Annotated in this window: 50 protein-coding genes and 5 tRNA genes (1 of these 55 running past the window's edge); 8 read left to right on the forward strand and 47 right to left on the reverse strand. The window is 53.4% G+C overall.

The features are described 5' to 3' along the window. From rplF to HUU59_03465, 38 genes are all read right to left on the reverse strand, one after another. On the reverse strand, positions 1-409 hold the 5' portion of the coding sequence (gene rplF / locus HUU59_03280) for a 50S ribosomal protein L6 (protein NUO18452.1). Its footprint begins 128 nt before the window's first position; 409 of the gene's 537 nt are visible here — the first part of the coding sequence; it begins with the start codon at positions 407-409; the stop codon falls past the left edge of the window. A gap of 23 nt (positions 410-432) precedes the next feature. After that, complete coding sequence (gene rpsH, locus HUU59_03285) at positions 433-828, reverse strand: 30S ribosomal protein S8 (GenBank protein ID NUO18453.1); 396 nt, start codon at positions 826-828, stop codon at positions 433-435. A gap of 15 nt (positions 829-843) precedes the next feature. After that, positions 844-1,029 carry a type Z 30S ribosomal protein S14 gene (locus tag HUU59_03290; protein ID NUO18454.1) on the reverse strand — a complete coding sequence of 62 codons (186 nt, stop codon included), beginning with the start codon at positions 1,027-1,029 and terminating at the stop codon, positions 844-846. 18 nt (positions 1,030-1,047) lie between these two features. Continuing rightward, positions 1,048-1,740 carry a 50S ribosomal protein L5 gene (rplE, locus tag HUU59_03295; GenBank protein ID NUO18455.1) on the reverse strand — a complete coding sequence of 231 codons (693 nt, stop codon included), beginning with the start codon at positions 1,738-1,740 and terminating at the stop codon, positions 1,048-1,050. Further along, positions 1,740-2,063 carry a 50S ribosomal protein L24 gene (rplX, locus tag HUU59_03300; protein ID NUO18456.1) on the reverse strand — a complete coding sequence of 108 codons (324 nt, stop codon included), beginning with the start codon at positions 2,061-2,063 and terminating at the stop codon, positions 1,740-1,742. The genes rplE and rplX overlap by 1 nt, the downstream gene beginning before the upstream one ends. Before the next feature lie 9 nt (positions 2,064-2,072). Next, positions 2,073-2,441 (reverse strand): 50S ribosomal protein L14, encoded by a 369-nt coding sequence (rplN, locus tag HUU59_03305; GenBank protein ID NUO18457.1) that lies wholly within the window; start codon positions 2,439-2,441, stop codon positions 2,073-2,075. Positions 2,442-2,444: 3 nt separating this feature from the next. Beyond that, entirely contained in the window at positions 2,445-2,717 is a 273-nt protein-coding gene (gene rpsQ, locus HUU59_03310) for a 30S ribosomal protein S17 (GenBank protein ID NUO18458.1), read from the reverse strand. An 11-nt stretch (positions 2,718-2,728) separates the two neighbouring features. Further along, positions 2,729-2,971 carry a 50S ribosomal protein L29 gene (gene rpmC / locus HUU59_03315; protein NUO18459.1) on the reverse strand — a complete coding sequence of 81 codons (243 nt, stop codon included), beginning with the start codon at positions 2,969-2,971 and terminating at the stop codon, positions 2,729-2,731. Between the two features lie 6 nt (positions 2,972-2,977). Beyond that, positions 2,978-3,397: a 50S ribosomal protein L16 gene (gene rplP, locus HUU59_03320; GenBank protein ID NUO18460.1), complete on the reverse strand. Its 420-nt coding sequence runs from the start codon at positions 3,395-3,397 to the stop codon at positions 2,978-2,980. An 11-nt stretch (positions 3,398-3,408) separates the two neighbouring features. Next, positions 3,409-4,173, reverse strand: a complete 765-nt coding sequence (rpsC, locus tag HUU59_03325) for a 30S ribosomal protein S3 (protein NUO18461.1) — start codon at positions 4,171-4,173, stop codon at positions 3,409-3,411. 2 nt (positions 4,174-4,175) lie between these two features. Then, positions 4,176-4,664, reverse strand: a complete 489-nt coding sequence (gene rplV / locus HUU59_03330; GenBank protein ID NUO18462.1) for a 50S ribosomal protein L22 — start codon at positions 4,662-4,664, stop codon at positions 4,176-4,178. 10 nt (positions 4,665-4,674) lie between these two features. After that, on the reverse strand, positions 4,675-4,962 hold the full coding sequence (gene rpsS, locus HUU59_03335; protein NUO18463.1) for a 30S ribosomal protein S19: 288 nt from the start codon (positions 4,960-4,962) through the stop codon (positions 4,675-4,677). 6 nt (positions 4,963-4,968) lie between these two features. After that, on the reverse strand, positions 4,969-5,814 hold the full coding sequence (rplB, locus tag HUU59_03340) for a 50S ribosomal protein L2 (protein NUO18464.1): 846 nt from the start codon (positions 5,812-5,814) through the stop codon (positions 4,969-4,971). A gap of 18 nt (positions 5,815-5,832) precedes the next feature. Beyond that, positions 5,833-6,120, reverse strand: coding sequence for a 50S ribosomal protein L23 (locus HUU59_03345; protein ID NUO18465.1), 288 nt, complete (start codon positions 6,118-6,120; stop codon positions 5,833-5,835). Further along, entirely contained in the window at positions 6,113-6,748 is a 636-nt protein-coding gene (gene rplD, locus HUU59_03350; protein NUO18466.1) for a 50S ribosomal protein L4, read from the reverse strand. Before rplD ends, HUU59_03345 begins: the two co-directional genes overlap by 8 nt. Beyond that, positions 6,748-7,371 carry a 50S ribosomal protein L3 gene (gene rplC / locus HUU59_03355; protein NUO18467.1) on the reverse strand — a complete coding sequence of 208 codons (624 nt, stop codon included), beginning with the start codon at positions 7,369-7,371 and terminating at the stop codon, positions 6,748-6,750. The genes rplD and rplC overlap by 1 nt, the downstream gene beginning before the upstream one ends. Continuing rightward, positions 7,368-7,679 carry a 30S ribosomal protein S10 gene (rpsJ, locus tag HUU59_03360; GenBank protein NUO18468.1) on the reverse strand — a complete coding sequence of 104 codons (312 nt, stop codon included), beginning with the start codon at positions 7,677-7,679 and terminating at the stop codon, positions 7,368-7,370. Before rpsJ ends, rplC begins: the two co-directional genes overlap by 4 nt. Positions 7,680-7,715: 36 nt before the next feature. Then, positions 7,716-9,827, reverse strand: coding sequence for an elongation factor G (gene fusA, locus HUU59_03365; protein NUO18469.1), 2,112 nt, complete (start codon positions 9,825-9,827; stop codon positions 7,716-7,718). A 42-nt stretch (positions 9,828-9,869) separates the two neighbouring features. Further along, positions 9,870-10,340, reverse strand: coding sequence for a 30S ribosomal protein S7 (gene rpsG / locus HUU59_03370; GenBank protein NUO18470.1), 471 nt, complete (start codon positions 10,338-10,340; stop codon positions 9,870-9,872). 13 nt (positions 10,341-10,353) lie between these two features. Further along, positions 10,354-10,755 (reverse strand): 30S ribosomal protein S12, encoded by a 402-nt coding sequence (locus HUU59_03375; GenBank protein ID NUO18471.1) that lies wholly within the window; start codon positions 10,753-10,755, stop codon positions 10,354-10,356. Between the two features lie 147 nt (positions 10,756-10,902). After that, positions 10,903-15,234 (reverse strand): DNA-directed RNA polymerase subunit beta', encoded by a 4,332-nt coding sequence (rpoC, locus tag HUU59_03380; GenBank protein NUO18472.1) that lies wholly within the window; start codon positions 15,232-15,234, stop codon positions 10,903-10,905. A gap of 89 nt (positions 15,235-15,323) precedes the next feature. Beyond that, entirely contained in the window at positions 15,324-19,040 is a 3,717-nt protein-coding gene (gene rpoB, locus HUU59_03385) for a DNA-directed RNA polymerase subunit beta (GenBank protein NUO18473.1), read from the reverse strand. A 279-nt stretch (positions 19,041-19,319) separates the two neighbouring features. After that, positions 19,320-19,664, reverse strand: a complete 345-nt coding sequence (gene rplL, locus HUU59_03390) for a 50S ribosomal protein L7/L12 (GenBank protein ID NUO18474.1) — start codon at positions 19,662-19,664, stop codon at positions 19,320-19,322. Between the two features lie 82 nt (positions 19,665-19,746). Then, positions 19,747-20,292 (reverse strand): 50S ribosomal protein L10, encoded by a 546-nt coding sequence (locus HUU59_03395; GenBank protein ID NUO18475.1) that lies wholly within the window; start codon positions 20,290-20,292, stop codon positions 19,747-19,749. Between the two features lie 18 nt (positions 20,293-20,310). Continuing rightward, entirely contained in the window at positions 20,311-21,012 is a 702-nt protein-coding gene (locus tag HUU59_03400; GenBank protein NUO18476.1) for a 50S ribosomal protein L1, read from the reverse strand. Positions 21,013-21,074: 62 nt separating this feature from the next. Further along, positions 21,075-21,500, reverse strand: coding sequence for a 50S ribosomal protein L11 (rplK, locus tag HUU59_03405; protein ID NUO18477.1), 426 nt, complete (start codon positions 21,498-21,500; stop codon positions 21,075-21,077). Positions 21,501-21,556: 56 nt separating this feature from the next. Further along, complete coding sequence (gene nusG, locus HUU59_03410) at positions 21,557-22,132, reverse strand: transcription termination/antitermination factor NusG (GenBank protein NUO18478.1); 576 nt, start codon at positions 22,130-22,132, stop codon at positions 21,557-21,559. 13 nt (positions 22,133-22,145) lie between these two features. Beyond that, entirely contained in the window at positions 22,146-23,051 is a 906-nt protein-coding gene (locus HUU59_03415; protein NUO18479.1) for a class I SAM-dependent methyltransferase, read from the reverse strand. Between the two features lie 12 nt (positions 23,052-23,063). Next, a complete protein-coding gene (gene secE, locus HUU59_03420; protein ID NUO18480.1) occupies positions 23,064-23,246 on the reverse strand; it encodes a preprotein translocase subunit SecE in 183 nt (60 codons plus the stop codon). 33 nt (positions 23,247-23,279) lie between these two features. Continuing rightward, positions 23,280-23,351: transfer RNA gene (locus HUU59_03425), tRNA-Trp, on the reverse strand. Between the two features lie 89 nt (positions 23,352-23,440). Continuing rightward, entirely contained in the window at positions 23,441-24,631 is a 1,191-nt protein-coding gene (tuf, locus tag HUU59_03430; protein NUO18481.1) for an elongation factor Tu, read from the reverse strand. Positions 24,632-24,725: 94 nt separating this feature from the next. Beyond that, positions 24,726-24,801: transfer RNA gene (locus HUU59_03435), tRNA-Thr, on the reverse strand. A 90-nt stretch (positions 24,802-24,891) separates the two neighbouring features. After that, a tRNA-Gly gene (locus HUU59_03440) sits at positions 24,892-24,964 on the reverse strand. 111 nt (positions 24,965-25,075) lie between these two features. Next, positions 25,076-25,158 (reverse strand) — tRNA-Tyr (locus HUU59_03445). Positions 25,159-25,197: 39 nt separating this feature from the next. Further along, positions 25,198-25,270: transfer RNA gene (locus tag HUU59_03450), tRNA-Thr, on the reverse strand. 139 nt (positions 25,271-25,409) lie between these two features. Continuing rightward, positions 25,410-26,813 (reverse strand): cysteine--tRNA ligase, encoded by a 1,404-nt coding sequence (locus HUU59_03455; GenBank protein ID NUO18482.1) that lies wholly within the window; start codon positions 26,811-26,813, stop codon positions 25,410-25,412. Between the two features lie 70 nt (positions 26,814-26,883). Beyond that, positions 26,884-27,549: a CDP-alcohol phosphatidyltransferase family protein gene (locus HUU59_03460; protein NUO18483.1), complete on the reverse strand. Its 666-nt coding sequence runs from the start codon at positions 27,547-27,549 to the stop codon at positions 26,884-26,886. A gap of 2 nt (positions 27,550-27,551) precedes the next feature. After that, complete coding sequence (locus HUU59_03465; GenBank protein ID NUO18484.1) at positions 27,552-29,018, reverse strand: amidophosphoribosyltransferase; 1,467 nt, start codon at positions 29,016-29,018, stop codon at positions 27,552-27,554. Between the two features lie 176 nt (positions 29,019-29,194). Here HUU59_03465 and HUU59_03470 point away from each other — a divergent pair, with 176 nt between their 5' ends. Genes HUU59_03470 through HUU59_03485 form a run of 4 tightly spaced genes read left to right on the forward strand, consistent with a single transcriptional unit; the run spans position 29,195 to position 34,959 of the window. After that, the gene (locus HUU59_03470; protein ID NUO18485.1) at positions 29,195-30,238 is read left to right on the forward strand and encodes an NAD(P)-dependent oxidoreductase; all 1,044 of its coding nucleotides are present in this window, start codon (positions 29,195-29,197) and stop codon (positions 30,236-30,238) included. A gap of 55 nt (positions 30,239-30,293) precedes the next feature. After that, on the forward strand, positions 30,294-32,960 hold the full coding sequence (locus HUU59_03475) for a T9SS type A sorting domain-containing protein (GenBank protein ID NUO18486.1): 2,667 nt from the start codon (positions 30,294-30,296) through the stop codon (positions 32,958-32,960). 5 nt (positions 32,961-32,965) lie between these two features. After that, positions 32,966-34,306, forward strand: coding sequence for an MFS transporter (locus tag HUU59_03480; protein NUO18487.1), 1,341 nt, complete (start codon positions 32,966-32,968; stop codon positions 34,304-34,306). 26 nt (positions 34,307-34,332) lie between these two features. Next, positions 34,333-34,959, forward strand: coding sequence for a hypothetical protein (locus HUU59_03485; protein ID NUO18488.1), 627 nt, complete (start codon positions 34,333-34,335; stop codon positions 34,957-34,959). A gap of 60 nt (positions 34,960-35,019) precedes the next feature. Here HUU59_03485 and HUU59_03490 read toward each other — a convergent pair whose 3' ends face one another. Beyond that, positions 35,020-35,871 (reverse strand): inositol monophosphatase, encoded by an 852-nt coding sequence (locus tag HUU59_03490; GenBank protein NUO18489.1) that lies wholly within the window; start codon positions 35,869-35,871, stop codon positions 35,020-35,022. Between the two features lie 53 nt (positions 35,872-35,924). Next, the gene (locus tag HUU59_03495; GenBank protein NUO18490.1) at positions 35,925-36,716 is read right to left on the reverse strand and encodes a hypothetical protein; all 792 of its coding nucleotides are present in this window, start codon (positions 36,714-36,716) and stop codon (positions 35,925-35,927) included. 93 nt (positions 36,717-36,809) lie between these two features. Here HUU59_03495 and HUU59_03500 point away from each other — a divergent pair, with 93 nt between their 5' ends. Further along, on the forward strand, positions 36,810-37,004 hold the full coding sequence (locus HUU59_03500; GenBank protein ID NUO18491.1) for a hypothetical protein: 195 nt from the start codon (positions 36,810-36,812) through the stop codon (positions 37,002-37,004). Positions 37,005-37,133: 129 nt separating this feature from the next. Here HUU59_03500 and HUU59_03505 read toward each other — a convergent pair whose 3' ends face one another. Continuing rightward, positions 37,134-40,199 carry a hypothetical protein gene (locus tag HUU59_03505; protein ID NUO18492.1) on the reverse strand — a complete coding sequence of 1,022 codons (3,066 nt, stop codon included), beginning with the start codon at positions 40,197-40,199 and terminating at the stop codon, positions 37,134-37,136. A 341-nt stretch (positions 40,200-40,540) separates the two neighbouring features. On the opposite strand from HUU59_03505, the gene HUU59_03510 reads away from it, so the two are divergent. Next, the gene (locus HUU59_03510; protein ID NUO18493.1) at positions 40,541-41,314 is read left to right on the forward strand and encodes a hypothetical protein; all 774 of its coding nucleotides are present in this window, start codon (positions 40,541-40,543) and stop codon (positions 41,312-41,314) included. 14 nt (positions 41,315-41,328) lie between these two features. Then, entirely contained in the window at positions 41,329-44,139 is a 2,811-nt protein-coding gene (locus HUU59_03515) for a T9SS type A sorting domain-containing protein (protein ID NUO18494.1), read from the forward strand. Positions 44,140-44,203: 64 nt separating this feature from the next. Here HUU59_03515 and mutM read toward each other — a convergent pair whose 3' ends face one another. The 3 genes from mutM to HUU59_03530 form a co-directional block, all read right to left on the reverse strand. Next, the gene (gene mutM, locus HUU59_03520) at positions 44,204-45,028 is read right to left on the reverse strand and encodes a bifunctional DNA-formamidopyrimidine glycosylase/DNA-(apurinic or apyrimidinic site) lyase (protein NUO18495.1); all 825 of its coding nucleotides are present in this window, start codon (positions 45,026-45,028) and stop codon (positions 44,204-44,206) included. Further along, positions 45,021-46,268, reverse strand: coding sequence for a hypothetical protein (locus HUU59_03525; GenBank protein NUO18496.1), 1,248 nt, complete (start codon positions 46,266-46,268; stop codon positions 45,021-45,023). The genes mutM and HUU59_03525 overlap by 8 nt, the downstream gene beginning before the upstream one ends. A gap of 69 nt (positions 46,269-46,337) precedes the next feature. Next, entirely contained in the window at positions 46,338-46,547 is a 210-nt protein-coding gene (locus HUU59_03530) for a hypothetical protein (GenBank protein ID NUO18497.1), read from the reverse strand. A 288-nt stretch (positions 46,548-46,835) separates the two neighbouring features. On the opposite strand from HUU59_03530, the gene HUU59_03535 reads away from it, so the two are divergent. Continuing rightward, a complete protein-coding gene (locus tag HUU59_03535) occupies positions 46,836-47,114 on the forward strand; it encodes a hypothetical protein (GenBank protein NUO18498.1) in 279 nt (92 codons plus the stop codon). 56 nt (positions 47,115-47,170) lie between these two features. Here HUU59_03535 and HUU59_03540 read toward each other — a convergent pair whose 3' ends face one another. The 3 genes from HUU59_03540 to HUU59_03550 all read right to left on the reverse strand — a co-directional run bounded on the left by HUU59_03540 (position 47,171) and on the right by HUU59_03550 (position 49,220). Next, on the reverse strand, positions 47,171-47,395 hold the full coding sequence (locus HUU59_03540) for a helix-turn-helix transcriptional regulator (protein ID NUO18499.1): 225 nt from the start codon (positions 47,393-47,395) through the stop codon (positions 47,171-47,173). A gap of 273 nt (positions 47,396-47,668) precedes the next feature. After that, the gene (locus tag HUU59_03545; protein NUO18500.1) at positions 47,669-48,367 is read right to left on the reverse strand and encodes a hypothetical protein; all 699 of its coding nucleotides are present in this window, start codon (positions 48,365-48,367) and stop codon (positions 47,669-47,671) included. A gap of 157 nt (positions 48,368-48,524) precedes the next feature. Then, on the reverse strand, positions 48,525-49,220 hold the full coding sequence (locus HUU59_03550; protein NUO18501.1) for a hypothetical protein: 696 nt from the start codon (positions 49,218-49,220) through the stop codon (positions 48,525-48,527). Between the last annotated feature and the right edge of the window lie 247 nt (positions 49,221-49,467).

Consider the following 49,467-nt stretch of genomic DNA (forward strand, 5'->3'; position numbering starts at 1 on the left):
CGTTTCCGGTGATAACGATCGTTGTCGGGCTGGTCACTTCGGCCTTGACTTCGGCCGGCATAGTGACAAAAACAGGATGGCTGTATCCGACGTTCAGGAGGATACCGCGCTTCTTGGGTTCGACTTTGAAACCGACACCGACAATCTGCAGCTCTTTTTTGAAGCCTTCAGTCACGCCCGTTACCATATTGTTCAAGAGTGCGCGGGTGAGGCCGTGGAGCTGGCGGTGAGCTTTCATATCGGACGGACGATGACAGGTCAACGTTCCGTCCTCGAACTTGATTTCTATGTCCTGATGGAACGTGCGCGAAAGCTGGCCCTTCGGTCCTTTTACGGACACATCAGAACCGTTCACTTTCACTTCAACGCCCTTAGGCAATTTAATGGGGGCACGACCGACGCGTGACACTTCTCTTCTCCGTAAGCTTTAGATTACCAGATTTCGGCGAGAATTTCGCCGCCGACACCTGCGCGGCGGGCTTGATTGCCCGTCAGCAGACCTCTTGGGGTGGTGAGAATCGCGGTTCCCAATCCGTTTAAGACACGCGGAATTTCGTGCTGGTTTACATATCGCCTGAGGCCGGGCGTTGAAACACGGCGCAGGCCTTGAATAGCGGGCTTACCATTCGTGTATTTGAGGTAAACACGAATGAATCCTTGCGGACCTTCGTCAACATGCACAAAGTCGCGGATGTAATAGGCCTCGAGCAGGACACGCGCCAGATCATGCTTGATCTTGGAGAACGGGATGTCCACATGCGTTTTGCGTGCGTTAATCGCATTGCGAACGCGGGTCAGAAAATCGGCAATCGGATCGGTTGTCGGCATGGTTTTATTACGTGCTTACCAACTTGACTTAACAACACCCGGAATATCACCGGCGTGAGCGAGATCACGGAAGCAGAGGCGGCAGAGGCCGAACTTCCGATAAACGGCGCGCGGACGACCGCACTTTCGGCAGCGGGTGTAGGCGCGCACCTTGAACTTCGGTGTTTTCTTCGCTTTCGCGATCATGCAGGCTTTAGCCATAGTATCGTCTGTGTAAGGTTATGCCGCGGCGGCGACTTTCTTATCTTCTCGTTTGCGGAAAGGCAAGCCAAGCTGTTTCAGGAGTTCGTAGGCCTCCTTATCGGACTTGGCGCTCGTTACAAACGTGATGTCCATGCCGCGAATCTTTTCGACCTTGTCGAGGTCAATTTCAGGAAACAGAATTTGTTCCTTCAGTCCGAGCGAGAAGTTGCCGCGTCCGTCGAAACCGCGATCGGGCAAGCCGCGAAAGTCGCGAATACGGGGAGTGGCAAGCGAGATGAACCGATCGAGAAACTCCCACATGACGGTGCGGCGAAGGGTGACAAAGACACCGACGGGCATGCCTTCCCGAAGCTTGAAATTTGAGACGGACTTGCGCGCCTTGGCTACTGCCGGCTTTTGTCCGGTTATCATAGCCAGCTCTTTGACTATCGTCTCGACAACTCTTGGATTCTGGGTCGCATCACCGCAACCGATATTGATCGTGATTTTCTGCAATCTGGGAAGTTCCATCGGATTGGTATATCCGAAGGTCTTCGTCAAACCGGGAACGACATTGTCGCTATAATGCTTTACCAGGCGGGGTACGTAACCTTTCGGCAGCGCAGGACGTTCACCTGCGACGTTCATGCCGCCGCCTTTTCCACTTTTGGCGGGCTGCTGCTTGCCCTGCGGCGCTCCGCCGCCTTTTGGTTTAGCCTTCTCAGCCATTATTCAGGAATCATTTCGTTAGAGACTCGCGCGACGCGCACACGCTTGGTGCCTTCGGCAGTGTTGAGAACACTATGCCCCACTCGAGTCGGTTTACCACTCTTGGGATCAATCAGCATAACATTGGATACATGAATCGGGCCTTCGCGCTTGACGATACCGCCCTGCTGATTCTGCTGATTAGGTTTCGTATGGCGCAGAATAAAGTTCACGCCTTCAACAACGACCCGCTGCTTTTCGGGAAAAACCTTCAGGACTTTTCCGCGTTTACCACGGTCGTTTCCGGCGGTGACTTGCACCATGTCATTCTTACGGATTTTCATAGCAATTCCTTAGATCACCTCGGGTGCGAGGGACACAATCTTCATAAACTGCTTGTCGCGCAATTCGCGCGCGACAGGTCCAAAGATACGGGTGCCGATCGGCTCGTTGTCCTTATTAATCAGCACAGCCGCATTTTCATCGAAGCGGATGTACGAACCGTCCGGGCGGCGGACTTCTTTGGATGTGCGCACGATAACAGCACGAGCTTTTGCCCCTTTTTTCATATTGGAATTGGGGATGGCAGTTCGCACGGAGACCATGATAATATCGCCGACGGATGCTGAACGGCGTCCGGTACCGCCGTAGATGCGGAAGCAACGGACTTTCTTTGCGCCGGTGTTATCGGCGACATTGAGAATTGTATATTCCTGAATCATGGCTTACTTCTTTTTCTCAATGATTTCGACCAAGCGCCAGCGTTTGAGCTTCGACAGCGGGCGGGTTTCCATAATCCTCACCTTATCGCCGATGTTGCACTCATTCTGGCTGTCTTCGGCCATGAATTTTTTTGAGAGCTTGATATACTTGCCGAACAGGGGATGCTTAACGCGTCGTTCAACTTTCACGACGATCGTCTTTTGCATTTTGTTGGAGACCACGACGCCAACGCGGGTCTTGCGCAAGCCGCGATCTTCGGCGGCAATTGAAGTCATTGCAGTCTCACTCATTTCGCTTTACCTTTTGCAGAACGCAGACCGAGTTCCAGTTCACGGAGAACGGTCCTCATGCGGGCAATGTCGCGGCGAACGGCACGAACGCGCGCGGTGTTGGGAAGTTGACCGGCATCAAGCTGGAAGCGCAGAGCTTCGAGATTGTCTTCGGCTTCTCTAAGACGATTGTTGAGCTCGAGCGTCGTCAGCTCTTTGAGCTCGAACATTTTCGTAGGTTTTGCTGATCCGATAGCCATGGTTACTTATGAGTGAACGACTTCCCGTTCAACAAACTTGGTTTTAATAGGTAGTTTCTGCGCGGCGAGCCGGAGAGCTTCGCGCGCGAGATCGCGGCTGACGCCCTCGATTTCGAACAGCACGCGACCGGGACGAATCACAGCGGCATAGAACTCGGTGGCACCTTTGCCTTTACCTTGACGGACTTCGAGGGGCTTCTTCGAGACCGGCTTATCCGGAAAAATCCGGATCCAGACTTTGCCGCCGCGCTTGATATGGCGCGTCATCGCAATACGAGCGGCCTCGATTTGCCGGGACGTCATCCAACAGTCGTCCATGGCTTTCAGGCCATATTCGCCGAAGGAGACGTCGCAACCGCAATAATCGTAACCTTTACGGCGACGGCGCTGTTGTTTGCGGAATTTTAGTCGCTTTGGAGTCAGCATTTCAAATTAACCTATTTGGATTGGCGGCGGTCACCGCGTCCGCGGTCGCGTCCGTGGTCACGATCACGTCCATGCTCACGATCACCGCGTCCGAAATTCTCAGCACTTGCTTCATGACGTTCTTCAGCGCCGGGGCCATTCACCTTGCCCTTGCCGATGACTTCGCCGCGGCAGATCCACACTTTGACGCCGATGGTACCGTAAGTTGTGCGGGCGACAGACAGTGCGTAGTCAATGTCCGCGCGCAGCGTGTGTAAAGGAGTGCGGCCTTCCTTGTAACCTTCGGTACGCGACATTTCCGCGCCGCCGAGACGTCCCGACACAAGCACCTTGATGCCTTCGGCACCCATACGCATTGTGGTCTGAATCGCCTTCTTCATAGCACGGCGGAATGAGACGCGCCCTTCGAGCTGCTGTGCGATCATGTCAGCCACAAGCTTGGCTTCCAGCTCAGGCCGCTTGATTTCATAGATATTCACCTGAACGTCACGCTTGGTAAGCTTTTTGAGCTCAGCCTTGAGCTTGTCCACTTCGGCACCTTTTCGTCCGATGACAATTCCGGGACGCGCAGTGCGAATGGTGAGCGTAAGCATTTTCGGCGTGCGTTCGAAAGTGACACCGGAAACAGAAGCACCCTTGAGGCGCTGCATCAGATACTTACGGAGATAGAGGTCTTCTTCAAGCTTGTCGGCGAAATTGCGCTCATCGAACCAATGACTGTTCCATGTGCGGATGATACCGACGCGAAGGCCGAGCGGATGAACTTTCTGACCCACGGTTATTCCGACTTACTTTTGCGAGGCGTGGACTTTTTAGCCGCGGACTTGGCCGCAGTCTTTTTAACAGCTACTTTTTTTGCCGCTTTTTTCTTGGCGGGCTTCTCTTCAGCGGCCGGGGCGGTTTCAACGACAGGCTCTTCCGCCGGTTTCGGCGAAGCCACGATGACGGTCAAATGCGACATACGCTTTTTAATCGGCGTCGCACGACCTTGCGCCCGAGGCATAAAGCGGTGCATAGTGGGGCCTTCATCGGCGAAAATTGAGCGCACGAACAATGCATCAATTTCGGCGGAGGACGCATCATGGAGCTGGGCATAGTTTGCCACAGCGGACTGAATTGCCTTCAGAGTCGGTTCGGAAGCCGAACGCGGCGTGAATTTCAGAATATTGATTGCTTCGTTGACGTTTTTTCCGCGAACAAGGTCAGCGACCAGGCGCATCTTGCGGGGAGTAACGCGAACAAAGCGTGCGACACAACGTGCTTCCATCACTTATGCCCTATTTCTTCTTGGCGGTGGTTTCCGCCTTCTTTTCCGTGTGCCCCTTAAACGTGCGAGTCAGTGCAAACTCGCCGAGCTTATGTCCCACCATATTTTCGGTGATATACACGGGCAGGAACTTGCGCCCGTTGTGCACGGCGAGCGTGTGCCCCACGAAATCGGGGGAAATAACACTGCGGCGTGACCAGGTCTTGAGAACCTTCTTCTCGTTGCGATCGTTCATCTGCTGAATGCGCATTTCCAGACGCGCATCGATGTACGGACCTTTTTTAAGCGAACGGGCCATAGGGGATTAAGCGAGTTGCGTCTTATCGCGACGGCGACGGACGATTAGACTATTTGACTTTTTGCGCGGGTTGCGCGTCTTCAAACCTTTGGTAATTTTGCCCCACGGGGTACAAGGATGGCGACCGCCGGAGCTGCGACCTTCACCACCACCCATCGGATGGTCCACGGGGTTCTTCACAACGCCGCGAACATGTCCGCGACGACCGAGCCAACGAGTGCGGCCGGCCTTTCCATAGACAACACTTTCATGGTCGAGATTTCCGACCTGTCCGATAGTGGCCATACACTGTGCGGGAACGCGCCGGACTTCACCCGAGGGCAATTTCAGCAGCGCATACTTATCGTCAACCGCCATCAGCTGGCAGGCCGAACCGGCACTGCGGGAAATCTGCCCACCCTTGCCGACTCTCATTTCGACATTGTGAACGAAAGTCGCCAACGGAATTTTGTTCAGCGGAAGCGCATTGCCGACACGAATGTCAGCTTCCTTCCTGGAAGACAAAATCTTGTCACCGACCTTCAGGCCATCCGGAGCAAGGATGTATCGCTTTTCGCCGTCCGCGTAGAACAGCAGCGCGATGTTGGCGGAGCGGTTTGGATCGTACTCCAAGCGCTCGACCTTGGCCGGAACATCGAACTTGTTACGGCGAAAATCCACAAGTCGGTACCGGCGCTTATGGCCGCCGCCTGTGTTGATATTGGTAGCCCGGCCGAGATTATTACGGCCACCCGTCTTATTCAGAGAGGTGAGCAAGCTCTTCTCGGGTTCACCCTGCCACAAGCCTTCGCGAACGAGAACCGTGCGATAGCGCTGTGACGGTGTTAGGGGGCGAAACTTCTTTAACGGCATGATTGGTAGATCGGACTGTTAGACGTTTTGCGCCAGTTCGATGGACTCACCTTTTTTCAAGGTGACGATCGCTTTTTTCCAATTCGGACGACGACCTTCAAAGCGGCCGAGCCGCTTGGTCTTGCCCATAACGTTCATCGTCTGCACACCGACGACATGAACAGTGTATTTTTTCTCAACCGCGCGCTTGATTTCGATCTTATTCGCTTTGGGGTCAACCTCAAACGCATACTGGTTGTGTGCGTCTTGAGCGGCGGCGACCTTTTCGGTCAGGAGCGGTTTACGGAGCACGCTTCTCTTATGCAGCATTGGTCAATCCTTTCAGCAATGCCGGCACGGCGCTCTTCTGAATCAGAATCGTCGAGCAGTTGTGCAGATCACGAGTAGAAGCCGCGGCGGCGCGGGTAGCGCCGGCGCCAGGCAGGTTGCGAACACTTCGCGTGATATTTTCGTTGAAGTCCGGTGTCAAGAACAGAATCTTTTGATCGGACAACGACAACTTGGAGATTAGGTTCACCATGTCGCGGGTCTTCGGAGAATCCATATTGAAATCCTCGACGACACGCACGCGATCTTCGCGGGCTTTCAATACAAACGCACTTCGGCGAGCAAGCATCTTCACCTTTTGCGGAACGCCGACAGAATACTTGTGCGGCATCGGACCGAAGATTGTACCGCCGCCCGGATGCAGCGGGGAACGGCTGGTACCCTGACGAGCGACACCGCGTCCTTTTTGCTTGAAAGGCTTGCGGCCACCGCCTCGGACAAACTTGCGATTCTTTGTCTTATGGGTGCCTTGTCGACCAGCAGCCTCTTCAGCGCGAACTGCAAGCCAAATGGCATGTTCGTTCGGTTCGAGAGCCAGCAGGCTATCGGGCAACTCTACGGTGTCGTTTCCGACTGAGCCGTCCTTTTTGTAAACTTTCAGATTCATCAGGACTGTTTCCCAACGATAACAATTCCGTGATTCGGACCGGGGACGGCACCGCCAATCATAATCAGATTGGCTTCAGCATCCACACGGACTACTTTCAGATTCTTAACAGTAACTCTGTCGGCACCCATTCGCCCGGGCATGCGCAATCCTGGCAGCGTCCTACCCGGGAACGTGTTAGAGCCAATCGAACCGCCGTGACGGAAGAACTCGTGCGTACCGTGAGTCATCGTTTGGCGGTTGAACTTGTGTCGTTTAATAACACCGGCAAATCCGCGTCCCTTGGACGTCCCGACCACCTGAACCTTTTCACCAGCGGTGAAAAGATCGCAACTTATCGAGTCGCCAACGTTTTTGCCGTCAACGGACATATCGCGAAACTCGCGCTCAATTCGCGGCGCGGTGATCCCGAGACTCTTGTAGTGTCCCTTTTGCGGGGACTTCACAAGTTTGTCGCGCTTCTGCCCGAAGCCAAGACACAGCGCATTATAGCCGTGCTTTTCGACGGTGCGCACATTGGTAATCTGGTTGGGGCCGAGTTCGATAACGGTCACCGGTATAACAGTGCCTTTTTCATCGAAAACCCGGGTCATGCCCACTTTTTTGCCAATCAGGCCTGTCATGTCTTAATCTCGATGTCAACGCCGGCGGGGAGCTCGATACGAATCAGCGCATCAATGGTCCGCGGCGAGGAGTTATGGATGTCGATGAGCCGCTTATGAACGCGCGTCTCAAACTGTTCACGTGATTTTTTGTCAGAATGCGGCGAGCGGTTTACGGTGTAAACGCTGCGTCGCGTTGGCAGGGGAATCGGACCGGAGATTACCGCGCCCGTTTGCTTTGCCGTCTGAATGATTTTTTCGGTTGATTTGTCGATCAGATTGTGATCGTAACTTTTCAGCCGAATCCGGATTGAGGATTGTTGTGCCATACCTGAGGTGGGTTTTTATGCGGATCGGCGGTAAGGTCAGCGCTTCTCGAGGATCTTTTCAGATATTGACTTGGGCACTTCCATGAAGTGATCAAACAACATGGAGAAGATTGCCCGTCCCTGAGTCAATGAGCGCAGGCTGGTCGCATAACCGAACATTTCCGAAAGAGGAACCATCGCATTGACGACTTGACCATCGGCGCGGGGATGCATATCCTGTATCCGGCCGCGACGGGAGTTGATGTCGCCAACAACATTACCTAAGTAGGAATCGGGCGTAACGACTTCAACCTTCATAATCGGCTCCATCAGCGCGGGATCGCCTTTGCTGACCGCTTCCTTGAGCGCCATGCCGCCACAAATTTTGAATGCCATTTCGTTCGAGTCAACTTCGTGATATGAACCGTCAACCAGTTCAACCTTGACGTCCATGATAGGGAACCCGGCAAGCGGTCCGTTGCTCATAGCGTCTTCCATACCCTTATGCAACGCGGGGATGTACTCCTTGGGAATAGCACCGCCGACGATTTTGTTCTCGAATGTCAAACCGCTTCCCGGAGGGCCCGGTTCGACATTGATAACGCAATGTGCAAACTGACCGCGTCCGCCTGACTGCTTGGCAAACTTATGATTCACAGTACAAGACTTGCGGATACACTCCTTATAGGAAACTTGAGGCGCACCAACCACAGCCTCAACCTTGAATTCGCGCATCAGGCGGTCAACGAGAATTTCCAGATGCAATTCGCCCATACCGGCGATAACGGTTTGGCCGGTTTCATCGTTGAACTTCACATGGAACGTCGGATCTTCTTCGGCAAGTCTGGCGAGGGATTCGGAAATCTTATCCTGATCCGCACGAGTCTTGGGTTCTATTGCGATCTCGATCACCGGTGTCGGGAACTCCATCTTCTCGAGCAGAATGGGCGACTTGGGATCACAGAGGGTATCACCCGTTCGCACGTCCTTAAGGCCCACGACCGCACAAATGTCGCCTGCTTCGACAAACTGCATTTCCTCGCGCTTGTCGGCGAACATGCGCACGATACGCGAAATGCGTTCGCGCTTGTCGCGGGTAGAGTTATAGATCGCAGAACCGGCATCCAGTCGTCCCGCATAGACCCGAACAAACGTCAACCGACCGACGTACGGGTCGGTCATGATTTTGAAGGCCAAAGCGGAGAAGGGTTCCGTCGGATTGGGATCGCGAGTAATCTCTTCTTCGGTATTGGGATTCGTACCCGCCACACAGCCTTTGTCCAGCGGTGACGGAAGCAAATCGACAATAGCATCAAGCAGGCGCTGGACGCCCTTGTTCTTGAAAGATGCTCCGCACAAAACCGGGAAGCACTTCAGGGCAATCGTGGCCTTGCGCAATGCCGCCATGATCTCTTCAGCCAGAAGGGGCTCGCCGGCAAGGAACTTCTCGAGCAGGTGATCATCGAACTCTGCAACGGATTCGAGCAGTTTTTCGCGCCAGTGATTTGCCACATCGAACATATCCTTGGGGACATCGTATTCCTCAAAGTGCATTCCGTGTGAGTCTTCCACCCACACAATTGCCTTGAAGGAAATCAGGTCAATGATGCCTTGAAACATGTCCGCAGAGCCCATGGGGATCGTAATCGGCACGGGGTTGGCGTGAAGCTGCGTCTTGATCATATCCACAGCGCGGAAGAAGTCGGCGCCCGAACGATCCATCTTGTTGACGAAGCAAATGCGGGGAACCTTGTAACGGTTCGCCTGACGCCACACGGTTTCGGACTGCGGCTCGACGCCACCAACGGCACAGAACAGTGCAACCGCTCCGTCGAGGACGCGCAGCGAGCGCTCAACTTCGACGGTGAAGTCAACGTGTCCCGGGGTATCAATGATGTTAATACGGTGACTGCGCCATTCGCAGGTCGTCGCGGCGGACGTAATTGTGATTCCGCGTTCCTTTTCCTGCTCCATCCAGTCCATGGTCGCGCCGCCTTCATGGACTTCGCCCATGCGGTGCAAGCGGCCAGTATAGAAGAGAATACGTTCTGTCGTAGTCGTCTTGCCGGCGTCAATATGGGCCATGATGCCGATATTGCGCGTACGGGCAAGCAGATCCGCGGCAGGATTAGTTTTGGTATTCGGAGCGGTAGCGGTAGCGTTCGACACTTTTTATTTCACCGTTAACAGGACTTGTTCACAAATTGCAGTTTACCAGCGGAAATGAGCGAAAGCCTTATTAGCCTCCGCCATTTTATGCGTATCATCTCTTTTTTTCACGGAATTGCCTTCACCCTTGGCGGCGGCAATCATTTCTCCGGCAAGCTTTTCGGCCATCGTCTTTTCACCGCGAGCCTTGGAATAATTGATAATCCAGCGAACGGCAAGAGCCTGACGTCGCGACGGATTGACCTCGACGGGAACTTGATAGGTGGCACCACCAACGCGGCGGCTTTTTACTTCAACAACCGGAGCGACGTTCTTCATCGCCTTGGTGAAGATTTCCATCGGGTCAGACTTGGCCTTGGTCTGAATGATATCAAAAGCGCCGTAGAACATGCGTTCGGCAACGGAACGCTTGCCGCGGCGCAACAGGCCGTTAATAAAGGAAGCGACTTGGACTGACCCAAACTTGGGATCGGCCGGAACTTCGCGTTTGACAATTCGTTTACGACGAGGCATGTGAAATTACGTTTTACTTCTTCTTTGCGCCCTTGGTCTGGACGGCAGCTTTCTTCTTCGTGCCATACTTTGAACGTCCCTGCTTTCTTCCGTCCACACCGGCAGTATCCAGAATGCCTCGAATGATGTGATAGCGGACACCCGGCAGGTCCTTGACACGACCGCCGCGAATCATCACGAGGGAGTGTTCCTGCAGGTTATGGCCTTCGCCGGGGATATAAGCCGTTACCACAACACCGTTGGTCAACTTCACACGTGCCACCTTTCGAAGCGCGGAATTAGGCTTCTTGGGGGTGGTCGTATAGACACGAGTGCAGACGCCTCGGCGCTGCGGGCAGTTCATCAGAGCCGGTGCTGACGACTTAAATTGGACAGCTTCCCGACCGGAACGGATGAGTTGTTGAATTGTGGGCACGTTTAGAGGAAAATTTGATGCGTAGATTGGCTAATGTAATGAACCACCTCTGGATTGTCAAGTGTCGGGAAAACAGACCCCGGACGGTTTGGAGGCCGTCCGGAGTCTACATTCAAACAGAGGTGTAAAGAAAACAGATATTTAGAGTTATTCCTGTGGAATAACTGGATTCTGGCCTTCAGAAGCAGGTTCGCTCATGTCCTCCTCTAAGCCTCCGGCTCTGCGTTCAAGGCTTTGCATAAGTTCGGACATTTCAATCCGGAAATCCCGTGCCAGCTCTTCCTCCTCGTCCTGCGGACGCACAACGACCAATTTGCTGTAACGATTTAGTCCCGTACCGGCAGGGATCAAGTGACCCAGAATGACATTCTCCTTCAGTCCGGAGAGAGAATCGACCTTGTTGGAAATTGCCGCATCAGTCAGCACGCTGGTGGTCTGCTGGAAGCTGGCTGCGGAAATGAAGCTGTCCGTTGAAAGACTCGCTTGAGTGATTCCCAGCAAGACAGGCGAATACGTTGCAGGACGGGCGGGTCGGGATTTCGCGGGATTTCCGCTTTCGAGTTTTATCTGCCGATTAATACGGTTAAACTCGCTCTTCTCGAGAATCTGTCCGATGCGCAAAGACGAGTCGCCGCTCTCTTCAACCACGACTTTTGTGACAAGCTGCTCGTTTTCTCGGGTGAACTTGATACGATCGACATGATCACCTTCAAGATAGCGAGTATCACCCGGATCATCGATGCGCACCTTTTGAAGCATCTGTCTCACGATGACTTCGATATGCTTGTCGTTAATCGACACACCCTGTGAGCGATAGACTTCCTGAATCTCCTTGGCGAGATACTCCTGCACCCGGTTCGGTCCCTGAATAGCAAGAATGTCTTGCGGAGCCACGGAACCCTCAGTGATCTTTTCACCTGCCGAAACGCGGTCGTGGTCGTGAACGAGAATATGCTTTCCATATGGAATCGCATAGTTTTTCACCATTGAACCGTCTTCCGACGTAACCGTGACGATACGCACACCGCGCTTCAAGCCGCCGAAGCGAACCACGCCGTCGATTTCGGTGACGATGGCCGGATCCTTTGGCTTGCGTGCTTCAAACAACTCTGTCACACGGGGCAGACCGCCGGTGATGTCACGAATTGCCTGCGACTTGCGGGGCATCTTTGCGAGCGGATCACCAATCTTCACGGCAGTTCCATCCTCAACAAGCAAGTGAGCGCCTATGGGCAGCACGTGATTTGCCAGGCGATTACCCTCCTCATCAATGATGAGAATATGAGGATTCATCTTGCGATCGCGCGACTCGATAATCACTTTGTGCTTCATACCGGTCGCTTCGTCCACGTCTTCGTGGAAAGTCAGGTCCTGCTTGATATCAATGAAATGCAGCTTGCCGGACTTCGAAGCGAGAATTGAATCAGCATAAGGATCCCACTCAAAGAGCAAGTGTCCGGCCTTCACAACTTCGCCTTCCTCCACGTAAACATACGCGCCGTAAGGCAGTTTGTAGCGAGCAACTTGCCGATTATTTTCATCGAGCAGCTTAATGGTCGCACTGCGGCGAATCGAGATCCGAGTACCGTCTTCCCTCTGAATGAAGTCCACGTTTTCGAAGACCACGCGACCCGGCTTCTTGGCAATACGCTGCGATTCGGACACATCACGCGAGGCGGCACCACCGATGTGGAACGTTCGAAGTGTAAGCTGCGTGCCGGGCTCGCCGACTGATTGAGCAGCCATGACGCCGACAGCCTCGCCCATATCCGCCATACGGCCAGTCGCGAGATTAACGCCATAACAGCGCGCACAGATTCCGCGCGGACTTTCACAGGTCAGGACGGAACGAATCCGGAGGCGCGTGATACCGGCTTTAGCCAGTATGTTCGCTTCGGCTTCCCGGACAAGTGAATTGGCGGGAAGAATCATCTCGTTAGTGACCGGATCAAATACATCGTCGGCGAGTACACGTCCCATCACTCGTTCATGAAGCTGCTCTGTGACTTCTTCTCCTTCTTGAACTTCTTCAAGCAGGATGCCGCGCAAAGTTCCACAGTCGAACTCGCGCACGATGACATCTTGTGCCACGTCCACCAGCCTGCGGGTCAGGTATCCGGCGTCGGCAGTTTTAAGCGCCGTGTCGGCCAGACCCTTTCGGGCACCGTGAGTCGAAATGAAGTACTCAAGTACGGTCAAACCTTCCTTGAAGTTTGCCGTAATCGGGCTCTCGATAATTTCTCCCTTCTGGCCGGTCAGCGACTTCTGGGGTTTTGCCATCAATCCGCGCATACCGGCAAGCTGACGTATCTGCTCTTTAGAACCACGAGCACCGGAATCCGCCATCATGAACACGGAATTGAATCCGTCTTTCGAGTCACGCAGTTTCGCGAACATTACTTCAGCGATATCCGTTGACGTATGTGTCCAGATATCTATGATCTTGTTGTAGCGTTCGCCGTCGGTTATAATACCGTCTTCATACTGCGACTGCACCTCGTCCACTTTCTTGTACGCCGCCTGAATCAGCCGGTCTTTTTCCGGTGGGATCTCGATATCTTCCAGTCCGATGGAAATACCCGAGCCTGTCGCGCTTGAAAAGCCGAGCTTCTTCAGGTTGTCAAGGAAGATCGAGGTATCGGCAATACCAACAGTCTGAACACAGTAGTGGATAATCTCTTCAATGCGCTTTTTAGCAAGCATTTCATTGAAGTAGCGCTTGGCCTTAACGCCCGAGGGAAGGATCTGATTGAAGATGACCCGACCGACAGTTGTTTCGATCAATCGCTCACCGACGCGCAGAAGAATCAGAGTATGCAGCCCGATGCGGCCGTCGTTGTGCGCGACAATGACTTCGCCCGCATCACTGAAAATCTTGCCCTGGAACGGCTCTCCAAGCTTTCTCTTCGTCAAATAGTACAGTCCCAGGACCATGTCCTGATGCGGTACGGTAATCGGACGGCCGTTCGCCGGGTGGAGAATGTTGTTGCTCGCAAGCATTAACAAACGAGCTTCAACTTGGGCCTCAAACGACAGCGGAACGTGCACGGCCATTTGGTCGCCGTCGAAGTCGGCGTTGAATGCCTGACAGACGAGCGGGTGCAGGCGGATTGCCTTGCCTTCAATCAGCAGCGGCTGAAACGCCTGGATTCCCAACCTGTGCAGCGTCGGTGCACGATTCAGGAGAACCGGGTGATCTTGAATGATCTCTTCGAGAATTGCCCACACCTCGTCAGTCTTGCGTTCAACGAGTCGCTTGGCCGACTTGACCGTCTTGGCAAATTCATACTCAATCAGCTTGCGAATGATGAACGGCTTGAAGAGCTCGACGGCCATTTCCTTTGGCAAACCGCATTCATGCAAACGCAATTCCGGTCCGACGACAATGACCGAACGACCGGAATAGTCCACACGCTTTCCAAGCAAATTCTGGCGGAAACGGCCTTGCTTGCCCTTCAAGTTATCGGACAAACTCTTGAGAGGACGGTTTCCGTCCGAGCGTACGGCGACGGACTTGCGTCCATTATCAAAGAGCGAGTCAACTGCTTCCTGCAACATTCGCTTTTCATTGCGCAGAATGACCTCAGGTGCGCGAATCTCGATCAGCCGTTTGAGGCGATTGTTGCGAATGATAACACGCCGGTACAGGTCGTTCAAATCCGATGTTGCAAAACGCCCGCCTTCGAGAGGAACCAGTGGCCGCAAGTCCGGTGGAACGACCGGAACGACGGACATGACCATCCAATCCGGCTGGTTAAGTTTGCCATTTTCCGCCTGCTTGAAGGACTCAATGACACGAAGCTTTTTGATGGCGTCCGCTTTTCTCTGAGCGCTGGTTTCAACCTTGATTTGGGCTCGCAAATCGTTCGAGAGCGAGTCAATTTCTTCGGTTGAAAGCAGATCACGGATAGCGTCACCGCCCATCTTGGCAACGAAACGTTCTTCGGGCGGAAGAGCGTCCTGCGGACCGAGCGCCTGAAGTGTCTCCAGATACTCGTTTTCAGACAGCAGGTCTTTGCGGCGAAGGTCCGCTCTGCCGGGCTGAATGACGCAGTATGATTCATAATAAATCACCTGCTCGAGTTCGCGCGTGCTCATGTTCAGCACGTAGGAGATCTTCGACGGCAAACTGCGGAAGTACCAGATATGCACGACCGGTACCGCAAGGGCAATATGTCCCATGCGCTTGCGGCGGACATCCTTTTTGGTAACCTCAACGCCGCAGCGATCGCAAACGATTCCCTTGTAGCGAATACCGCGATACTTGCCGCAATGACATTCCCAGTCCTTGACGGGACCAAAGATTTTTTCACAGAACAAACCGTCTTTTTCGGGTTTGTAGCTGCGATAGTTGATGGTTTCAGGCTTGGTCACCTCACCGTGTGACCATGACAGAATCATGTCAGGTGAGGCGAGGCTGACAGAAATTTCGGAGTACCTGCGGGGTTCGTGCTCTGTTGCAGCAGCGAAATGCAGCATGTGGGGCTCCTTATTCATATGACCGCAAATCCGCGGTCGAGATTAACAACACTTTATAGACGTAAGACAAGACCAGCGAGCAGGCGAACTTACTCGCGCAGGTCCACGTCAATGCCCAGTCCGCGGAGTTCGTTCACGAGCACGTGGAACGACTCCGGAATTCCTGGCGCAGGAAGATTATCACCCTTGACAATCGCCTCGTACGTTCTTGCACGTCCGTTGACATCGTCAGACTTAATGGTCAGAATTTCCTGCAGGATATGCGACGCGCCGTATGCTTCAAGCGCCCACACTTCCATTTCGCCGAATCTTTGACCGCCGAACTGAGCTTTGCCGCCGAGCGGCTGCTGCGTAATCAAGCTGTACGGTCCAATCGAACGCGCATGAATCTTGTCATCCACCAAGTGCGACAACTTCAACACGTACATGAAACCGACCGCCGTTTCTTCCTTGAATCTGTCTCCGGTGCGGCCGTCGAACAGGAAGGTCTTGCCCGTTCTTGGCAAACCTGCCCTGTCAAGCCACTCTTCGACGTCCGCAGTCTTCGCGCCGTCAAACACGGGAGTCGCGAAATGGACACCAAGTCTATGCGCAGCCCAGCCAAGGGTCGTTTCAAAGAGCTGTCCGATGTTCATTCGGGACGGCACTGAAAGCGGGTTGAGAATGATATCAATCGGCGTGCCGTCCGACAGGAACGGCATGTCTTCGACCGGAACAACCTTGCCGACTACGCCCTTGTTGCCGTGGCGTCCCGCCATCTTGTCACCGACGGAAAGCTTACGCTTTTGTGCGACATAAACTCGAACCAGCTGCACGATTCCAGGCGGTAGCTCATCGCCGACTTCAATACGATACTTCTCGTTCTTCAGTTCGGTTTCATGCTCGAAGAGCCGCTCGCGGAATTTGTCGAAGGCCTGTGAAATCATCTCGTTGATGCCTTCGTTATTCGTCCACTCAAACCCGGCTTCGATCTTATCAACGTCAAGATTTTGCAGCAACGATTCGCTGAAGTTCGCACCTTCCGCGACCATCACTTCTGTTTGATCCTTGTCGCGGATTTCACGGGCTTTGTGGCCGCGCAGCATGGAATAAAGCTCTTCGGCAAGCTGTTTGCGCAGCCGCTGACGCTCGCGTTCATAGCGTGCCTCAAGCTCTTCGACCAGCTTTTTATCTTCCTTTCGGGTTTTGGCGTCCTTCTTCTTGCGGCTGAAAAGCTTCGTATTAATAACGATGCCATACATACCGGTGTGCGCCTTCAGACTTGCGTCCTTCACGTCACCTGCCTTGTCACCGAAGATTGCTTTCAAGAGCTTGTCTTCCGGTGTCAAGTCGGTTTCACCCTTGGGAGTGACCTTGCCGACCAGAATGTCGCCGGGCCGCACAATTGCACCGATTCGAATAATTCCCATCTCGTCAAGGTTCTTGACAGCATCCTCGGAGACGTTGGGAATTTCGCGGGTCAGCTCTTCCTCGCCGCGCTTCGTCTCGCGGACTTGAAGTTCCAGCTCTTCGATGTTGATCGACGTATAAACATCGTCATACACGATTCGCTCAGACACGATGATTGAGTCTTCAAAGTTATAACCGTGCCAGGGCATGAAGGCAACGAGAGTGTTACGTCCCAGAGCCAATTCGCCGCGGTCGGTTCCACAGCCATCCGCGAGCGTCGTACCCGCCTTGACTTCCTCGCCTTCGTATACCGAAGGTTTCTGGTTGATGCAGGTGTCCTGATTCGTACGAACGAACTTCTTGAGTTTGAAGGTCATCGCATCGGCCTGTTGAACAACATTGCCCTCTTCGTCCAGCACTGGATTGGGACGGAAGATGATCTTGTTGCTGTCCACATATTCAACGATGCCGTCACTTGGAGCCACAATCATCGTTCGCGAATCAATAGCCGCCTTTCTTTCCATTCCGGTCCCCACGTATGGAGCGTCGGGACGAAGCAGCGGGACAGCCTGGCGCTGCATGTTAGAACCCATGAGTGCGCGGTTAGCATCGTCGTGCTCCAGAAACGGGATCAGTGCGGCAGCAACAGACACGATTTGCGAGGGAGCCACGTCCATGAACTCAATGTTATCGGGATGGGCCACCGGAAAATCGGCACGGTTACGGCACTTCACGCGGTCTGTTAAGAACTCTCCCTTCTGATTGATCGGAGTGTTCGCCTGCGCAATCGTCACGCGATCCTCTTCATCAGCGGACAGAAACCTGATCGACTTCGAGACTTTGCCGTTTTTCACGGAACGATAGGGTGTTTCCACAAACCCCATTTCGTTTATACGTGCATACGTGCAAAGCGATGAAATGAGTCCGATGTTCGGACCTTCGGGGGTTTCAATCGGGCACAGACGGCCGTAATGCGTATAATGAACGTCTCGAACTTCAAATCCTGCGCGTTCACGAGTCAAACCGCCGGGACCGAGGGCCGAAAGTCGGCGCTTGTGCGTCAACTCAGTCAGCGGATTAACCATATCGAGGAACTGCGACAGCTGATTCGTTCCAAAGAAGCTGTTAATGACCGACGAAATCGTGCGGACATTGATCAGGTCCTGAGGTGTCATCGCGTTTGAGTCACGCAGATTCATGCGCTCCTTAATGGTCCGCGCCATACGCGAAAGTGCCACACTGAACTGATTGGCGAGCTGTTCACCGACGGTTCGCACGCGGCGGTTGCCGAGGTGATCGATGTCGTCGGGTGCGGCACGCCCCACGCGCAGTTTCAGCACATGCTTCATAATCGCGACGATGTCTTCGGGGGTGAGCACGGCGACATCCGGTGCAACATTCAACTCAAGCTTGTTGTTCAGGCGATACCGTCCGACCGCGCCAAGGTCGTAACGTTTCTCGTCGAACAACAGCCGTTCGAGAAACTTGCGCGCGGTGTCAATGTCAGGTGCATCGCCCGATCGAAGCTCGCGGTAGATGACTTCAAGCGCGTGATCCGTGGAACTTGACTTATCCTTGTTAAGCGTATTAATCAGGATGTCATAAGACGTATCCTTTTTCTTAGGCTTGGACAAGTCAATTGTCTGGACGCCTGCCTCGAGCAGCTTCGCGATCAGTTCGTCCGTCAATTCGGCACCGGCAGTTGCAGCCACTTCACCCGTGGACGAGTTAACTGCATCGGAAACCAAACGGCGGCCTGCCTCCTTATTCAAGTCCTTTCGGTTCGTCGGAACAGTTTCCACGAATCCGAACAGGTCAAGAATGTCGCGATTGGTCTGGCTCCCCATTGCGCGCAATAGCGTCGTCGCGGGAAACTTCTTACGGCGATCAACATAAACATTCAACACGTCGTTGATATCTGTAGAAATTTCAATCCACGAACCGCGGAAGGGAATGATACGGGCAGAATAGATCTTCTTTCCGTTGGGATGAGTATCCTCACCGAAGAAGACACCGGGACTGCGGTGGAGCTGGGACACAATGACCCGCTCGGCACCGTTAATGATAAATGTTCCGGAGGTTGTCATCAGCGGCAAATTGCCGAGGTAGACATCACTTTCGATTGTTTGGTCGAAAGATCCGACTTCACTGGTCTCGTCGCGCGAAGAAAGACGAAGTTTCGCCTTCAGCGCGGCTTGAAAAGTGACACCGCGTTCGCGGCATTCGTCTTCGTCGTATTTCGGCTTCTCAACCTGATATTCGACGTATTCGAGAATGTGCGTTTCGCGATTGTCGATTATCGGAAAGATATTGCGGAACACCGCCTCAAGCCCGAAGGCCCGGCGGCGATTGGCAGGCACATCCGCTTGCAGGAAGTCGCGGAAGCTCTTGAGCTGGACTTCGAGCAAGTCCGGCATCTCGTGAACTTCGGGGATTTTCGAGAAGTTGATGCGTTGAATGGTTCTCTGCGGATCGCGCACAAAAGGCTCCCTTAGAATAACCGCAAGTTTAACTCACAAAGGCCCGGTGACAGCAAAATCGGCGCAATCACGGGGAATTTTGAACGGAAGAGATGGTCGCTTAATAAACGCAAATTGCCAAGTCTGACTTCAACGCTTCTAACAGCGCTGAAGGGACTCGGCAACCCGAGACTTGATTCCCGGGATAGCGCGGCGAAGATGCAGGCAGCGATAGCCTTACTTGACTTCGACTTTGGCTCCCTGCTCTTCGAGCTTGGCCTTGATTTTCTGTGCTTCGTCCTTTGGTGCGCCTTCCTTCACGGTCTTGGGCGCTCCGTCCACGAGGTCCTTCGCTTCTTTAAGACCGAGACCTGTGAGTTCGCGCACGACTTTGATCACTTGAATCTTGTTGGCACCGGCGTCCTGCAGGACGACATCAAACTCGGTCTTTTCCTCAGCGGCCGCAGCGGCCGGGGCGGCACCACCCATCATCGGCATGCCCATCATCATCGGGGCTGCGGCGGTAACACCAAACTTTTCTTCCAATGCCTTCTTAAGCTCGACAAGCTCAAGGACTGACATTTTTTCGATGGCTTCGATAATCTGCTGCACGGTTGTTCTCCGTTATGGTTTGTTACTTATTCTTGGAAAGATATGGAATTCGTCATCCCTGTTTCTTGGTCGCGATCTGATCCACGACGGACACAAAGTCGCGCAAGACGGCGTTGATGACGTTGTAGAAGCCCTGAACTGGGCCAAAAATCGCACCGACTACTCCGGACAGCGCTTGTTCACGAGTCGGCAAGTCCTTTATTGCGGTAAGTTCAGACGCGGGTAGTACTTTGCCGTCAAAGATAACACCCTTAACTTTCAGCTTATCCGTTGTACTGATAAACTTGTCAAGAATACGAGCGGGCGTCGCGCCATCGTCATATCCAATGGCAATGGCGGTCGGACCATCCAAGTGCTTCAGAATATCTTCATAGCCCTTCTCCTTCAAGACCATCCGGGAGAAAGTATTCTTGATGACCATGAAGTCAACCTGGTTCTTGAAACACTCGCGACGCAATTCCGTCATCTGCTCAACGGTCAAGCCGAGATTATCCGTAAGATACAATCCTTGCGCCCGGCTGACCTTCTCGCGAAAGTCCTCCACGATAGCGGTTTTTTCGGGACGGATTGTGCGGTTCTGCAATTCTGCTAATGACATATTATCGTTCCTTCGGGCTTAGTGGAGTCTGGCATTTTCCACTTCAGCGCGCTGGACACGGATTCCCGGACCCATTGTGGAAGTGAGGAACACAGACTTGACATATTGCCCTTTGGCCGTAGCGGGCTTGTTGCGCATGATATTCTTGAAGAACTCTTCAATGTTCTCAAAGAGCTGCTGCGCGCTGAAATTGATGCGGCCTACACCGAGATGCAAAATGCCGTACTTGTCCACCCGGAACTCGACTTTGCCTCCCTTGACATCGCGCACGGCGTTGCCAATGTTCGGTGTGACTGTTCCGGCTTTGGGGTTCGGCATTAATCCGCGCGGACCCAAAATCTTACCCAGCTTGCCAAGGTCGGCCATGACCTCGGGTGTCGCTACAAGAACATCAAAATCCGTCCATCCGCCCTTGATACGTTCGAGAATGTCCTCGAATCCGGCATGGTCGGCTCCAGCGTCCTGCGCTTCGCTGATTTTGGTTTTGGTCACTGCGACAACACGCACCGTCTTGCCGGTGCCGTGCGGCAGCACGACCGTTCCGCGTACAATCTGGTCGGCCTTCTTGGGATCAACTCCCAGTCGCACCGCCACTTCAACAGTCTCGTTGAATTTCGCAGGTGCGGATTTCTTGAGCGTGTTAATCGCGTCCGAAAGAGGCAATTCGGTGTTGCGATTAACTTGCTCACGATTGCGCTTAACGCGCTTGGAATAGGGCAAGTTTGCTCCTCGGTGGTCCAACGTGCGGAGAACCGCACTCCCACCCGTTTATGAATGAAGAATTAGTTCGTTACTGTCACGCCCATCGAACGGCAGGTGCCTTCGACCATTCGCATGGCCATTTCCACCGTATTGGCGTTCAAATCTTTCATCTTAATTTCGGCAATTTCCCGAATCGCGGCCTTGGTGATTGTTCCCACCTTGTTGCGATTGGGTTCACCGGATCCTTTATCCAGCTTGGCAGCCTTCTTGACAAGAATCGCGGCCGGCGGAGTCTTGGTGATAAAGCTGAAGCTCTTGTCCTTGTACACCGTAATGACAACCGGTATGATCATACCTTTGTCTTTTTCGGTACGCGCGTTGAACTGCTTGCAGAACTCCATAATGTTAACCTGCTTCTGACCGAGCGCAGGTCCAATCGGCGGGGCAGGTGTTGCCGCTCCGGCGGGAATTTGCAAGCGAATGAATCCGGTAATCTGCTTTGCCATAGTGTATCTCTATTCATGTTCCCCCGATAATTTCGGGGAAATGAGGTGAAAATTTCTTAGCTTGTTCCTAACTCGGTGGAAATTTGCAGGAAGTCCAGCTCAATTGGCGTGGACCTTCCGAAAATCGAGACCATGACCTTCGCCTTACGCTTCGGCATGTTGATTTCGCGCACAATTCCTGTGAAATCTTTGAACGGTCCGTCAATCACCTTGATGGTGTCATTCACATTGAACGGCAGCTCAATCAATTCCATGTCCGCGGCTTTGTCCTGCTGGCCAAGAATGCGGTCAACTTCGTGACGCCGCAGCGGAACTGGCCGGTTCTTCGGCCCGACAAAGTTGATAACTTGCGGAGTATTGAGAATCAAGTGTTCCGTGGTCTTGTTGAGAACCATCTCCACAAGCATATAGCCCGGAAAAAACGTGCGCGTTTTCGCTTTCTTTTTCCCGTCGCGCATTTCGATCACGTCTTCCTTGGGAATCAGAACTTGCGTGATCTGATCGGCAACACCCAGCCGTTTGGATTCCTCCTCGAGAAATCCTTTTATTTTCTCTTCCTGTCCGGTGAACACATGGAGGACATACCAGCCCAGCTCACCTTCGCGGATTGGTGCGTCGGTAGGATGATGCATTTTTATTACAGGCTCACAATGAACGTTTATATCCGATATACAACTCAGACGAACCCGGCCCACCTAACAGACCGCTGGCATAGCTGAGTGATCCCCGATATGCTCCGCGCATAATTCCTAAAGGCGAGCGCGGTTCCGACAGAATACAATGGTAGAAGGCATCGAAGGCCACAGCGCCAAGGCTCCGGGGATCGAAACCCGCTCGAATCAACAGGTCGAGCATTACTGGCGGTTCAAAATGGTACAAATGCCTTGGAGTGTCCCATGCAACCCAGGTATCGCCATAGGCTTTGGCATCAAAAGAGACTGGGTTTGGAACGGCAACTGCGATTCGACCGCGAGGCGAAAGCATCTGTTTCGCCGTCTCAAGTGTTTCCCGCAGTCGATGCACATGTTCGAGAACATGCCACAGCGTGATCAACTTGAAAGGTCCGGCATGGGCAGGAACGGCTTCAATCCCTCCTGTCCAAACTCGCAATCCGTATTTGTCCCGGGCGAACTGTGCCGCTTTTTCACTTGGCTCACAGCCCTCCGCCTCGAAACCTCTCCGTTTCAGTTCAACCAGAAACTCGCCAGTCGCACAACCGACATCCAGACATTTGTCGGCAGGCTTAAGACCATCGACAACCCTTGCTGCCTTGCGCCGAATGGACAGTGGCCTGAACTTCTGGTAAAGTTTGGCGGACATGGTCTGTGGCTCACTTCCCGCCGATCCGAACGGATCATAGCCCTGCGTATCATAGAAGGCAGTGATGGACGATTCGTCCGGTCGAGGGTTGAGATAGATCAATCTGCAGGTTTGACACCGTACCAGCGCGTACGTACGGTCTTGAAGCACACGAAACCGATCGCCGACAATTCGTTCCGGTTTGTAGTCAGGACTGGAACAAACCGGACAAACAATGGTCTCGAAGTTCACGCGCTCCGCGGTTTACAGCAGCTGCTGCAAACCTAAACTAAGGATACGGTCAACCACAAAAACGGAGATGCCGAAAACCACTGTCAGACCGAGCACAATCCATGTGCTTTCGATTACTTCGGGTTGTGTAGGCCACGAGACTTTTGACATCTCGTTCTTCACATCGGCAAGATATTCGGCAATTTTCTTGAACATGGTCGTGTATAGTGAGGGATTCCTCAGTCTTTGCACGGCAGGAGGGATTCGAACCCCCAACAACCGGTTTTGGAGACCGGGACTCTACCGTTGAGCTACTGCCGTGTACCGCGGCCGCGGCGATGCCTCGACACGGCGGCAAAAGGAACAGGTGGCCGGGGCTCATGGCCCCAGCCACCAAACAACGTACTAGATTACTCGATAATCTTGGTGACGCGACCTGCGCCGACGGTCTTGCCGCCTTCACGGATAGCGAAACGCAGACCTTCGTCCATCGCGATATCGGTAATCAACTCAACCGTGATGGTCGTATTGTCACCGGGCATAATCATTTCCGCGCCGCCCTGAAGGTGAATAGCACCGGTCACGTCGGTTGTGCGGAAGAAGAACTGCGGGCGGTAATTGTTGAAGAACGGAGTATGACGGCCGCCCTCTTCCTTGGACAGCACGTACACCTGAGCTTCAAACTTCTTGTGCGGTTTGATCGAGCCGATCTTGCAGAGCACCATACCGCGCTCGAGCTCGTCTTTTTCCACACCGCGGAGCAGCAGACCTGCGTTGTCACCGGCGAAGCCTTCGTCCAACAGCTTGCGGAACATTTCCACACCTGTTACAACGGTCTTCTTATGCTGTCCCATGCCGACGATTTCGACTTCTTCGCCGACCTTGATCTTGCCACGCTCGATACGGCCCGTACCCACGGTACCGCGACCCGTAATCGAGAACACGTCTTCAATCGGCATCAGGAACGGCTTATCCAGCGCGCGCTCGGGTTCCGGAATGAAGTTGTCAACGGCGTCCATAAGTTCGGTGATGCACTTCGTCTTCGCGGGATCGTTCAGGTTGGACAGAGCATCCAGCGCTGAACCGCGAATCACCGGGCAAGTATCTCCGGGGAATTCGTACGAGGAAAGCAGTTCGCGCACTTCAAGTTCCACGAGGTCCAGCAATTCGGGATCGTCCACCTGATCGCACTTGTTCAGGAAGACCACAAGCGCCGGGACGTTCACCTGACGGGCAAGCAGGACGTGTTCACGCGTCTGGGGCATCGGACCGTCTGCGGCCGAAACCACCAGAATGGCTCCGTCCATCTGCGCCGCGCCGGTGACCATGTTCTTGATATAGTCGGCGTGGCCCGGGCAGTCAACGTGCGCATAGTGACGCTTTTCAGTTTCGTACTCAGCGTGGTGGACGTTAATCGTCACGCCGCGCTCTTTTTCTTCCGGCGCGTTGTCGATTTCGTCGTAGTTACGGGCTTGGGCGAGACCTTTGGCCGCAAGCACTTGGGTGATGGCAGCGGTGAGCGTGGTCTTTCCATGGTCAACGTGACCGATGGTGCCGATATTCACGTGCGGTTTCGTGCGTTCAAATTTGGCTTTTGCCATTGCCGGACAACCTCCTTAGGGGTACAGCAGTATGATGATATTTTTGGATTCTGAAAACAATTCTGGACAGCCCTAAGAGGCAGTAGGGTGTCAATGGAGCTCGTGAGCGGGATTGAACCGCTGACCTCGTCCTTACCAAGGACGCGCTCTACCGTCTGAGCTACACGAGCAGAGCGAAATAGAAAACAGAAAAATTCGAGATCGCATTATCCAACGGAAAATCTGCTTTCGATTTTCAAGTTTTCTATTTCGATTCGCGGAGCGGGCGACGAGACTCGAACCCGCGACCCTCAGCTTGGAAGGCTGATGCTCTACCAACTGAGCTACGCCCGCATACGAAACAAATGAAGAAACAGCCATAAAAGGGTGCACGCCTCTCGGGCGACCACTTCTAAGGCCACTAAGAACAATAACTAACGCGGTATTTTTCGGGAGGATACCCGGTGGTGGCAGATGGATTCGAACCACCGTAGGCGTCTGCCAGCAGATTTACAGTCTGCCCCCTTTAGCCACTCGGGCATGCCACCGGGGATTGTCTGGGAATTAACTGCAACTCGTTGGAGTAGAGCTGGCGACAGGACTTGAACCCGCAACCGGTTGATTACAAATCAACTGCTCTACCAGTTGAGCTACGCCAGCAGTTGTGGTACCGCCGAAAACCGCAGACCCAAAGTTACGGACTTGTAAATTGGCTGTCAAGCGGGAGTTACGCAAATTTGAGCAAAAATTGCGTGTTTTTCAGGCTTTTGAACCTCCAATTATTTGTCAAATGCCTCTCTTATTTCCGCCTCCAGACCGTTTTTCCGGCCCGGTCCTCTATGATAATCCCTCGCTCGTTGAGGGCATCCCGGGCCCGGTCGGCTTCAGCCCAGTTCTTGGCTTTGCGGGCATCATTTCTTGCGGCTATCAAGGCCTCAATTTCAGCGGCTTCTGGGTCCATAACTTCAGACCGCAAATTGAGATAGCCCAGAACAGTGTCGAATCGCTTCATCGCTTCCAAAGCTATGTCCTGCTCGGCTCTTCCTATCTTCTGGTCCTGGCACAGCGTGTTGGCGTCACGGACAAAGTTGAAAACGGCGGCCAACGCTTCCGGGTAATTCAAATCATCATCGAGTGCGTCTCTGAACTCTTGCTCACGCTTTGAAATCGTGTCCTTCAGTTCAGACATCCCACCCCGCCCTGACGCATGCTCAAGATTCACCGTGCATGCCTCAAACCGCGCCAATGACTGCTTAATGCTCTCAAGCCCCGACGCCTGAAAATTTGTGCGCTGTCTGTAATGACCGGCCAGTAGCCCGAAGCGAATTTCGCGCGGCTTCCATCCTCTTTCGATAAGATCCGAAACCGTATAGAAATTCCCGAGTGATTTCGACATTTTCTGCCCGTCAACAAGCAGATGCTCCGAATGCACCCAGTAGCGTGCAAGCGGTTCGTGTGTCACTCCTTCGGTCTGCGCAATTTCGTTCTGGTGATGAGGAAAAATCAAGTCCACACCACCTAGATGAATATCAAAGTTCCGTCCGAGATATTTCAGAGACATGGCCGAGCATTCGAGATGCCAGCCCGGACGCCCTTTGCCAAGACTTGTCTCCCATCCGACTTGCCCGTCAACAGCATCCCAGGCCTTCCACAATGCAAAGTCACGCACGTCCTCTTTTTCGTATTCGTCTGAAGCGACTCGTTCACCGACCCGCAGCTCCTCCATGTTCAGCCGCGCCAGCTGTCCATACGTCGGGAAGGAGTCAATCTTGAAATAGGCGGAACCGTCCGTCATGTAAGCATGCCTGGCCGCAATCAGATCTTCGACCATCTTCACCATTTCAGGAATATGCTCGGTTGCCCTGGGATACAGTGTCGCGTCCGTTATACCGATTGTCTTTCTGTCCTCATGAAACGAAGCAATGTATTTGTCCGTGAATTCTCGCAGCGAAACTCCCTCTTCATTTGCGCCGCGGATGGTCTTGTCGTCAATATCGGTGAGGTTCATCACCCATGTGACATTGTATCCCGAATACTCAAGATACCGGCGCAGAAGATCGGAGACCAGAAAAGTCCTGAAATTCCCGATATGCGCCCGCGCATAAACGGTCGGACCGCAAGTGTACATCGTTACCCTGCCCGGTTCGCGAGGAACGAAGGGTTCAACTTTTCGAGTGAGTGTGTTGTAAAGTTTCAGTGCCATAAGTCGTAGGTTCAAAAAACGAGCGGGGCGCCTCCGCCCCGCCGGATCGGAACAAAAAATCGGAATCTGTTTAAGAATCGGAGCGAACCCGCTCCGTGGCGGATTGCGCGGAACTATAATGCAGGAATCGCAATCCGTATTGCGCACCGGAAATCGCGATAAAGAGACAAGAAACCCAGACCATACTGATCGGGCTAAGACCGCTGAACAGCGGCGGTACCCAATTCACCGTATAGCTGATCAGGGTGACTGCGATAACAAACATCGTCGCTTTGCCGATGTAGTTGGACGTCACAACCAGACCGCGCTTCTTGTACACGTAGTAGGATCCGGAGACGATCAACACATCGCGAATCAGTATGACCACCAGGAACCAGAGCGGCAATGGGTTCTCCCGCGTCGGCAGCGCGAGGAAGATTGCAAGTGCACCAAGCCAAATTTTATCAGCGAGCGGGTCCAAAACTCTACCCCAGTCGGTCTCGACGTGAAACCACCTCGCGATAAGTCCGTCAATCATGTCGCTGACAAGCGCGATCGCCATTACAACAATTGCCCAGAAATTGCCGTTCTCCTTCGGCCCCAGCTTCAGAAAATGAAAAAGCGGGATGAGCAGGAATATTCTGGCGATACTCAGTATATTCGGAACGGTAAGGAACTTTCGCGGCCGCGGCTTTGGTTCAAATGCGAAGCGCGACGGTTTGGGAAGCAGCCTGTCTGGACGACTGATTTCGGCCACTGTCACTCCATTGAACGCAGAACTCTTTCAAGCTCTGCGCGTGCCCATTCTTTGTCCGGCTCTGTAAGTTCGGCCAACTGTGCCGGGTCTTTCAACGGTACCGGGTAACGCCCTGAGAAGCATGCCGTGCAATAGTTTGTCGGAGTGTCGCGCGTCGCGGAAAGCATACCTTCGTGCGACAGATAGCGAAGGGAATTCACTCCGAGGTAACTTTCAATTTCAGCCGGTGAAGCGAAAGCCGCAATCAACTCCCGGCGAGTCGGATAATCCATGCCGTAGAAGCAGGGCCAGCGTACCGGAGGGGAAGCGATGCGCACGTGCACTTCAAGCGCGCCGGCGGCCTTAATTGCGCCGACTAGCTTTTTCAACGTCGTTCCTCGAACAATGGAGTCATCGACGAGAATCACGCGCCTGCCTTCAAGAACCCCCCGGACCGGATTATACTTTATGCGCGAATTATAAGAGCGCATGAACTGCGACGGATTGATGAAGGTTCGTCCGATGTAATGGTTTCGAATCAGCCCGATTTCAAATTTAATTCCGCTCTGCCGCGCATAGCCAATCGCAGATGTATTTGATGAGTCCGGGACGGAAATGACCACATCGCCATCTGCCGGTGCCTCTTCGGCCAGCACCTTCCCCAGCTTCCGGCGCACCTTGTCCACGGAAGTGCCGTAAATGTGACTGTCCGGACGGGCGAAGTATATGAGCTCGAACACGCACATGTTCAAATTCGGCTGTGCATACTGAATGGACTCAAAGCCACGCGTTGAAATCGTCACAATCTCTCCAGCCTGCACATCGCGCTCATAAACGGCACCAATAATATCGAAAGCGCAAGTTTCAGAAGCAAAGACAAACCCCTCGCCAATTCTTCCCATGGCCAACGGCCTGAAGCCGTGCGGGTCCCGCGCCGCAATGATTTCGTCTTTGGTAATCAGCACAACGGAAAAGGCGCCTTCAAGTTCCTTGACCGCTTCGGCCAGTCGTTCCGAAATAGTCGGAGCCTTTGAGCGGGCGATAAGATGGACGAACAGCTCCGAATCGGAGGTCGTTTGGAAGATTGCGCCATCGCCCTCCAGCTTGCGACGGAGGGCACGTTCGTTGGTCAGGTTGCCGTTGTGGGCAACAGCTAACGGCCCATCCTTGGTTATCACCATGAGTGGCTGAACGTTTGTCAAAGACGAAGACCCGGTCGTCGAATAGCGGACGTGGCCGATAGCCCAATTCCCTTCAAGCTCCTTGAACTTGCTTTGGTCACGAAAGACATCCGCCAGCAGACCCATGCCTCTGTGCGAATACAGTTTTTGACCGTCCGAACTCACAATACCGGCAGACTCCTGTCCTCGGTGCTGGAGTGCATAAAGCCCCAAATAGGTCAGTTCGGCCGCGCGCGGATGGCCAAATAGTGCCATGACCCCGCACTTGTCTCGGGGCTTGTCATCTAGTAGGTCGAGGATATGTGACATAAGACCCGTAATATAACCTGCTTAGACTGCCTTGTCAACTTCTGACCCATCTTTTCTCGCTTCACCGGGTGCCTTGAAAGTCCGGTCTGGGTTTTATATCTTAGAAATCTTGAATTAAGCATTATCCGCCGGGAGGCACCGGCGGGCCACCTCGGTCCAATTTGGAGCTGAATTTCGTGAAAGTACTAATAACTGGCGGCGCCGGATTTCTCGGTTTGCACACGGCGCTTTGCTTTGCTGAACATGGTTGGGACCTCATACTCACTGACATAGCCCCGTTTGAAACGTCGGAATACCCGGCAGGTTCCGTGTTTATCCAGCACGATGTCCGGGATAAGGCGGGAATGGATAAAATCCTGGCTGAACATAAGGTTGATGTTATCGTCCATGGAGCGGCCGCGCTTCCTCTGTGGAAACCCAAAGATATCTTTGAGATTAATGTTGAAGGCACTCGGCGCGTCTTGGAGTCTGCCAAACAGGCAGGTGTGGACAGAATCGTCTTTGTCTCCTCAACAGCCGTCTACGGCATTCCCGATCATCACCCTCTTTTTGAAACCGACAAAGTGCACGGCGTCGGACCCTACGGCGAGAGCAAGATACTTGCTGAGAAAGTTTGTGAAGAGTTTCGTTCCGCGGACTTCTGCGTACCCGTAATCCGACCCAAGACCTTCATTGGAACCCATCGTCTGGGTGTATTTCAAATTCTCTATGACTGGGTGGAAAGCGGTAAGCGGATTCCCATGATCGGAAACGGCAGTAATCGCTATCAGCTACTGGAAGTGGATGACCTCGCCGAGGCAATTTATCTGGCGGCAACCGTGGAAGCCACTCGAGCGAATTCGACGTTCAACGTCGGCGCGGAGGAATTCAAAACGGTGCGGGAAGATATGGGAGCGATGTGCCAGTATGCAGGTAACGGCGCCCGTCCGTGGGGAACTCCGGCAGGTCCGGTCAAGCTCGCATTGATGACTTTTGAAGCGATGGGGCTTTCACCTCTATACAAGTGGGTTTACGGCACTGCCGATCAGGACAGCTTTGTGTCCATCGACAAGGCCAAACGTGAACTCGGCTGGAAGCCCAGGTATTCCAATGCTCAGGCCTTGATTCGCAGCTACCAGTGGTATCTTGACAACAAACACACGATTCCTCAGGGGTCAGGTATAACACATCGAATCGCCTGGAATCAGGGAATCCTGAAGTTCTTCAAGCGATTCATGTAACCGCCGGAATCGCTCTCAGCTTATCGCAATACGTCTCATTTCATTAGGGGTGCTTATGCGACCGTCACTTACCTTCCTTGCCACCTTCATCGTACTTGCCGTCTGCCAGACGCTGGCGACGGCCACACCTTATTGGACGGAGGAAGAACTGGAGGCGGAACGGCAGCAAGCCCGACAAGAGCAGAGTCCACGTAACATAGAAACAGGTACTCGATTACCCCGAACACCACTTGACGAGATTGCCTATTTTGTCAAATACCGGCAACTCTGTGATTTTCTGGCCGGACTTCAGGTGACGATTCAAGGTCAGAACTTCGGCGGCATGCGTGAAGGTGAGGTTGGCGGCGACTTCAGCATCATCCAAACCGACAACACACAGGAGGCCATTCGAATCTGGTCTCAATATGCGATTTGGACAGGTGACACGGCACGTTACGGCCAGAATATACGCAACGCATGGACATATAATATCAATTGGCCGGCATGGCGTGAAGAAGGCGGAGGCTACTACGCCATGCACAATTGCGGCTGGGGATTCGAAGCCGCGTTCAAATTCCGTGAAGCGTACAGCGATACCAGCATGAATTGGTACGCCGACAGCTGCGCTTGGTGGGTCATGAATAACCCGCTGAGTCTGAACTCCACGGTTAACGTCGCTGCACAGGGGCTGGGTATCGGCGGAATGTACGCTCACGCGGTCTACCGGAATCGCAATGATTGGCGCGATCATACTTTTGCCCGCGCCCGCCTGATCCGCAACTGGTTTGAAGCAAATCCCTCCCGGTTGAACAACGCCACCGAGTGGGCGTTGTGCGGCGGAACCGCGCTATGGGGCGTATGCAACTCCTTATGGGTTGCCTATCCGGATAGTGGCGAGCTGTGGATTGACCAGTATGGCACTCAGCTCGAAACATGGGAGGCTCCATCAAGCTGGTACCATGCATATAACACATGGTATTCCAACGCGACCTTTCGGTGTTGGGAGATTACCGGGGATTCGCTCTATTGGAATCGTGGAGTGTTTTACGCCGACTCGCTGCTCGCATTTGATGTGGACGATGATGGAGGTATTCCTCCCGGCACGTGTTGCATCAGCAATGGAAATGACCACTCTTGGGTAAGCGCGTACATGGGTTGGATGGGACTGGAGCGGATTATCTCCGCAGGGCCTATAGTTCTTGCGGAAGTCCAGGCGCAGGCCACTCCCGACCCCGGTTTGCCTTTGCTTGAGGGCGACAACACGACACTTCATGCACATATAGCCAATCTGGGCACCGACTCGATTGAGTGTTATGTGACCGCTGACGATAACGGAAACTACAGCTCCGTTTCGCAAGGCTTCATTTTGCCGCCCGGCGAAGAAGTGACAGTCTCTTTTCCGAATACATGGCAGCTCCCCTTGGTCGAAGATATTGCCCTTCCCTTGCGCGTACAATTCAGCCTTCGTTATTGGGCTATGACTGCTAATCCGGACACGTTCGAGCACGGGCGTGAAATCTCTTTTGACCTCCGCCGCCGGACAAATGTATTCGGAACGATTACCGGTCCGCTCGACCAATCAACGGTTCCTGTGCACATTGACTTCTATGCCGCAGAGTATCCGGATTCAATCTGGACATCAGTGGATATTGCCGCCGGTGAGCAATATTCGAACGGCAACCGACCCTTGCTGGAAGGCAATAACCGGATGGTGATCACGACACCTCTGCGTTACTTGACGGAGACCCGGGATTTTGTGACTCTGCACGACAATACCGACCCCTTTGACATTTGGTTGACCGCCTCCGATGTCGTTTTGATTGATGATGACAGCGGTGAAGATTACGAAACATTTATCACGAGTTCGCTTGAAGAAAATGACGAAGCCGTGCGCTTGTGGGACAGACAAACCTCGGCAGTCGGCGACCTCTCCTCAGTCCCGTGGCTCATCTGGATGACCGGAGATGACAGCGAAAACACGCTGACATCGACAGACCAGCAAACGATTGTGAATTACTTGCAGACCGGCGGCGGAGTCCTTGTCACAGGTCAGAACATCACGGACGATGACAACACAGCCCAATTCCTTCACGACGTCTTTTATTGTACTCAAGACCGTGAAGACACCGATAGACTTAGGGCTTTTGGCCTCGGAGATGACCCCGATGTCGACGGACAATTCCTGCTTCTTCTCGGGTCACAGGGTGCCGCAAATCAGACCAGCCCGTCGTCAATCACACCATTGGACAATGCGACGGCGATCTTCATAAATGACACTCTGACCGAGGAAGTGTGCGGTATTTCCGGTGTGCACGGAACAGGCAAGTTTATTTTCTTAAGCTTTGGTCTCGAAGCAGCATCCGGGCAAGCGGGATCGACCTCACGCGCTCAATTCCTTGCAGAAGCGAAAGAATGGCTGACTGAAACAGTTGATGCAAATGAAGGCCCGCGGCAAGTGCCGCACGATTTCTCGTTGCTGCCCGCTTATCCGAATCCGTTCAACGGGTCTGTACGCATAAGCTGGATTGCCCCCGCAGGTCAGACAAAGACAACCGTAGCGGTGTTTGACCTTCTCGGCAGGCAGGTGAGCACACTCTTTGATGGAGAGAGCCGCACCGGAACGAATCTGGTCACCTGGGCTGGACAGAACGCGTCCGGAATCCCTGTTGCCAGCGGCACCTATATCGTGAGGCTTACAACTCCGGCGGCCAAGCTGTCACAGACCGTTCGCTATATCCGCTAAAATACGTGAGCAGTCTATTTTCGTTCAGCCGAAGGAACCGCGGGCAAGTTCTCGCCTGGGCCACTTACGACTTTGGCAATTCGGCTTTCGCCACGACAATCCTTGCGGTAATTTTTAACAAGTATTATGCCGGGGTTGTTGCAGGCGGAACAGCAGGGACGAACATACTGGGTGCACAGGTACCCGGTGCAACCGTATTCAGTTTCTTTGTTTCGGCCAGCATGGTTCTCGTTGCCATTCTGGGTCCCGTCCTTTCCGCTTTCTCCGACTTGGGACACCTGAAACGACGCATGTTGCTTCTCCACACATCTCTGGGGGTGATGGCAACAGCGATGCTGGCAACCATTGGTCCGGGCGAATGGCTCATCGGCGGTCTCTGGTTCACCGTTGCACAATACGGTTTTGCAGGTTCGGCGATCTTTTACAATGCGATGCTGCTCGATATCGCCGAGCCTCAGGACTTTGCGAAGGTTTCAAGCATTGGCTGGGCATGGGGCTATCTTGGCGGCGGTTTACTGCTTGCCGTAAACCTTGCCATGCTCCAACATCCGGGTATGCTGGGTTTTGCCGACGGAACCTTCACTGTCCAGCACTGCTTCCTTAGTGCCGCTGTATGGTGGGCGGTTTTCACGATTCCGGTCGCCATTGCCGTGCCTGGAGTCGGAACGGGTCCCAGAGCCGATATCAGACATGCGCTGCAGGCACTGCGTCAGAGCATTCGCCATCTGAATCAGCTTCCCAATTTCACACGGTTCTTCTTCGCCTATTTGCTCTATAACGATGGGATTGAAACGGTAATCGTCATGGCCTCGATTTTCGGGGACCAGGAGTTGGGACTTTCTACCGCTGAGTTGGTGATGTTTTTCCTGATGGTGCAGGGAATCGCTTTCATCGGTTCAATCCTCTTCGGCATAATCGCAAACAAACTTGACAATCGCCGCGCGGTACTGATCGGCGTAGCGGTATGGAGTATCATTGCTCTCTGGGGCTGGCAGCTTGGATGGATGGGCGACGCGCGTCAGGAATATTGGTACCTCGGGATACTTGCGGGGCTGGTGATGGGCGGAACACAAGCTGCCTCGCGCTCATTGCAGGCAGTCTTGATTCCCCCTCGTCAATCGGCGGAGTTCTTCAGTTTTTTCGCAATTTCGGGCAAGTTTGCCAGCGCGGTCGGGCCGGCTATTTTCGGCCTGGCGGTCTGGGTTACAGGAAGCCTTCGCACGGGAATGCTGTCGCTGCTGGTCTTCTTCGTGCTCGGAGCATGGTTGCTCTGGAGTGTCTCTGAGAACAAAGGACGAGCGGAAGCCCTCGCATTCGAACCGGTACGTGAGAATAAGTCGTCATGATTTGCAAAACAGACGGAAGGAGATACATGCGCACTTGTAACATCATTTGCAGCTTGTTGGTCATTCTTAGCTTGAACACTGCACACGCTGAAGACTTGCCCGAGCTGGCAACTCTCTTGTCACTGTTTAGTGCGAATTCAACGGAAGACGGACATATACGCCTGAATTGGTCGCTTGACCAGCAATCTCCGGCGGTCGTCAAATTCCGTGTCTACCGTGGTTATGAGGAGATCGGCAATTTTTCTGTGCTTGCGGAAATCGCGTTTCATCCGGAAACCGGTGCCGCCGACTATCTCTATCAGGATACGTCTGCCATTCCGGGCGTTACTTATTATTACAAACTTGCAGCTCAAGGACAACTGAACGAGTCCATTTTCCCGGTTGTGATCTCCGCCGCCGTTCCGCTCGGTGAAAAGAACTCCGGACAACCGGACTCAGCGCCTGCCGTGATACTTCCAGGTCAACCGATGCGGCTTTATATGCGCTCAGGCGGCCGTGTGAAAATTGAACGAACTTCGCCGGATTCAAGAGTCCTGATTGACAGTCAATTGCCGGCCGGAGTGTTCGAGATTAACTCAGGCGAAATTGACCAGACCATCAAGATAGAGGTTCCACCGGATTATAAGCACAGTTTGAACTGGCCGATCCGGTAGTCCAATGTTGGAACGCAGAAGAGCCGCTCAATGAGCGGCTCTTTTCACCTTGTCAGCTTCTTACTCCGCTCGTGCGGCACGGATACAGCGCAGCAGTTCCGCTTGAATCAGTCTCGACGCACCAATAATGTTCCCGCTGGCAAGAAATCCATCGCCGCCGTCAAAGTCGCTGCAAATCCCCCCCGCCTCTTGAACAATCAGTGCTCCGGCCGCAATATCCCACGCCGACAACCGGTGCTCCCAAAAGCCGTCAAAAACACCCTGTGCTGTCCAGCACAAATCCAACGCTGCCGATCCCGCCCGACGGATCGCCCTGCAGCGCGGAAAAATATAGGCAAACTCTTTCAGAAAGCTCTGTAACTCATCGTGGTAACGCCGCGGGAATCCGGTGGCAATCATCGCCTCTCCAAACCGTTCCTTTTGCGCTGCAGCCAGCCTCTCCGTGCCCAGGTAGCTGCCCTTTCCCTTCACACCCCAGAATAACTCGCCTGATACCGGATTTAGCACAACACCGCAAAGCAGCTCCGGAGCTTGATTGTCTCGCAGCTCTGCAAGTCCAAGACTTACGCAGAATACCGGAAAGCGCTGCACAAAGTTCGTTGTCCCGTCAAGCGGGTCAAGATACCAGACCAGTCCCTTTCCGTGTCTGACGGTGCCCTCCTCGCATACAATTCCTGCTTCTGGCATTTCCCGCAATAGAAATTCGGAAATCTCAGCCTCGGATTCGACGTCAGCACTTGTAACCAGGTCTCCCTTACTCTTTTCCCGGATTTCATGGTTCTTGAGTGCCTGCCAATACTTGAGCAAGACACCGCTGCCGCGAAGGCAGGCTTCGAGAGCGAGAGAAGCCCGCTCATCCAGTCTCGCGACCATCTTGCGGGCATCTGCATACTTTCCGTCTAAATCGTTCACTTGGATAGTCCTATCGTAATTCTGCAATACGATACGACTTCATGCGTTTACAATCAAGTCCCCTTTGCCTGCCGCGGAAAGGTTATTGTGATGGTCAAATTTCCTTTTTCATGGTGCGTTTCATAAGAGGCGCCATTCTCGCCAAGCCGTGCCAGAAACATGTCTATCGAGTCGGTTTCAAGCGGCTCCTCGTCCGTTTCAAAGAACTTCGCCTCCAATTGCAGAATCCCGTTCCCGGCCTCATAATTTGTGGTCACATTGACCTCAACAAGGCCTCTCGAAAAATCGTGTGCGGCAAGCGAGCGTAGAACAAACTCGTCAATCACCGCAACGACATGCTTGTAGACCGCGAATACGGTGTAAGAGTCGTGCGCAAGGTCAAATCGTTTGCGTACTTTATGCTTATAAGTAAGATTTGCGTCCAGGAATTGCAGTTCATTACTGACCAGTTCAAAAAGTGACACCGGGCCCGGCGTGTTCTGCCCGCAGCGGTGGAACCGGCGGATGATAACCTGCAGCAAATCGGTCAAATGTCGCGCGTTTCTGGACATGATATCCAGATTTGAACAGCTCTTCTGGTGCTGAACTTTTAATGCGTCTGCTGATGTGGTCACACCCCGGTCGAGTTCGTTCAAGAGTCGTTCCTGCTCACCGACACGCATTTCAAGCAATTGAGTTGCGCCAATAACTCCTGAGAGCGGTGTCGCAAGATTGTGAACGATTCCCGGCAGCATGCTGCCCAGAAACTCGAGCTCGAGCGCCTCAAAGTCCGGCTTTTTTTCACCCGACTGTTGTCCGGACTCGTTCATTCCGGGTAAAGTCTTGTCTGATTCTGGAAGTTGCAATGGCAAATCCTAAACTTGCTTGTCTTATCGATAGTTCTCGCGCCGCTTGGCTTCGATTCTGTCACTATTCGCGAAAGCAAAATCAATTCCCAAGTGATACTGAACCACTCGTTTGCTCAATTGTCACGGCTGTTGTTGCCGTCCGCGAACAACTCACTCTGCATCCTGCGAGCGCCGGTCAGAATAGAAGTTGCTTGCAACACTATTCTTGCAGAAAGCATGTCACCGGCCGTCTTCCGTTTCGGTAAGAATGGCCGGGTTGCTGAACCGCTGGTTGCAGGCAGTTGACTTCACTGTTGTCATCATTCCACGTCACGTCGCGAAAATTGTGGTCAATTGAACCACGTGCGCTGTTGCCAAAAGCAAAAGGGCTGTCGTCCACGGACAGCCCTTTGAAAGTTCCAGGTCGACTCGTGCTTAATTCAGAATAATGCTCGGTTCGTGCCTGCCTGCAAGCAATTCTGCAGTCCGCCCCCAAGTTCGGATTCGTGAGTCCCGTGTCAGCAATATTATCTGACGATCGCGTGACAGTGATTCCACTACTCTTCTTGAAATTGAAAGATGATGATCATCAAGCTGTGAAAGAACGTCATCCCAGACGACCGGCGCACGCTCAGCGTCCCGAACAGTTTCAAGTATTCCTGAATTCAAACAGAGGGAAACCAGCTCAATGACTCCCCTCGGCAGGGTAGACAGCCGGCGGCGTGTTCCATTGTCGGTAAACACATACCACTCTCCTCCGTCGAACTCGATAGAAGCAATCCGTTCTCCCAGTGCTTCAAAAACCAGACTCTTCAATTCACCCAGCACACGAGACTCGGACTGCTCGAACTGTTCCGTCAGTTCCACCCGCAGTGCGGCACCCATATTCTGCGCAGCGAAAATGCTCTTCTGAAGTTCCTCGATTTGGGTCTGCACGACTTTGTAATTGTGAAGGAGCAATGATTCAGCCGGCAATTCCTCCGCTCTTGCTCTCAGTTCTGGCAAGTCCAGGTCGAGAATTTCCCGTCGCAACTCCTCAATACGTTTCTCGCTCTCCACTCTGTTGTCATACAGACGTGTCATTTGCATTCGATACTTGGTCAAGGCGTCACCGCGCGATTCAAGCGTGCCGAATAACGGATCGATTTCCCTCAGGCGCGCACTTACTTCAAGAAGTTCCTCTTCGATCAGGCCGGTTCTTGCGGCAAGCTCCTGCGGCGAATGAAGCGTGCTCAAACGCGATTTTGCCTCTCTGATCTTCTCCTGCAGTACCGAACGCATTTCAAGGGCGTTAAGCACCCGTGCGGCTCCCTGTGCGCGAAGAGTCCCTCCGGCAGCGGCATCCAGTTCTTCAGCGCGTGCCTGAATATCTCTGGCGGACATTCGAAGTTCATCCAGATTCGGCTGCAGCGCAATCTCTTTTTCTAAATCGGCAAGCATGGATTGGATCTGCGAACGTTTCTTGCTGATTTCTTCAGCGCGTCGCGCCGTCGCCAACTCATACTCGTCTAATCTCGCCCGGAGTTGTGTGGCCTCAAGGTCGAGCGCCTCTCGCCGTGCGCCCGGTCCGTCAGGGCTGTCAAATGCCGAAATCTGTTCAGTTACATTTTGCAGTTCCGCTTGAATCTGATCAAAGGCGGCAACTCGTTCGCGAACTTCCGCAGGTTCAAACCGTCTGAATGACTCAGGTAGCAGACCCTGATTTGGCACGTGTCGCGCAACTTCGGCAACACGGGCTTCGAGTTCAAGCTTCCGCCCGTGCAAAGACTCAAATTCATTCCATATAGCCAGCGTTTCGTGAAGTCCAAGATGATCAGGAAACCGCACCAGTTCAAGTCGCAACGTCTCTTTTGCAGCCAATGCTTCATTTTGCTCCGTTTGCAGCGACTCGATTCTCCGTACATAGTCTTCGTAGTTCGCGTCAAGCCGCGGAGATATGAGCTTTCCGATACCGTAACCCGCTCCGCCTCCCAATAGCGCCCCAAAGAATCCGACATCCCACCCCAGCAGGAATGCGGCAGGAATCCCCGCGGCCATTGCACCGACCGTCATAAGTCCAAACCGCAGTCCCTCTCCTGTCCCCTGCGACTGCACCTCCACAACTTTCGCCCGCAGCGCTGCCAACTCTGTCTCCCGCTTGGCGATTGCATCCCGAATGGAATACAGCCGCTCAATCCGTCCCGGAGTATCCTTCGAAAGCTTTTCAAATCCGGCAAAGTCTCTCTGCAGCCGTTGCGAGATTTCCGCAAGTTCGCGGACAGTCTCATGGTGCCTCTGATCCAGGCTGGTTTGTTCGTCCGCTTGAACTGCACGAAGATACTCACGCAAACTCAACCATTCGGCTTCGCCCAGAGCGGCAAACTCACGATACCTGTCCGATCGCTGGTGTTCAAGTGCGTCCTTGCGGCGCAATAAATCAATGCGTTTTCTGGATATCTCGGTCAACTCCTGTTCAACCGACAAGAGGTCCTGCGTCAAACTTTCTTTATCCGGCAGCTCGTGGGCCGCAATGGTCTCTTCCGTAGCGGCTAATTCCCGCAAAAGTGACGACCGCTGCTCTTGACGCGTTTCCATCGTTCTCTCAAGCTCTTTAAGATTGCTTGTGAGAGTCTCGAATTCATCCAGCAATTGCAGGTAATCTCGTGCTAACTGGTCTGCGTTCTCCGGCAGGTTTCGCACAACGCTCTGCACTTCTTCAAGCTGTTCATTCAGTTCAGAAAAAGTTGTTCGCACAGTCTCCGCGGCCTCCCACGACGTGCGCAGCTCCTGCACCCACCCTTCAAGATGCACAGCCCGCTCAGCAAGCTCAATCTTCTTCACCAACGCGGTTTCTTCGGCAGCCGCGACTTGTATCGCAAGCTCGCACTCTGCTATACTCTCATTAAGTTCAAGGGCTCTTTCCTCTGCCGCCTTCAACGCGGTCTGAGTCGCATGGATGTCCGCCAGTTGTCGCTCGATGTCTTCCAGTTCAGTGCTCAACTCCACGGGAGACTTCTGACCATTGCCCTGCTCCAGACTCTCCAACCGCGCTTCCCACGCCGCAATCTCACGTTGCAACGGAACACAGCTTAGCCTGGCTGCCCATTTCAGAACATCCGCGTCCGGCAGCCGCCATTGACCGTTTGTGACAATATGCGGAGTGAATCCATAGCTGTCTTCGTTCGCATGAATAATCGCCAAAATCGGCGTTCTGCGTGATCCAATTCCCTCACCTTGGGGTCTGCAGATGACCTCACCCGTTTCGAGTACCAGCGTCCACTCCGATCGAGTCGAGTTCATCAGACCAACAACCGTCACTTCTCTCAGTCCGGCATCATATAAACCATTTCGGAGCGACTCGTTGACATCCGGGAAGAATGCCGCCTCTATGGCCGAGCACAATAGCGTCTTCCCGCTTCCATTTCCGCCCGCAACAACATCAATCCCCATACCACCAAATCTCCACGTCACGTGGTCCGCACCCAGCAATGTTGGCTTGCCGGCTAGTTGGACCAGATGCAAGGCGAAACTGGGAGGCGTAAAGGTCAGGTCACGCGGTTGGGTCACGGGCAGGCAATGTAATTGTGTGAATAACTGCTACTAACTATATCAAGCAATATACATTTGAACGTCCCGAAAGACAAGTCTTCTAAGTGTCATCACGCCTTTTTATTAGCCAAAACTCAATTACTTAGCTACCGACCTTGTTTGTTTTTTCACAACTTGAGAGTATGGCTCCCTTACGACAACCTCCCCTGCCTCTCGTGAACCTGCATAAATCGAATTCGCCCGGAATAGTAGTTAGTCTCGTGAAAATTCCGTAAAATTACCTGGGCTCCCGACTTACCAACCCAAATGACCCTATGCCCCTTGCAATCATACTCCTCTTTGGTCTTGCGATAGCCAGTGGTCCGGTTCACGCGCTGGACTACGTCCGTCTGAAAAACGGTAGAGTCATCGAAGGTGCAGTACTTCGCCAGGACACCTCGGCACTGTTCATTACCTCCTGGGAACAGCGGCATCTCCGCCAGCCCGAGTTTCAAGTTTTCGCCCGGGATGAAATCGAGTCTGTCTGGCTTGACACCAAGCCGACAACACAATCTCTCCGCATATATAAACCGCGCCCTGGCTTGATGGAAATTGGTGGGGGTATCTCGTTGCAGACGTGGGCAGCCAGCGTGCATGGCCGTCGCTATCTTATGCAGCTTTCCTTTCAGGGCGGCTACTCCATTACGGAGTTTATCGGACTTGAAGTTGTGGGTGACTTCACCTTTCCCAATGGCAAGAAGTCAGACGCGCAATATGATTCGCTCCGCTTCGGTTACCAAACTGCCGTGCATATCGTCGGCTCGCTGCCCAACAAATCACATTGGACTCCCTATGCTTTCGTTGGAGGAGGAAGCGCACTCGAAGTTCCACGAGCTGGAGTCGTTCAAACGACTGCAGAAGACCTTCGCAGTCTGATTGACATCGGAGTTGGGGTCAAACTAGGTTTGAACGGAATCGGTATGCGCGCTGAGCTTCGCCACTGCTATTACACATGGACACCGGACATCCTCATCGCCGAGGAAGTTCGCGCGTCCGACCAGACTGCCGATGCGACAAGTCTGCGAATTTCACTCTTCACCTTCTTTTGATACCGGAGCCATCCATGCGCCCGCATCTATTGCTTTTCCTACTTGTTATCCTCGCTCAGGACCTCTTGGCCGCAACTTCATATGCTCCGGCGGGCATCGCGGCTGACTTGAGTTCCTCAGCACCCCTTCAATCAGGCCGCTTCACGGGATGGCAGTCCGTTCGTTCATCTGACAACTCAGACTACGCGCTGCACTGGGGAACTCCACTCAATGTCAATGCGAGTTCAGTTTCGTCACTCGCTTCAATCGTTGCCCGTGAACTTGGTCTTCGAGCCCAATATCGCCTGATTGCGCAAAACTCCTCGCCTACCCGTGACTACCTGATTTATCGCGAACTGCGTGGCACTCTGCCCGTTGTGGGAGGCAGACTGAACTTGTCTCAAAACAAAGCCGGACAACTTACGCGTGTCAGCTACACAAGCTTTCAGGACTGGCCCGAGACAAGCGGATTCTCTCTGCCTGTTGAATCCGCACGTGACTTCCTGGTCGCCAATCTCGAGCCCGCTCAATGGCAGCTTGTGGACAGCCAGAGCTTTGCCTGCTGGTACCCTGATGCCGCCTTGCGTGAACTCAGAGCCGCGTGGTGGATTCGCGTTGCGGGACAGTTGCCGCATCAGCGCAATGCCGGCATTGTTGATGCAACAACGGGAGAAATCTTACTTGAGTGGTCTGGCATCGCTCATGACGTGTTGGACCTTTCCGTCTCATCACCCTATTGGCAGCCTTACGATCACAGCCCGACGGAATCCGCACCCTGCCTTTACCAGCGGGTGTTGGTAAACGGTAACATCCACTTGACCGACAATACTGGTGTGCTGTCTGTCGAAGCAGGTAATCTGGCCACCGTCACCGCGTCTCTGCGCGGTGCCTATGTCGAAGTCGGGGAACATGAGGAGGGGAACACACCACAGAAAACGCAGGTCTATTCCGCGCCGTTTGATAACAATTCCCTGACATGGACCACTGACGACGCCTCGCGCCCCGCGTTAAACCTGTACTACCATACCGTATTCATTCACGATTGGGTCAAGGCACTTGACAACGAGTACGATGCGCTCGACTATCCGATGCCGGCGGTGGCCAATTACGGCGGAAACTACGACAATGCGTTCTGGAACGGTTGGGGCACCTACTACGGCGGCGGAATGAACTACGGCAACTTCGGCATGTTCAGCGATGTCATCTACCACGAATACCAGCACGGCGTGACCGATGGCATCTATCCGGACGACATGTTACCGTACATTGACCAGCCCGGTGCGCTGAATGAAGCATGGTCGGACTACTTCGCCTGCTCAATCAACGACGACCCCTTGATGGGTGATTGGCTGACTGGCAACGGACAAAGTAACTTCCGCGATCTCGAGAGCTCGATGGTTTTCCCTCGCAATTGGGTCGGGGAAGTACACGGCGACAGCCCCTTTATTTCCGCACCGCTCTGGAAAATCCGTCGTGACCTCGGCGTCGGATACGCGGATACGCTGGCTCACTTTGCGCGTTACGGATTGTCCGAACTCTTCTTTGACTATTTCCTCGATGTTCTCGAAACGGACGACACGGACGGAAATCTCGAAAACGGCACTCCCAATGACGATGTCATTTATGACGCTTTCGGCCGCCACGGAATCGGTCCGGGAATAACCCCGAATTACGTCATACATAATCTCATAATTGATGATTCACAGGGCAACAACAACGGCATGGTCGAGGCAGGCGAGTCCGTTGAGATTTCTTTTGAACTTGTGAACGACGTAATGCTCTTTCCGCCCGCGGCCACCAACGTAAACTTGACTGCCACTACGGAAGACAACACAATTTCGCTCTCGTCATCTCCGTTCGCGCTGGGCACTATCGGACCGCGCGACACCGTTATGGTCGGGCCAATCTTAATGTCGATCGCACCCAAACTTCATGTAGTCACCCGCGCGTTGCAAACGGACGTACACAAATTCGTAACCGGAACACTGCGGGACATGGACAAAATTTTCGTTTTCCATCGCCTCGAGAACAATCAGCAACTGAACATCGAGACTCTGCCCGACACGGGAATCGTTCTCTGGCTCTCAGGAGACAACATCGGCTCGGGATTGACCACGAACGACCGCGCAGTTCTTTCCGCTCATGTGAATACCGGCGGGCGGCTGGTTATGTCCGGTAAGAACATCCTGGAAGGCATTGAGGGCAGTGCCTTCGCTCAAGACATCCTCGGAGTGGATATTGCAGGGCGATCTCGCATCCGTATGGCAAGCGTCATTGGTGCTCCCTTCATCGAAGGTGAAACCTATCTCTTGACAGGATCAGGAGGAGCGGCCAATCAAGACAGCATGACAATTCTCTTTCCGCTTGATGGCACAACTCCGGTGTTGCGGTTTGGCCCTGCCGGTAACAACGTCGCAGGTACAGTCAGTCCCGGAACAGGACGGGCGATGGTGCTTGGATTCGGCATTGAGGCCGTCGCGGACAATAACCCCATTGGAAATGAATCGCGCACGGAATTTCTGACTCGCCTGTTGGAATGGGGCGGTTTCCCGACCGCAGCCAACCCCGGGCACACTCCCGTGTGGCAGCCGGAGAACTTCACTTTGCAGGCCGCCTATCCCAACCCGTTCAATAGTTCTGTCAGATTGGAGTACAATCTTGGTGCCGCGCGCGATGCCAAACTTGTCATTTTTGATGTGCTTGGTCGCGAGGTCCTGTCAACTCCGTTGAGCACCTCTTCATCTTCCTTCACCTGGCAGCCGCAATCGTCATCGGGTGTCTATTTTGCTGTCCTGAAATCAGAGCGGCAGACGTCTTCGCCGGTGAAACTGCTGCTGTTACGCTGACGAAATGAAATGGATCAAAAAAGGGACGCTTCAGCGTCCCTTTTGTAATTCTGCAATTCTCAATTCATCGCTTCTTCTGACATCGCGGGCAATAATATGTCGAGCGCTGTGCCTGCACAATCCTGCGAATGATTCCCCCGCATCGCAAGCACTCCTCCCCATCGCGGTCGTAAACTCGAAATTCCTTCTGGTATGAACCGTAATTCCCTTCGGGACTCATGAAGTCCTTCAGTGTGCTTCCGCCCCGTTCCAACGCCTTCTTCAAGACTTCCTTCACCGCACTGCATATCCGCTCACATTGAGAAAGTGTGAGCATCCTTGCACTCATGCGCGGGTCAATTTCCGCGACCCAACAGGCCTCGCTCGCATAGATGTTCCCCACTCCCGCCCACAGACTCTGGTCTAACAGCACAACCTTGATAGCCTGTTTGCGCGTCACCAGCTTCTCTTTAAGTCGCTTTCCATCAACGTCCGTTTCCAGCGGTTCCCAGCCAAGTTCCGCCAGTTCCGGCGCGGTCTCATCGCTTCTGTAACAACGTATCGTTCCCAGCGTTCGCACGTCACGAAAATACAGCGACTCCGTGCCGCCATCAAGCGGGAATCCCGCACGAATGTATTCTTCCGGTATCTTCACACTCGGCGCAACATACAGTCGCCCCGTCATTCGCAAATGCACGAGCACGACTCCCTGCTCAAGCCGGATGACGATGTATTTCCCCCTGCGCGACACCGACACGACTCTCTGCCCTTTCACGAATCGGTCAAGCTCGCGAGCCTTCATCTTGCCCAGCTGCCTCGGCACAGTCGACCACGCGCCGCCAAGAACGCGTCCAAGCAGCTTCGGTCGCAGTTCCCTGACTGCCGTTTCCACCTCCGGAAGCTCAGGCATTGCCGTACTCCGATAGAAAGTCGCCCACAAGATAGAACGACCCGCAAACTATCGCTTGTGTGTCGGTTCGGAGTTCGAGCAACTCCTTGTATGCCGCGCTTCGCTCCACGACTCTTGCCTTTATGCCCTCCTGCCGCGCGAACTCGAGCAGCGACTCCGCGCTGTGCGTCCTCGGCGTCGGAGCCGTTGTAACCCACACTTCATCGACAATACCCCGTAAATGCGCAAGCGACGCTTTTGCATCCTTATCCTTCATCATCGCCACCAGCGCAATTCGCCGCGCAAATCGGCTCTCTCGTTTCAAGGAACTGGCAAGCTCTTCAAACGACGCCGGATTGTGACAAACGTCAATCATGATATTCGGATGCGACACCAGCGACTGCTGCCTGCCCTGCAGCTTCAACCGTCCAAGTGCGTCGCGTATGGACTGGTCGGGAAGTGATTCATCAAGTGACAGAACCGCCGCAATGGAGACAGCCAAGTTGTGCCGTTGAAAGTCACCGCGAAGCGGAATGACAATTCCGTTAACGCTTCTCGACCCGGAATATGAATGTTCACCGGATTCACCGACAGTGCAGCAGAACTCCCGCCCCTCGACAAGTAGTTTTGCCCTGCGAGCAGTCGCCGCCATCTCAATCTGAATCAGTGCCTCGGCGCTTTGCTCGCTGCAGAAACAATTCGCGTGTTCCTTGATGATGCCGCTCTTGTCACGAGCAATCTCCGTATGTGTCTTGCCAAGAATATGCGTATGGTCAAGGTCAATCCGTGTCATTACCGCGGTCGTTTCTTCCAAAACGTTCGTGGCGTCGAAGCTCCCGCCCAACCCGGTTTCAACGACATGCGCGGTGGATCCAAGTGTCTTCGCACACCACAGATAAAATGCAAATGTCGTCTCAAAGTAGGTAAGCTTTGTTCCCGATGCCGCCGTGCCTTCACGGATGGCCGACATGCCTTCACACCAGACGTCATCCGGAATGTCCAAACCGTCAAGCCGCACTCGTTCCTTTGGCGATACTAAATGCGGACTGGTGAAGGACAACACTCGATGGTGCACGGACAGCAGGGTCTGTGACATTGCAGCCGTCGAACCTTTCCCGACTGTTCCTGCGATGTGTATGCACTTCGGCAGCGTCAACGGCAACCCCAGGACTCGCGCCGCTGCATACACCGGTTCCAGCTTCGGCCGGTCACGGCTGCCACCCAGCGGAAACTCAACCTCATAGTTGATGAGGGAGTTCAAGTATTCTAAAACCTCTTTGAAACTTTTCACATCCGGGCGAGTTGAAGTAAAGTACGTGTCGCAAGATACTCAGTTGCCGGACGGCGCGCAAGTAGTACAGGGGAAAATCGTATGAACGGACGGAGTGGTTTCGCGTTGCGCAGACGCAACTTGCGGGAGTCGTGCAATCTGCACGTCTTGAATTGAGAGGAGGCCTAAGAGGACACTCGAGGCTTCTTCAGGGAAGCCGCGATGCCCGTCGCGTGTGAGTTTGTCCCCCAACCCTTTACGCAATGCCATAACATGCTGAAGATATTTCGAGAATGGGAGCTCGTTGAATTCTCGGAAGTTTTGCTTCGCGATACGTCGCAAAAGGGCACGTGGTTTTGATCAGTCCACTGGTCGAATTCAGGTTGCGGCTTCATAATAGGATGAGGTTTGAATTTCCGCTCGGGATAGGTCTGCAGCTCTTGCGCGTCGCTAATATGAGCAGTATATTAAGTACGGTTTCGTTAACTAAGCGCGGCCATTACAAGGGTCCGCTACTTCCGCGATTTATTATTGTTGACTAAGTATTAGGAGCAGCCGATGTCCACATTTGAAGAAACTATGGAAAACAGCCGGATCTTTCTGACCTACAGTCTTGCCATGACAATGCTCGGGAAGTCCGCCCAGATTCTCGCGGAACGCGGTGCTGACCCCAAGGCCATGAGCTTTGTGACAACCGGTATCGAGCTGCTGGCCAAGCAGCTCCGCGACTACGCCGACGGCAAGGACCTCGAAGAGGGTGCCGAACGCGAACTGGACAGTCTCTGCAAGATGCTCGACATACAGCGCGCCAACGGCGGAGCCGCTCCCTCCGCTTAAGTGCGATCCGATTTGCCCGAAGAAAGCCGATGACTGCGGGTCATCGGCTTTTTCCTTTATGAATCCTTCTTCACCTTGCGCAACTTGCGCTCCAACAGCAGCAGAACCTTTTGTGCAACCTTGTTCGGCGTCGTCCTGCCGTTTTCCCAGCGGTTCACTGTTGCGAACGTCACGCCGATCTCATGCGCGAAATTCTCCTGAGTCATATTGAGGTCCTCGCGCAGTTGCTTGATGCGCGCCCCATCAAAATCATCCGGGTGTGGACGGGTGGAGCGAATCATATTGCGGGCAATGGTCGTGGCGTCCATGTATGGTCTCCAAATTGGCTGTTTAAGTGTTGTGCTATAACACTTAGCAAGCCTTATGCCACAACTTCCAACCCCATTGGTTTATTTGTACTCATAGCTATAATCGTTCAAATCACGCGTTTCTTACCCCCCTTACCGCCCTGCTGACTCGGCAATTTCCTCCGCCCCTCAGGCACTCCCCATTCCGCCCCATAACAAAAGCCCCGAATCTCTTCGGGGCTTCCGCATAAGAAATTTCAGATCCGCTTACCGGCTCTCGTTGCCGCCTTCTCCGTCCTCGGTAAACTCAAGCGTCAAACAGTACGCTCCGCGTGCCGCAGGACCCGCTCCATCCAAAATCAGATAGTATGTCCCTGCACTGATAAACGATTCCAGTCCTGCCGCCAGACGCTGCCCGTTGTTCAGCCACGGAGCGTTGTTGTTAGAGTCAATCAAGTCCGAAATGTCGCCGCAGCAAGCATCTTCATAAAGACAGAGATACGTGTCAAACATAGACCCCGCCGTCCGAACCGTCAGCCACCCGTCATAGTTCATGTCAATCTCGATAATGACATCCCGCGCGTTGCGGCAATTGGGATAGCTGCAATCATTATTGGCATACATGGTCGTACCGCAGGACGTAATGCTTACGTCCCCGAAATCCGGCCCTTCAATATGCGTCCCCGGGCAAGCGTCGTCATGCTGATCAAGCGGATTTAATTCCGTGCGACCCGCGAAGTATTCCGGGTGAGCAGTCTGTTCAACCTTAAAATGGAACTCATAAACATACTCAGGCACCTCCAGTCCTTGCTCTTCGTGCCACTGTATGTAACCTGCAGCCGCTTCAAGAATTTCCTCTGGACTGGATGATCCAATCGCCAAATTCGTTTTCGGGGCATCTGCTGCCAGTACCATACTGGCCATCGCCAGAATCATGGCACACATTGCTAAGTTTCGCAAAATCATAGTCTTCTCCTTCGTTCTGTATTCGGATACTTTACCCATACATATCGATAATCTAACAGAATATATTCATTATAGTCAAGTCAATAAAAAGCCCCGGAATTTTCCGGGGCTATACAAACAACCTGAGTCACGAACCCTTGGTACTCAAAGGCCTTCCTCAGTCCTCACATTCGAAAGGCTCAAACTCGATGGTCAGGCAATACGAACCGAATGCCGCAGGTCCTGCACCGTCCAGAACCAGAATGTAATTGTCATCATCCACACAGTATTCAAAGCCTGCCGCCAACCGTTGCCCGTTGCACAGGTACGGATTGTTGTTGTTGTAAACATCGGGCATGGACTCGTTATTGCCGCAGCAATTGTCTTCCCACAGGCAAAGATAGGTGTCAAAAGCTGAACCCGTAGTCGTCACTCGCAGCAAGCCCCAGTTGTCAAAGTCCAGGTGCACGAAAACATCCCGGCTGTTCCGGCAATATGGAAATGTACAGTCATTCGCCGCGTATCTCGTCGTACCACAGGTGACAATGGTCACGTCTTCTTCACCGTCAAACTCAATCCTCTCCTCCGGACAAGTATCCGAGTCCTGGTCAAGCGAAACATGTCCTTCTCTGCTCTCGTAAAAGTGTGGGTTAACCAACCGGTCAAAGGCAAAGTAGAAATCATAGACATCCTGCGGAACATCCAACTGATCCTGGTCAAGCTGCTGAATATAGCGGTAGGCTCCATCCAGAATCTCCTCGGCGGACGACCTGCCGAAGGCAAGCCCGTACGGGTTTGGCGTTCCGCCCGCTTGCGCCATGCCGGCCAGCGCACAGACCGACACCAGCAGAACTGCAACGATAATCTTCTTCATAACTCTCTCCTCAAGTGACTTGAAGGTAACAACGAATGTCGACAATAATCTACGTCTTTAATATCGATATTGTCAAGAATCCTCCCCTCTTTTTCACTTACTCCTCCAGTCGTTCGAGGAAGGAAAGGGGCTAAACTTTCTGATTATCGCCCCTTACCACGTGTGGCTTCCAGCCTCTGACCTCTTTCTTAAGAATCCCCCCATGCCTCTCGAACTTTCCCTCTCCGGCTCGTAAGTCCAATGCCAA

This window comes from bacterium (assembly GCA_013360195.1).
Lineage (GTDB): Bacteria > Electryoneota > RPQS01 > RPQS01 > RPQS01 > JABWCQ01.

What these genes read in the sequence shown, in the direction of transcription:
- rpsH (NUO18453.1), bottom strand. Translation starts at nt 828, where the DNA reads ATGCCGACAACCGATCCGATTGCCGATTTTCTGACCCGCGTTCGCAAT.
- HUU59_03290 (NUO18454.1), bottom strand. Translation starts at nt 1,029, where the DNA reads ATGGCTAAAGCCTGCATGATCGCGAAAGCGAAGAAAACACCGAAGTTC.
- rplE (NUO18455.1), bottom strand. Translation starts at nt 1,740, where the DNA reads ATGGCTGAGAAGGCTAAACCAAAAGGCGGCGGAGCGCCGCAGGGCAAG.
- rplX (NUO18456.1), bottom strand. Translation starts at nt 2,063, where the DNA reads ATGAAAATCCGTAAGAATGACATGGTGCAAGTCACCGCCGGAAACGAC.
- rplN (NUO18457.1), bottom strand. Translation starts at nt 2,441, where the DNA reads ATGATTCAGGAATATACAATTCTCAATGTCGCCGATAACACCGGCGCA.
- rpsQ (NUO18458.1), bottom strand. Translation starts at nt 2,717, where the DNA reads ATGACTTCAATTGCCGCCGAAGATCGCGGCTTGCGCAAGACCCGCGTT.
- rpmC (NUO18459.1), bottom strand. Translation starts at nt 2,971, where the DNA reads ATGGCTATCGGATCAGCAAAACCTACGAAAATGTTCGAGCTCAAAGAG.
- rplP (NUO18460.1), bottom strand. Translation starts at nt 3,397, where the DNA reads ATGCTGACTCCAAAGCGACTAAAATTCCGCAAACAACAGCGCCGTCGC.
- rplV (NUO18462.1), bottom strand. Translation starts at nt 4,664, where the DNA reads ATGGAAGCACGTTGTGTCGCACGCTTTGTTCGCGTTACTCCCCGCAAG.
- rpsS (NUO18463.1), bottom strand. Translation starts at nt 4,962, where the DNA reads ATGGCCCGTTCGCTTAAAAAAGGTCCGTACATCGATGCGCGTCTGGAA.
- rplB (NUO18464.1), bottom strand. Translation starts at nt 5,814, where the DNA reads ATGCCGTTAAAGAAGTTTCGCCCCCTAACACCGTCACAGCGCTATCGC.
- rplD (NUO18466.1), bottom strand. Translation starts at nt 6,748, where the DNA reads ATGAATCTGAAAGTTTACAAAAAGGACGGCTCAGTCGGAAACGACACC.
- rplC (NUO18467.1), bottom strand. Translation starts at nt 7,371, where the DNA reads ATGACAGGCCTGATTGGCAAAAAAGTGGGCATGACCCGGGTTTTCGAT.
- rpsJ (NUO18468.1), bottom strand. Translation starts at nt 7,679, where the DNA reads ATGGCACAACAATCCTCAATCCGGATTCGGCTGAAAAGTTACGATCAC.
- rpsG (NUO18470.1), bottom strand. Translation starts at nt 10,340, where the DNA reads ATGCCTCGTCGTAAACGAATTGTCAAACGCGAAGTTCCGGCCGATCCC.
- rpoC (NUO18472.1), bottom strand. Translation starts at nt 15,234, where the DNA reads ATGCTGCATTTCGCTGCTGCAACAGAGCACGAACCCCGCAGGTACTCC.
- rpoB (NUO18473.1), bottom strand. Translation starts at nt 19,040, where the DNA reads ATGCCGGACTTGCTCGAAGTCCAGCTCAAGAGCTTCCGCGACTTCCTG.
- rplL (NUO18474.1), bottom strand. Translation starts at nt 19,664, where the DNA reads ATGTCAGTCCTTGAGCTTGTCGAGCTTAAGAAGGCATTGGAAGAAAAG.
- HUU59_03395 (NUO18475.1), bottom strand. Translation starts at nt 20,292, where the DNA reads ATGTCATTAGCAGAATTGCAGAACCGCACAATCCGTCCCGAAAAAACC.
- rplK (NUO18477.1), bottom strand. Translation starts at nt 21,500, where the DNA reads ATGGCAAAGCAGATTACCGGATTCATTCGCTTGCAAATTCCCGCCGGA.
- nusG (NUO18478.1), bottom strand. Translation starts at nt 22,132, where the DNA reads ATGCATCATCCTACCGACGCACCAATCCGCGAAGGTGAGCTGGGCTGG.
- secE (NUO18480.1), bottom strand. Translation starts at nt 23,246, where the DNA reads ATGTTCAAGAAAATTGCCGAATATCTTGCCGATGTGAAGAACGAGATG.
- tuf (NUO18481.1), bottom strand. Translation starts at nt 24,631, where the DNA reads ATGGCAAAAGCCAAATTTGAACGCACGAAACCGCACGTGAATATCGGC.
- HUU59_03455 (NUO18482.1), bottom strand. Translation starts at nt 26,813, where the DNA reads ATGGCACTGAAACTTTACAACACACTCACTCGAAAAGTTGAACCCTTC.
- HUU59_03465 (NUO18484.1), bottom strand. Translation starts at nt 29,018, where the DNA reads ATGTCACATATCCTCGACCTACTAGATGACAAGCCCCGAGACAAGTGC.
- HUU59_03475 (NUO18486.1), top strand. Translation starts at nt 30,294, where the DNA reads ATGCGACCGTCACTTACCTTCCTTGCCACCTTCATCGTACTTGCCGTC.
- HUU59_03485 (NUO18488.1), top strand. Translation starts at nt 34,333, where the DNA reads ATGCGCACTTGTAACATCATTTGCAGCTTGTTGGTCATTCTTAGCTTG.
- HUU59_03510 (NUO18493.1), top strand. Translation starts at nt 40,541, where the DNA reads ATGCCCCTTGCAATCATACTCCTCTTTGGTCTTGCGATAGCCAGTGGT.
- HUU59_03515 (NUO18494.1), top strand. Translation starts at nt 41,329, where the DNA reads ATGCGCCCGCATCTATTGCTTTTCCTACTTGTTATCCTCGCTCAGGAC.
- mutM (NUO18495.1), bottom strand. Translation starts at nt 45,028, where the DNA reads ATGCCTGAGCTTCCGGAGGTGGAAACGGCAGTCAGGGAACTGCGACCG.
- HUU59_03530 (NUO18497.1), bottom strand. Translation starts at nt 46,547, where the DNA reads ATGGCATTGCGTAAAGGGTTGGGGGACAAACTCACACGCGACGGGCAT.
- HUU59_03535 (NUO18498.1), top strand. Translation starts at nt 46,836, where the DNA reads ATGTCCACATTTGAAGAAACTATGGAAAACAGCCGGATCTTTCTGACC.
- HUU59_03540 (NUO18499.1), bottom strand. Translation starts at nt 47,395, where the DNA reads ATGATTCGCTCCACCCGTCCACACCCGGATGATTTTGATGGGGCGCGC.
- HUU59_03545 (NUO18500.1), bottom strand. Translation starts at nt 48,367, where the DNA reads ATGATTTTGCGAAACTTAGCAATGTGTGCCATGATTCTGGCGATGGCC.
- HUU59_03550 (NUO18501.1), bottom strand. Translation starts at nt 49,220, where the DNA reads ATGAAGAAGATTATCGTTGCAGTTCTGCTGGTGTCGGTCTGTGCGCTG.